General features: G+C 33.9%; 40 protein-coding genes and 1 pseudogene (1 of these 41 only partly in view). 25 read left to right on the forward strand and 16 right to left on the reverse strand.

Translation table 11 applies throughout. The features are described from left to right. From Q0972_RS06750 to Q0972_RS06760, 3 genes are all read left to right on the forward strand, one after another. Positions 1–1,032, forward strand: the 3' portion of a protein-coding gene (locus tag Q0972_RS06750; RefSeq protein ID WP_299364070.1) for an AraC family transcriptional regulator. It extends 102 nt beyond the left edge of the window; 1,032 of the gene's 1,134 nt are visible here — the last part of the coding sequence; its start codon lies beyond the left edge, outside the window; it ends in the stop codon at positions 1,030–1,032. Positions 1,033–1,171: 139 nt separating this feature from the next. Continuing rightward, positions 1,172–2,251 carry an alpha/beta hydrolase gene (locus Q0972_RS06755; protein WP_299364071.1) on the forward strand — a complete coding sequence of 360 codons (1,080 nt, stop codon included), beginning with the start codon at positions 1,172–1,174 and terminating at the stop codon, positions 2,249–2,251. Positions 2,252–2,261: 10 nt separating this feature from the next. Beyond that, positions 2,262–3,380 (forward strand): serine hydrolase, encoded by a 1,119-nt coding sequence (locus Q0972_RS06760; protein WP_299364073.1) that lies wholly within the window; start codon positions 2,262–2,264, stop codon positions 3,378–3,380. Positions 3,381–3,465: 85 nt separating this feature from the next. Here Q0972_RS06760 and Q0972_RS06765 read toward each other — a convergent pair whose 3' ends face one another. The 4 genes from Q0972_RS06765 to Q0972_RS06780 form a co-directional block, all read right to left on the reverse strand. Next, complete coding sequence (locus Q0972_RS06765) at positions 3,466–4,494, reverse strand: helix-turn-helix transcriptional regulator (RefSeq protein WP_299364076.1); 1,029 nt, start codon at positions 4,492–4,494, stop codon at positions 3,466–3,468. Positions 4,495–4,496: 2 nt separating this feature from the next. Then, entirely contained in the window at positions 4,497–4,946 is a 450-nt protein-coding gene (locus Q0972_RS06770) for a hypothetical protein (protein WP_299364078.1), read from the reverse strand. Between the two features lie 5 nt (positions 4,947–4,951). Continuing rightward, entirely contained in the window at positions 4,952–5,920 is a 969-nt protein-coding gene (locus Q0972_RS06775) for a hypothetical protein (protein WP_299364080.1), read from the reverse strand. A 176-nt stretch (positions 5,921–6,096) separates the two neighbouring features. Next, the gene (locus tag Q0972_RS06780) at positions 6,097–6,669 is read right to left on the reverse strand and encodes a hypothetical protein (protein WP_299364081.1); all 573 of its coding nucleotides are present in this window, start codon (positions 6,667–6,669) and stop codon (positions 6,097–6,099) included. Between the two features lie 276 nt (positions 6,670–6,945). On the opposite strand from Q0972_RS06780, the gene Q0972_RS06785 reads away from it, so the two are divergent. From Q0972_RS06785 to Q0972_RS06805, 5 genes are all read left to right on the forward strand, one after another. Continuing rightward, positions 6,946–7,476 (forward strand): sigma-70 family RNA polymerase sigma factor, encoded by a 531-nt coding sequence (locus Q0972_RS06785; protein ID WP_299364083.1) that lies wholly within the window; start codon positions 6,946–6,948, stop codon positions 7,474–7,476. Between the two features lie 5 nt (positions 7,477–7,481). Further along, complete coding sequence (locus tag Q0972_RS06790) at positions 7,482–8,291, forward strand: HEAT repeat domain-containing protein (RefSeq protein WP_299364084.1); 810 nt, start codon at positions 7,482–7,484, stop codon at positions 8,289–8,291. Position 8,292: 1 nt separating this feature from the next. After that, the gene (locus tag Q0972_RS06795; RefSeq protein WP_299364085.1) at positions 8,293–8,985 is read left to right on the forward strand and encodes a hypothetical protein; all 693 of its coding nucleotides are present in this window, start codon (positions 8,293–8,295) and stop codon (positions 8,983–8,985) included. Positions 8,986–9,007: 22 nt separating this feature from the next. After that, a complete protein-coding gene (locus Q0972_RS06800) occupies positions 9,008–10,507 on the forward strand; it encodes a S41 family peptidase (RefSeq protein WP_299364086.1) in 1,500 nt (499 codons plus the stop codon). 140 nt (positions 10,508–10,647) lie between these two features. After that, positions 10,648–10,959, forward strand: coding sequence for a hypothetical protein (locus tag Q0972_RS06805; RefSeq protein ID WP_299364087.1), 312 nt, complete (start codon positions 10,648–10,650; stop codon positions 10,957–10,959). Between the two features lie 216 nt (positions 10,960–11,175). On the opposite strand, the gene Q0972_RS06810 is transcribed toward Q0972_RS06805, so the two are convergent. Next, positions 11,176–12,141, reverse strand: a complete 966-nt coding sequence (locus tag Q0972_RS06810) for a hypothetical protein (RefSeq protein ID WP_299364089.1) — start codon at positions 12,139–12,141, stop codon at positions 11,176–11,178. A 97-nt stretch (positions 12,142–12,238) separates the two neighbouring features. Then, positions 12,239–12,913 carry a hypothetical protein gene (locus Q0972_RS06815; RefSeq protein ID WP_299364090.1) on the reverse strand — a complete coding sequence of 225 codons (675 nt, stop codon included), beginning with the start codon at positions 12,911–12,913 and terminating at the stop codon, positions 12,239–12,241. A gap of 452 nt (positions 12,914–13,365) precedes the next feature. Between Q0972_RS06815 and Q0972_RS06820 the strand changes: the two genes are divergently transcribed. From Q0972_RS06820 to Q0972_RS06835, 4 genes are all read left to right on the forward strand, one after another. Beyond that, positions 13,366–14,274 (forward strand): AraC family transcriptional regulator, encoded by a 909-nt coding sequence (locus Q0972_RS06820; protein ID WP_299364091.1) that lies wholly within the window; start codon positions 13,366–13,368, stop codon positions 14,272–14,274. Positions 14,275–14,603: 329 nt separating this feature from the next. Continuing rightward, the gene (locus tag Q0972_RS06825; protein WP_299364092.1) at positions 14,604–15,353 is read left to right on the forward strand and encodes a CPBP family intramembrane glutamic endopeptidase; all 750 of its coding nucleotides are present in this window, start codon (positions 14,604–14,606) and stop codon (positions 15,351–15,353) included. A 464-nt stretch (positions 15,354–15,817) separates the two neighbouring features. Continuing rightward, positions 15,818–16,945 carry an alpha/beta fold hydrolase gene (locus Q0972_RS06830; protein ID WP_299364093.1) on the forward strand — a complete coding sequence of 376 codons (1,128 nt, stop codon included), beginning with the start codon at positions 15,818–15,820 and terminating at the stop codon, positions 16,943–16,945. Positions 16,946–17,151: 206 nt separating this feature from the next. Next, the gene (locus Q0972_RS06835) at positions 17,152–19,368 is read left to right on the forward strand and encodes a choice-of-anchor R domain-containing protein (RefSeq protein ID WP_299364096.1); all 2,217 of its coding nucleotides are present in this window, start codon (positions 17,152–17,154) and stop codon (positions 19,366–19,368) included. Positions 19,369–19,586: 218 nt separating this feature from the next. On the opposite strand, the gene Q0972_RS06840 is transcribed toward Q0972_RS06835, so the two are convergent. The 4 genes from Q0972_RS06840 to Q0972_RS06855 all read right to left on the reverse strand — a co-directional run bounded on the left by Q0972_RS06840 (position 19,587) and on the right by Q0972_RS06855 (position 22,141). After that, positions 19,587–19,787, reverse strand: coding sequence for a helix-turn-helix transcriptional regulator (locus Q0972_RS06840; RefSeq protein WP_299364098.1), 201 nt, complete (start codon positions 19,785–19,787; stop codon positions 19,587–19,589). Then, positions 19,784–20,332 carry a hypothetical protein gene (locus tag Q0972_RS06845; protein WP_299364099.1) on the reverse strand — a complete coding sequence of 183 codons (549 nt, stop codon included), beginning with the start codon at positions 20,330–20,332 and terminating at the stop codon, positions 19,784–19,786. Before Q0972_RS06845 ends, Q0972_RS06840 begins: the two co-directional genes overlap by 4 nt. Positions 20,333–20,382: 50 nt before the next feature. Beyond that, positions 20,383–20,859 carry a hypothetical protein gene (locus Q0972_RS06850; protein WP_299364100.1) on the reverse strand — a complete coding sequence of 159 codons (477 nt, stop codon included), beginning with the start codon at positions 20,857–20,859 and terminating at the stop codon, positions 20,383–20,385. A 139-nt stretch (positions 20,860–20,998) separates the two neighbouring features. Beyond that, on the reverse strand, positions 20,999–22,141 hold the full coding sequence (locus Q0972_RS06855) for a hypothetical protein (RefSeq protein WP_299364102.1): 1,143 nt from the start codon (positions 22,139–22,141) through the stop codon (positions 20,999–21,001). Positions 22,142–22,352: 211 nt separating this feature from the next. On the opposite strand from Q0972_RS06855, the gene Q0972_RS06860 reads away from it, so the two are divergent. Both Q0972_RS06860 and Q0972_RS06865 read left to right on the forward strand, forming a co-directional pair. Further along, positions 22,353–23,147: a LytTR family DNA-binding domain-containing protein gene (locus tag Q0972_RS06860; protein WP_299364103.1), complete on the forward strand. Its 795-nt coding sequence runs from the start codon at positions 22,353–22,355 to the stop codon at positions 23,145–23,147. 145 nt (positions 23,148–23,292) lie between these two features. Further along, a complete protein-coding gene (locus tag Q0972_RS06865; RefSeq protein ID WP_299364107.1) occupies positions 23,293–23,871 on the forward strand; it encodes a TlpA disulfide reductase family protein in 579 nt (192 codons plus the stop codon). Positions 23,872–23,931: 60 nt separating this feature from the next. Here the strand turns inward: Q0972_RS06865 and Q0972_RS06870 are convergent, their stop codons facing one another. From Q0972_RS06870 to Q0972_RS06890, 5 genes are all read right to left on the reverse strand, one after another. Next, a complete protein-coding gene (locus Q0972_RS06870) occupies positions 23,932–24,663 on the reverse strand; it encodes a LytTR family DNA-binding domain-containing protein (RefSeq protein WP_299364110.1) in 732 nt (243 codons plus the stop codon). Beyond that, positions 24,644–25,723 carry a sensor histidine kinase gene (locus tag Q0972_RS06875; protein WP_299364111.1) on the reverse strand — a complete coding sequence of 360 codons (1,080 nt, stop codon included), beginning with the start codon at positions 25,721–25,723 and terminating at the stop codon, positions 24,644–24,646. Before Q0972_RS06875 ends, Q0972_RS06870 begins: the two co-directional genes overlap by 20 nt. 17 nt (positions 25,724–25,740) lie before the next feature. Then, a complete protein-coding gene (locus tag Q0972_RS06880) occupies positions 25,741–26,079 on the reverse strand; it encodes a DUF4907 domain-containing protein (RefSeq protein ID WP_299364112.1) in 339 nt (112 codons plus the stop codon). A 167-nt stretch (positions 26,080–26,246) separates the two neighbouring features. After that, entirely contained in the window at positions 26,247–27,254 is a 1,008-nt protein-coding gene (locus tag Q0972_RS06885) for a kelch repeat-containing protein (RefSeq protein ID WP_299364115.1), read from the reverse strand. Between the two features lie 8 nt (positions 27,255–27,262). Further along, positions 27,263–28,177: a DUF6268 family outer membrane beta-barrel protein gene (locus Q0972_RS06890; protein WP_299364117.1), complete on the reverse strand. Its 915-nt coding sequence runs from the start codon at positions 28,175–28,177 to the stop codon at positions 27,263–27,265. A gap of 215 nt (positions 28,178–28,392) precedes the next feature. Between Q0972_RS06890 and Q0972_RS06895 the strand changes: the two genes are divergently transcribed. Genes Q0972_RS06895 through Q0972_RS06920 form a run of 6 tightly spaced genes read left to right on the forward strand, consistent with a single transcriptional unit; the run spans position 28,393 to position 36,879 of the window. Next, a complete protein-coding gene (locus Q0972_RS06895) occupies positions 28,393–29,706 on the forward strand; it encodes a DUF4270 family protein (RefSeq protein ID WP_299364119.1) in 1,314 nt (437 codons plus the stop codon). Then, positions 29,699–30,937: a hypothetical protein gene (locus Q0972_RS06900; RefSeq protein WP_299364121.1), complete on the forward strand. Its 1,239-nt coding sequence runs from the start codon at positions 29,699–29,701 to the stop codon at positions 30,935–30,937. The genes Q0972_RS06895 and Q0972_RS06900 overlap by 8 nt, the downstream gene beginning before the upstream one ends. Positions 30,938–30,949: 12 nt before the next feature. Continuing rightward, positions 30,950–31,309 carry a hypothetical protein gene (locus tag Q0972_RS06905; RefSeq protein WP_299364122.1) on the forward strand — a complete coding sequence of 120 codons (360 nt, stop codon included), beginning with the start codon at positions 30,950–30,952 and terminating at the stop codon, positions 31,307–31,309. 5 nt (positions 31,310–31,314) lie between these two features. After that, positions 31,315–32,436 (forward strand): HlyD family efflux transporter periplasmic adaptor subunit, encoded by a 1,122-nt coding sequence (locus Q0972_RS06910; RefSeq protein WP_299364124.1) that lies wholly within the window; start codon positions 31,315–31,317, stop codon positions 32,434–32,436. Next, on the forward strand, positions 32,433–35,582 hold the full coding sequence (locus tag Q0972_RS06915; RefSeq protein ID WP_299364125.1) for an efflux RND transporter permease subunit: 3,150 nt from the start codon (positions 32,433–32,435) through the stop codon (positions 35,580–35,582). Before Q0972_RS06910 ends, Q0972_RS06915 begins: the two co-directional genes overlap by 4 nt. After that, the gene (locus Q0972_RS06920; protein ID WP_299364127.1) at positions 35,569–36,879 is read left to right on the forward strand and encodes a TolC family protein; all 1,311 of its coding nucleotides are present in this window, start codon (positions 35,569–35,571) and stop codon (positions 36,877–36,879) included. Before Q0972_RS06915 ends, Q0972_RS06920 begins: the two co-directional genes overlap by 14 nt. A 111-nt stretch (positions 36,880–36,990) precedes the next feature. Here Q0972_RS06920 and Q0972_RS06925 read toward each other — a convergent pair whose 3' ends face one another. Next, the gene (locus tag Q0972_RS06925) at positions 36,991–38,073 is read right to left on the reverse strand and encodes a LytTR family DNA-binding domain-containing protein (RefSeq protein WP_299364129.1); all 1,083 of its coding nucleotides are present in this window, start codon (positions 38,071–38,073) and stop codon (positions 36,991–36,993) included. 181 nt (positions 38,074–38,254) lie between these two features. Between Q0972_RS06925 and Q0972_RS06930 the strand changes: the two genes are divergently transcribed. The 5 genes and pseudogenes from Q0972_RS06930 to Q0972_RS06950 all read left to right on the forward strand — a co-directional run. Next, a complete protein-coding gene (locus Q0972_RS06930) occupies positions 38,255–38,683 on the forward strand; it encodes a hypothetical protein (protein ID WP_299364130.1) in 429 nt (142 codons plus the stop codon). Then, positions 38,676–39,218: a YceI family protein gene (locus Q0972_RS06935; protein WP_299364132.1), complete on the forward strand. Its 543-nt coding sequence runs from the start codon at positions 38,676–38,678 to the stop codon at positions 39,216–39,218. Before Q0972_RS06930 ends, Q0972_RS06935 begins: the two co-directional genes overlap by 8 nt. Next, positions 39,208–40,095 carry a DUF5777 family beta-barrel protein gene (locus tag Q0972_RS06940; protein ID WP_299364134.1) on the forward strand — a complete coding sequence of 296 codons (888 nt, stop codon included), beginning with the start codon at positions 39,208–39,210 and terminating at the stop codon, positions 40,093–40,095. Before Q0972_RS06935 ends, Q0972_RS06940 begins: the two co-directional genes overlap by 11 nt. A gap of 189 nt (positions 40,096–40,284) precedes the next feature. Then, positions 40,285–40,800 carry a hypothetical protein gene (locus Q0972_RS06945; protein WP_299364135.1) on the forward strand — a complete coding sequence of 172 codons (516 nt, stop codon included), beginning with the start codon at positions 40,285–40,287 and terminating at the stop codon, positions 40,798–40,800. A gap of 194 nt (positions 40,801–40,994) precedes the next feature. Beyond that, a pseudogene (locus Q0972_RS06950) lies at positions 40,995–41,486 on the forward strand (hypothetical protein); the annotation flags it as partial.

The raw sequence follows: 41,486 nt of genomic DNA on the forward strand, positions 1-41,486 counted from the left end.
CCCAATGCCTTCTTGTCGTTGTTTCTAGCTATTTATGCATTTAGGCTTCTTCTTCATTCCGATTACGCACCGAATATAGGATTTGGAAATTACTTGATATTTACACTTCTATTAAGTCCATCCTTGTTTCTCTATGTCTATACACTGACCAAGAAAATTAAGATATTAAAACCATATCATCTTTTACATTTTTTACCCAGTCTAGTTCTCATCCCTGTTCTGATTGTTTTTAGAGAGTCTTGGAATATCAATTCGTATAAGAGTGCTTTTACTAATGATACTGCTCTAATTTTTTTATCGATTATACAAGGATTGGTTGTTTTGCATGTAGTGTTCTATTTTTTTCTAATTATTAAGCGCTTAAACGAACACAGAGCATACATCAAGGAAAATTTTTCAAACCTATCAAGTGTCAATCTAAACGCAATCTCCAGATTGTGCTATGCATTTCTTGTTGTCATATGCATTTGGATTTTCGGTGGTTATGGAGATATTGGATACTTTATTAGTATATGGGGAGCACCTTCGATTTACATCGCATATATATTCTGGTTTTTATTATCCTTAATCGTTGTCTTAATAGGTTATGAAGGATTCACTAGACCAGATGTTTTCTTAAATATTGATGTTAGCATCAAATCAAAATCAATAGGCAAAAAGAGTCTATCTGTAGGGGACTTGAATGAATACTCCACCAGATTATCCTATTTAATGGATACCAAAAGACCCTATTTGAATCCAAAATTGAAACTCTCTGAACTGGCAGATTTAATGGACATGAACCCTGTCCTTTTGTCTAATGTCATTAATACCAGTTTCGAGAAGAACTTCAACGATTATATTAATGAGTATCGCGTAAATGAGGTTATTAACAAAATGAAGGATCCCAAATTCAATAATTTAAGCTTGCTTGGCTTGGCTTTGGATTCTGGATTTAATTCCAAATCAACCTTCAACCTAATGTTCAAAAAATTTACAGGAAAAACACCTAAAATGTTCAAAAAAGAGTTTCCTGCTAATAATTCTATTTAAGACGTCCTAAATCATAATCTCGGTCGATTCGTAATTCTTGTTTCTATTCTTTTGTCAGGAAATCTAAACAACCTGATTAGACTTTTGTATCCAATAAGATAGATATTACATAGTTGTGGGAAATACAAAAACAATTGTTATGAAAAAAGCACAAAAAAGACTTAGAAAAAAACTGACCTGGATAATTGTTATGATATTCTTTATGGTGTTTATACTTGTTACCAATAGCTGTTTTACCTATACAGATGCTATTAAGAATGATGCAAGCATTGTTGAGATGGGAGATGTTAACATAGGGGGTATAGAGCAATGGGTTCTCATTAGAGGTGAGGACAGAGAAAACCCAGTTATTGTTTTTCTTCATGGTGGACCGGGTTCTCCTGAAACGGCATTTTTAAGAAAATATAATTCTGAGTTAGAGAAACATTTTACAATGGTGTATTGGGATCAGCGAGGCGCAGGAAAGTCTTATGATAAAAAAATACCTCAAGAGACAATGAACCTTGATCAATTCTTATCGGATACTCACGAGCTGATTGTCTATGTCAAGAAGAAATTAAACAAAGAGAAAGTCCATTTAATGGGGCATTCGTGGGGCAGTGTTTTGGGATTATTGACTTCTGCCCAACATCCTGAGTTAGTCGATACTTACATAGGCATTGGACAGGTAGTGAATACTGAAAGAGGTGAAAAATTGTCTTTTGATTATACAATGAGAGAGGCGAAAAAAGACAATAATCAAAAAGCAATAGATCAACTAAATTCGGTTGGTCCACCCGTAAAGGGAGAATATGAAAATAATGGCATTTGGACCCAACGCAAATGGTTACTGCATTATGGTGGTGAACGCTACGGGAAAACTGGTGTCATGGATGCTATATTTGACCTTTGGTTTTCCGATGAATACAACTTTTTTGATGTGATTAAGTTTACGAAAAGTTCAGGTTTTGCTTATCGACTTAGGAGAGATGAAAAGAAAATCGATTTCTTTAAACAGGTTCAATATGTTGAGGTTCCAGTTTACTTCATTAGCGGAAAATATGATTACAACACTCCTAAGGAATTAGTTAAGGAATACTCAGAAATACTTCAGGCACCTAAGGTAGGATATTATGAGTTTGAGCAATCATCGCATAGTCCAATTTTTGAGGAGCCAGAAAAGTTTAATGAACTTATCATAAAATTATTAACCCATCCAAACAATAACTCTAAACTATAAATTAAATATTATGAATCTATTCTATAGAGGACTCTGTGTCCTATTCCTAACGTTAGCTTTCAATCCTAGTTTATTCGCTCAAAATGACGATTATCTCAATCCAAAAATGACAGATGATGGTATTGTAGTTGGGAATTCAAGACAACACATCGATACGTTATTAATTGCAAACCTCATAAGCGAGATAGAATCTGGCAGCTATAAAAATATTCATAGTGTTCTGGTTTTAAAGGACAATAAGCTTCTTGTTGAAAAATACTTTGATGGATATGATATCAACCAATTACACCAACTTCGATCTATCTCTAAATGTGTCACTGGACTACTCTTGGGCATAGCTATTGACAAGGGTTATATTAAATCTGTGGAAGAGGGTATTTTTAATTATTTACCAAACTATCAACACCTCAAGAATGAAAACAATGCTAAAATTAAGATTCATCATTTAGCGAGTATGTCTACTGGACTTGATTGGAATGAAACCAATATACCTTATGAAGATAAAAACAACGACGACAATAAAATGTACAATTATGGGGATTGGGTAGAATATACCCTAAAAAAAGAAGTAGTAGCCACTCCTGGTGAGGTGTTTAATTATAGTGGAGGCGTGTCTAATATCTTAGCTGCAGTTGTTCAAAATGCAGTTGGTATACCCCTTGAATTGTTTGCAGAACAACATCTTTTTAATCCGCTAGGCATACAAAATTATAACTGGAAAAAAAATAGAACACAAACCTTAGTATCTGCTGACGCTGGCCTTAGTATTAGACCAAGGGACATGATTAAAATTGGTACTATGCTCCTAAACAAAGGCGAATGGGGAGACAAGCGCATTTTAAGCGAGAAATGGGTTAAGCGATTATCTTCTAAGCAAGTTAACGGAGGTGCAATGGGACCTTTTCTTTTATCTTATGGATATATGGTTTTGGTAGTTGAAAAAGGACCTGATTTTTTACCTGGATTACGTGGTTACGCTGCTACTGGAAATGGTGGGCAGATTATTTGGGTACTTCCAGAACAAAATGCCGTGTTTGTATTTACAGGCGGCAATTACAACTCAGAGCTATCACAGACACAGCCCATAGAGATTGCGATCAAATATCTTTTTCCTGCGGTTAAAGACTAACGTTTTTTGATATTGCTGCTAGTGGCATTAAGTCAATTAAAATCTGTATACACGATAAGAATTAAAGACTTTTTAAAATGAATGATTAACGCTTTAAATCAAGGTTGTCTGATTTAATTTCTAAAGCTTCTTTTCTTGATTTAATATTCAGTTTGCTGTAAATATTTCTTATATGGGTTTTAACAGTATTGATTTCGATGTGGTATTCCTCAGATATTTCTTTGTTGGATTTGCCTTGTTGAAGCAGGCCAAGGATTTTTCGCTCCTGAACACTTAAAGATTTTAAGCGTCTTCGCGCTCTGGCCTTATTTTCTTTAACCAAGAAATGCGTCAAGAACCCTAATACAAAGGATAATACGCCTACCAGATATGGCTGGTAATTCTTAGTTTTTTTCGTTGGTAGTTGATTTTTAAAAACCTTGAAATAATTGGAATCCTCCTCGGACCATTTATCCAAATAATTTGTGTAAAAGGCCTTGTTTAAGGAGTAGTTAGATTTAAAATCACTCTTATGCAAGGCATACAGGGATACTAGAGGATGCTTACTGGTATCTGCCACAAACCTTAGCTTTTCATTAATTGCCTTTACAACAAACTCTTTTTTTAATGTGGACAGGCCATAATCTGTACTGTCCTTATAATGGTATATTTTATCAATTTTTAGTAGGGATTGACTTGGCAGATGTTCTTTAATCTCAATGAGGTTAAGCAGTTTTTCTTTTCCAAGACTGACGATCTCAATATCGGAGTTTCTATTGGCAATGATGAATATGTGGTTTTCTTCACTTCCGCCTATGATTAAAGAAGCCTCAGGATCACTTTTTTTGGAGATATGAATCCTATAAAGTTGATCTTGCTCAATAAGATAATTGGTGGGAATAGAAAACCGCCCCAGACTATCAATTTTAGATTCTGCAATAATCATTTCATTAGAAATGGTATACAAATCATCAAAAGACTTAATGTGGGACAAGTAAACCGTTGGGCGCCATGAAGGCCCTAGTTCCAGAAGCCCACTTATGGCATGCACCTTTTCTTGGGAAAAGATTTTAGCATTTAATACTAACACTAAAATCAAGAATATGCCCTTAAAGTAATTTAATGTAAAATGCACCGTTAAAACAAATTTTGATCATTACTAATAGTTATGTGACCTCTTGCTTGCCTCGGTATGATTTTAATCTCCCAGATTCCAGTTTGTGGGGCATTAAATGTTTTATTCAATTGACCCGAGACAGCTTCAGAAATATAATTCTTATCTGTTGGCTTTTTGTCTTCAATATCGGAATAGCTCAAAATACTCTTGACGGCAAAGTTTCCCTGGAGTTCACCATTTGGAGCATGAATTTCCACTGCCATTTCACCATAAATGATATTACAGCTTACACTTAGCATAAAACTGCTCACCTCTTTTGTAATTTCAAAATCAATAATAGTAGTTTCAGAAAGTCTTGAAACCTCAATATTTCTTGTAATATTTTTATGGTTAGTGTTTTGAGCCATCACTGGTCCCAGCATTAAAACAAGCAATACTAGCTTTGTGATATGTTTTACCAACTGATTCATAGCAACTATATTTTATTGTTTCGTTTAAAAAATTCTACTATTTCCCATAATACACTGAAGGGTGTACCATGTCCGACATGGTCATAAGTTCTAAACTCAGCATTTACACCATGTAGTTTATATATAAGTTGACATTTTTCCCATCTCTCGGGAAGCATGGATTCGGACAATGCGTGATAAATAATCGCTCTTTCTTTATTATTGTATGCATCATCATACTTAACAGCATCATTTGTATCCTTAGTGCCCATATAGATGAATTGGGAAATATCTTTATAAGCATCAAAGTCAAATGGAGTGCCCATTATAGCTTCAAAATCCTTTATTCCTAATGGATAATTTAGTTCTTTGCCTGCCAATTGTTCTTGTGGTAACATTAAAATACCGTTTAGCCCTCCTGTAGCTAAGGCCTTAATTATTTCTGGGTGCAAAAATGCAAATCTGTTGATAAATGAGCCTGATGCAGAAAATCCGTTCATAAATATTTTTTCATGGATACTGTAATCACGCTGCCTTAATACATCCTTGGCATGCTCAATGATCCTCATCAATTGAAGGTCTAACCTTTTGTATTTTACATCTTGGATTAGAATGGCATCTCTATCTAAAGTATGAGTGTATACCAGAGCCTTGCTCTGTGGTCGCGGAAAAATAGGAACGACGAGTGGAATGCCCATTTTTTGAGAAACCCAATTTCCTATAAAATAGTGCCCGCTAGCAAGCTTTTTGGCACTTCTTTCATGCAGTTCAGAAGAATCGGTCGGGAACCCCGTATTATTGGTTTCAACCAACAGGTAATGCTTTTTGTCTTTTTCTATGTTCTTAGGAAGAAAAATCAAGTAATCATAATGAAAGCCCTTATCGGGTTGGGCATTAACCTTCATGAGAATACCGCGTTCTAGGTCTTCCATGTCCTGACCGTTTAAAACATAAACCAAAAGAAAGGCGGTTAATAACAATAATGTGTTTTTCATTGAAAAGAGCTTTTAAAAGTAAGACTAACAAATCTATGAACTCAACATTATTCAATGCGTTTAAAAATGAATGATAATAGAGTTAAAAAGGGATTAAAAAATGATTACGCCTTTTAAAAACCATGTTGTATCACTAATTACTGATAGTTTTCTTTGCGGTAAGATGGCTATTTAAATCATCTTATTTTTATTTCCTTAACCAATGATGAAATGGGAATAGCATAAACATCTTCCTTTTTAAGTAAAAAAATGACATTGTTGGTTTTACCGATTAATTTGCCAGTTTTTACTTCATTATCGACAAGCCTTACCGTAATCTCTTTTTGATTAAGAACCTTTTCTTTGGCGTATTTTCCATAAATGGTCGCTGATAGATACAGATAAAGCATTGCACTAATTAAAAACATACCATTTCTGTATAGACCAAACCAACTTCGTTTGTCCATTCCGAAATTAAGAAAGGAGTACGATCTAGGCCATTTTCTCTTCCAAATAGAATCTAGTTTAAAAAGGATGAACACAAAAAAAATCGACAGTAAGGAAAAGGTAAGTACATAAATCTCAGAGAATGGTGTCATTAAGAAATCAAAAATATCCCCATAATCAAATATGTCTATATCAAATTCCGAATACTTTTTATAACTAAACATCATCCCTATGCCAACCGCGACAACATAAGAAATACTTATTACAGCTTGTATTTCTTTAATGATTAGCTCATAAGCATCTTTTATTAATCCTTCTTTCATGAATCATTTGTTTAGAAACAAGTTGGTTAATGATTTATAGACAAAATACTAAAACAATATTTCATCAGTGGTACTAAATGTAGATCATTACTCTAATTCCACAATTTAAATGTACTGAATTTATTTAGGAAATGACTCAGACTTTAATAGAATGAAATTATCAACTAAAGCATAGCAATTATTTACATTAACGATGGTCGGCAAAAACTTTTGTGTAAAATTTTTGTAATGTTTGATTAAAATCCAAGTATATATTAAAAAAGAGATGACAATCTTATGAATGTATCGGATGAAATTATAATGCATAAAGTTAAAGAAGGAGATGTAGATCGGCTTGCGCTGCTTTTTGAACGTTATCATATGGAGTTGTACAATTTTTTTTTAAAGACGTCTTCAGATCCTCATTTAAGCTCAGATCTTACCCAAATAGTATTTTACAGAATTCTTAAGTACAAGAAATCTTATGATCAAAACAAGCGCTTTAGAACCTGGATGTATATGATTGCGAGGAATTCTAGAATTGATGCATATAAAAAGAATAAGACAAACATACTCGGTGATGATTTCATTCTTAGCAAAGCTGATAGAAATGAAGATCTGCCGTATGATAATGAAGAGTCGATAAACCAAGTTCAAAAAGCGTTATCTCGTTTGTCACACGAAAAACGTGAGTTGATAACAATGAGTTTTTATCTGAATATGCCATCAAAAGATATAGCATTGGTTTTAAAAATTACTGAGAATAATGCTAGAGTTAGGTTGCACAGGGCAATAGGCGATTTACGTGAAATTTATAATAAACTCTAATAACGATGAAAGATATAGAATTTGAGCAAAGAGCAATGGATTATATAAGAAGCGAACTAAGCACAAAGCAGATGCAAGAGTTTAATGACTTTTTAAAAACAAATCCTATTAAAAACAAAGAATTTAACGACTTAAAGACATTTTGGCAATCCTTAAAAAACAATTTGGATGACACGCCCAAAACCGAAATTAAAAAGGGGTTTTATAGTATGCTGTCTTCAAAGCAAGTCGATAAGAAAAACGCTGATTTTAATCTTCTGAATCTAGAGTTCTTTTTGAAAAAAATATTTCCTGTTAGAAACCTAACTCAATTAACCATAATTTTTGCGGTTGTATTTATTAGTGGCATCATTGGATATAATTTAAAGTCTGACACAGGTTTGCAAGATCAGTTAAATGCATACGATCAAAAGATAGCGAGTCTAAATATAGAGTTAACAGAGTTAAAACTTAGAAGTGTATCGACTACGGACAGAATTCAGGCAATACATACCTTAAAATCTGTTAATGATAATGATGATGCAATTGTAAGTATCCTTTTGAATAAATTGCTTTATGACGACAACCTGCATGTTAGAATTGCTGCAGGAAAATCGTTAATGGCATTTAGTCAAAATATCGATTTAGTTCCAATAATTATTAAAGCTATTAGGAATGAAAAGGAATTTTTAGTACTGGCAACTCTAATTGATAATCTCATCTCTTTAGACAAGGACGCCGCCAAAAATGAGATTTACAAAATATATAACAGCGGATCTTCAAGCCCCGAATTTAAAATTATTTACAGTGATATTCTTCAATCAAAATCCATATAAGATGAACTATTTTAAAATTGCCGTAGTGTTTATAGCACTTATTTCAGGAATAAATAAAATATGTTCTCAGAATGAGGTTAGAACCCTTGAAAGAACAACCTCTTACATTCTGGGCCATAACATATATCTTGAATTGGACTATGTTGATGTAGTTAATGTAAGGTATTGGAAAAAGGACTCTATAAAACTTGTAGCCTCAGTAGATTTGACTGGTGAAAAAGGCTTAACTAAAAATGATGATTTTGAACTTCAAATCACAAACGCTAATGGGAAGCACAATCTTCTCGGAAAAGTATTAAATCAAACAGCTCATTATGTTTACAAGAAAGATGCGTCAGACTATAAGCCACAAGGGGCTTATAAAGAAAAGGTTTTGATCGTTGGAACTCAAATAGAACTATTTATACCCATGAATGCAAATTTAGAAACTAAGGTTGTGGGTATGGGAGATATTGAAATAGATCATAATGGTGCAAATTTGCTGGCTTCAACAATTGGAAATATCACCCTAAAAATTGACAAGGCGGTAAATGCAGATATAAATATACATTCTCAATTTGGGGGTGTTGAGATGGACGAACGTTTAAATATCATTGAAAGTCAATTAGATGAAATCTATAAATTAAATAAAGGTGGAGATATTTTAATCTCTTTTTCTGCGTTTGGCACAATTACAATCTTACCGAAAAACTAACAACTTTAAATACCAAGATAAAATGAAAAATAGTAAGTTATACCTACTAATACTTCTCTTATTGTCTTCGCTTAATGGTATCTGTCAAGAGTTACTTTTAACGAAACGGCAAATGCTAGAAGACTTTGATGAAACCATAGAGTACATTAATGCATTTGCAGTACATAAAGATCTCAATGCAGTAAGGCTTGGCATCGATTATGATAATGAGTATTTAAACCTAAGAAATCAAATAACAGAAGAAACCACAATTTGTGAGTTTAAATCTATTATCAATAAATCCTTACGCCTTGTTCAAGATATGCACTGTAGCTTTATGCCTTACAGCTATTTAAAAAAATGGGGGAAGTATCAAAAAAAGTTCAATTTTAAAGACGATCAGAGTTTCGAACATATAAAAGACCTAGAAGATAAATGCGGGGAAACCTTAGGTAGTTTGTTAATTCCCATCATTTATGAGAATAACCATTACAAAGTCTATGCGGACTTTACCTATAAGGATTTAAGAATTAAAAAAGGCGCCAAAATTATTGCGTATAATGATGGGAAAATTGAAGATTTTATATCCCAAGATTATTCTAGAGTATGGCCTGTCTATATTAATAATTCTCTTAATCAACAATATAACAAATGGTTTTACCATTATGGAGATGATGATTTTTCATTAACTATTGAAGATAAATCATCAATAAGAACAATTGGGTTCTCCCTAAAAGACACAGTGAGTTTAAAAGTAAAGCCCTTGAGGGAAGTTTATTATGGATCTCAGAAAAAAGAGCAGGCTATCTACTTCAAGCACAGTAAAACACTTTATATAGGTATGCCTTTTATGGATAAAAAGCAAGGACAATCAATCATTAAAAAAATAGACAGCCTAAATGAAGCTCACGGAGATTTTGAAAAAGTTATAGTTGATATTCGCGGCAATAGTGGAGGAACTGATGTGTGTTGGAGAAGTGTTCTTAGTCATTTAATCTCAGATAAAATAAGTCTTCACATAGATCTAAAGTATAAACATAACCCTAAAGTTCTCAGTCACTACAATAATGGCAAGGCAGTTAAAGCAGAACGAATTTCGCTTCTAGATAATCAAATCTATTGGACAGAATCATTCAAAGAATTTACATTACTACCCAGCGAAAAATCTATCAGGCATAAGGGAAAAATTTATGTACTCCAAGATAGCTTTATTTATTCGTCGGCAGGTAATTTTTCAAACTTTTGCTTGCATAGCGATCAATTAGTTTCGGTTGGAGCTACCACTGATTTAGTTGGTGGTCTGCAAACAGATCCATTATTTTTTAAGTTGAAACACTCTAGCTTAATATTTAGAATAGAACCAATGTTGGATTTTTCTGGAGTAGAATCAGTTCAAGATTTTTCACATAATAAGGTGGAAGTAGAGATGCCTATGACCATAGAAGACTATCACCTAAGAACGACCTATCCAGGTGATCTTTACAGTAAAGCGTTTTTAATTAACCATGATAGACTGGTGAATTATGTTTTGAATGATGAATAGTTTTTGTTTTAGTTGCTGTTAAAAGGGATGCTTCAATTACAAATTTATGAAAAGCAAATCTTCCTTACCATTCGGTTCTACAAATGACATTTTTGTAATTAGCAATATTTGAAACCCAATGGTCAGCTATTTTGTTTTCCTTGTGTTGGCGTGATCAACGGTTTCTGAAAAGTCTGAACGGTCTTAATGTTTTAAAAGAACATCAAGACATTAAAATACCAACCTTAGCTCTTTACGGAAGTTCCGATTTAACAGCTATAGGTGGAGATGATGGAGTGAGTGTCATTGCCGAAGCCATAAATCAAGTGGCTCCCGGCAATGGCCATTTTAAAGTTATTGAGGATACCAATCATCATCTTTCCAAGGTTGTACAACTAATATTAAGGTGCATCGTTCTAAAAGAGTTGTTCAAGATGCCATGCTTAATTATAATCCATAGATCGTTGAAATAACACATTAGTGGATAAGTAGTTTAACTAATTGATCTAAAATTGCACAAAGGGGACAACGAAAGCTGGGTTGCTAGTTGATTGTGTTGTATTTGACTGTTTTATGAGGTTGTTCGGTTAATAGCTCTGACCTTATGTCAGAAACGCAATCCAGCTTGTTCCTTTAAAAATAAATTTGCTACACTACCACTAGATACTTTTCCATTAGACCGATAGACGTCAGTTAGTCAACCATTTAAGTATACCTTGTATAAAAACCGTGTTGTTCTTGGCCAGAGGAGCATTAAAACCCATTGGAACTTTATCCTTTCCATATAGTTGAGTGGTAAACATGGCTGCTTCAGCAAAAAAGGCCACCTTTCCTTTGCCAAAAGTAGCTACTGCTCCTTGTGACCAATCGGTTAAATCACTTATCATAACGATATCTTCACTGCCATTATTTGTGTATTTCTTTGGCAATATTGCCATGTAATCATTATTTAAATCGAAAACTGAAATAGCAGACTTATTCTCTATTTTAAAACAATGACCCGTAAAGGACATAATCGAATCTAATTTTGGTTTACCGATGATCTCTGTACCAATTGTTGTTAAGGTTTTTTCATGTTTAGTATAACTATACCAACCTTTCTTAGACTCCTTTTTTATTACGAAAGAATTGGATGAAGTAAAGCCAAATGCTTTAGATAGATTTGATATAGCTTCTGGAAAAGGAAAATGGTCGGCTATCAACAAAAGTGAACCTCCATTTTTTACCCAGGTAACAATTGTATCTATTTCACGCTCCGAAAATGCCTGCAATATTGGAGAATTCCAATCAGACACATTAGTTTCGCTTATAGCATTTGCGATGACCAATACTTTTGGTTGGTTTTGATTAAGCGACGAAATATCCTCTAGCTCATCCACCTTATAGCCATCATATTCTAATAATTCACCAAAAGGCTTAAATCGATCTTGTAAAGTATGATAATTATTATGCCCCTTATCGATATAAACCAGAGGTCCAGAAGACTTAGAATAGGATTTGTTAGGTATTGTTTGCAAAAAAAGTGAATCTAAATTGAACGATTCTTCTTGGCTCGAGGATGTGGTTAAAACCATCAAGAATAAAAATACAGATAGAATAAACTTAACCTTTAATAGATTTCCATGTTTTATTGGCATATCAAAAACAGTATTCATTAGACGACTTTTAGATTTATTATTCAACTAAAGTCATGTGTCAAATTACACAAAACTTAAAATCCAGTGACATTTATTTTACAATAGTTGTATCAAACTATTGACGTTTAACCTTATTTATTGAATTGGTTCGGCTATTCTCAATTAATTCGATGCTCAAGCCCTGTCCAGGTATATAAAACTTAACAACCTGATTTGGTGCTGCTGTATTAATCCAGATTCTATTATCAATTATCCCACCTGTATCTAAATATAATGCATTGGTATTAAACTCCCCCGCAGGCACCTTAACCTTTTCAAATGATTCATAGAATAAATTGGCAACTGTTGTTTGAAGATTATCTGAAAAAAGCATCTTAAAATTGATGTTATCTCCATCTTTTAAGGACATTAAATTTACTAACATGTAAAGCTCTTCTCTAAATATATCGTACCGGATAACAGAATCGACCTTTCTATCAATGATATTTTTCCCATTTCTATTGAACTTGTAATGTCCTTGTATCCTTTCTGTAGAATTCTCTAAGTCTATATTCATAGAAGTTGTTCTTGTTTTGATATCAGTTTTTAAAGAGGATAAAATGTTCTTTTTTATATCATAAGTCATCTTGGCGGTCTCATGAATGCTGCCATCGTTAAACTTTGAGGTGTCTATAGATATTACCTTATTGTCTCTCAATTCTGTATAAAAAACCATAGAGCCTATTTGTTTATTAAGAGAATCTTTAATTACGTAGTAGTTTATACAACTGTAATCACTTGGTATACTCATAGCTTTCCCAAGCCAGTCAAAAGAAATAGTTTTGACATTAATTCGACGGTTACAAGAATAAAACAATACGAGTACTAAGGCCAATATCCTAACAAGATTTAAATTTTTCCTTGAATGCGTTTTACTCATAGTATAAATCAATTAAAATAATATATGATGATAAAAAATGTTAGGATTTAAATCATTTCAATTGTTGCTTTTTTAATTTGTCAAAGGCGAATAGATTGGTTATAATAGTTAAGATTTTTCAATACAAAAAAAGCTTAAATTTAACATCACTTTTTCGAAAAGACCAAATTTGTCTTAAATTAGCGTATAGCATATTAATACGAGAAATAAAGGCTCCTTTTCACGATTGATTATTAGCTAATAACAAAATGAAATATTTAGATTTTGTTTAAGTCTTTAAATATAAATTTCATTAATTCAAAAATTAAGACTTCTTGAGGTCAATGCAGGTTAGAGAAAACATTGTTAGATTAAGAAATGACATTTCAGCTAGTTTCCCAGAGCGGTTTGAAAATGAAGTATATTCTTCTTACGGTAAGACGCCTAAGGGTTTTGATACCATAGATTACAAATCTAACTTCTCTATTAAATATGTGCACTCTGGTCGAGAAAAGTATATTGTTGAAGGCAAGTGCAAAATTGTAGACAAAAATAAAATGCTTATCGTCAACGATTCTTCGGAAACGTCAATGCTAGTTGCAGACGGTGAGGCACTATCTATTTTCATAAATCCAGAAGTTATTAAAGATTGTATTCAGGGGGTGAAGAGTTTTAAAACATTTCTAGAAGAACCTTTTGATAAATGGAATTCTGGATTTAGTTTTTTTGATTCCGTACAGAATATTGACCCTGGACTTAAATGGTACTTTAACAGGTTATTAAACAATAAGGCAGATATCTTAACGATCGATTTCTTTTATGAATTATCGGGATGTCTTTTATTTTCCCAAAATACATTACAAAAGAGAATAAACACCCTAAGAAACAAAAAACTGAGTGACAGAAGGGAAACTTTCAGAAGACTTGAGAAAGCAAAAGATTATATAAACTCTAATCTTAGAAACCCCTTTAACCTTGAAGAACTATCAATTGTGTCAAGTCTTTCCAAATTTCATTTGGTAAGATTGTTCAAAGTGCTTTATGGTATTACGCCACACAGATATTATGTGCTCAATAAATTGGAAAGATTGGTTAAAGAAATAGAGAACAACACTGCAAACAATTATACGCTTATTGAATTAGCTAATCATTATGGATATTCTGATTATTCTGTATTTTACAAACAATTTAAGAATGTCTATGGCCATAGTCCCAGCCAGAAAATCTTCAATCAGGTACAAATAGAAGTTTAAATAGTACCTTAATAGTTCCTGATATGCCTGCATTGCTTGGGCTTTCCTTTTGCCTAGGAGCTAAACAAAGAATGCAATTAGTAATATTTTAATACCGTTGTTCTTTGATTAATCAGATATTATCACTTAATAAGAGTAACACAAAATTTGATTTGAACGGAATCGTGATTTCATAAATGTTGTGGCTAATAAGTTCTAAATTATAATCCCGGACGATTTTAGATGTAATTCTTGCTTTTTTAATTGGAGGTTTGTTGGTAAGTTCAGATTGTTGAGTTAAGAATCTGATTTCAAACCACACTTACATTAATCAATTAATATGATAATTCATGGAAAAGACTTTTAACATCATTAATCCAATTAACAAAGATCACAACTTATTCCAGAGTCTAGTTCTTCATCTGGCTCCCGGTATTTTAATCTTATGCTTCTATTTAATTACTTACAATAGTTTTGTAGAAACTGGATTTTATGCACAGACGGCACTAACAACATCCTTTTTAATTATTGGTGCAACAGCTCCAATTTTGTTTTTAATGTATTTATCGAAAAAAAACAAGATTAAAATATTCACCTCAATTATACTATTTAATAAAAAATTACGCTGGTGGGAATATGTTGTTTATCCAATTATAGTTGTTATTCTAGCGGTAATAATATCTACTGCCTTGCAACCTGTTTCTAGTCGTATTTCTAATCTACTCTCAGATTTTTTGCCACAATGGTTCTTGCGTCCACATGTAATTCCTGATGCTATTTCAGAAAGGAATATACTCATCACCTTAATAATGGTGATTCTTATTGATGGATTAATACATCCAATAGTCGAAGAAATCTATTTTAGGGGTTTCTTGTTGCCTAGACTAGCCCGTTATAAGATTTATGCACCCATTTTAGGAGCGCTTTTCTTTGCGCTCTTTCATTTGTGGCAGCCTCAAAATATGTTGTCTATTTTTCTAATGAGTATACCGTGGCTTTATATAATTTGGTGGAAGAGGAGTTTTCTCCTATCTGTTATAATACATTGTTTAGCCAACACTCTTGGAGCTGTATTCGGTTTAATGGAGTTTTTGCAATAAATGTAGCTTAAAGTACATGATGACTTTTAAGACACAAGAAAATATATCTGTGACAAATAGTAATAAAAGTTAACGTCATTAAACAAAGCAGAAAACAATTTGTTTACAGATCATTGGCGGTTATGGTGACAACCATTGATCCAAGTACTTTACAGCCAATTACGTACTTCAGTTATAATAGAACAATCGATTAGATTTAGATGATAACGAACAAAAGCATCTATAATATTTTAAAGACGCTAACATAGGTGAGTTAACCATTCACCAACCATTAAGTCACACCTCTGGTATTCAAAGAGATATCTTTAAGTTGGTCTGAAAATCCCAAATCAACCAGATTGAGTCAGATATTTTAGAAAACTCTTGGTCTAAACATTTGAAAAAAAGAGTTTCAAATAATTATTTGAGTTGATTAGTTCATTTTTGTGGGTTTTGTTTGTATAAAACTTGAACAAAAACACCACATGAAAAAACTACTAATAATTGGTCTATTTCTGTTATCTCAATACTCAATAGCTCAAAATACAGCATCAAGCGAACAATTATACGAGTTCACCCTTGAGCAAATTGAACCCGTTATAGTATCCAATGAGAACTATCAGCCTTTCGCTAAATATGTAAAAAATGGTATTAAGGCATTTAAACTCACTTACAAAAGTACTATGAAAAGTGAAGAAGTATTGCTAAGTGGGAGTATATTGTTTCCTTTAAATCAAAAAAATCCTGGAATTGTTATTTTTTGTCATGGAACACAATTTAATCAAAATGTAAGCTCTAATTGGAATAATCCTTTGCATATTGAGGCACTTCCAGCACTCAATGGTTACATTACATTTCTGCCAGATTATTTAGGTTATGGAATAAGTGAAGGTCAATTACCCGCTTATTTTGACAAAACAAATGCATTAAAGCATTTAGAAGACTTTATTACAAATGGATTGAATGTTTTGGAGCAACAAAGCATACAATTCAAAAACGAGCTAAGCATTATCGGTTTTTCACAAGGAGGACATTTAGCCCTATCATTTGCAGAAAAATATAGAAAAGGACTTTTTCAGAATACCCCAATTCACAATACAATTTCCATAGGCGGACCAACAGACTTGGTACAAAACTTACAGTACGTGCTAAATCAAAAAATATTTGCACATTCAGCCTATGTTCCATATTTAGTAGGAGTTCATAACCATAACTACTGGAAAATGAGTACATCTAACTTATTCCATAACCCTTTTAGCCAAATGGTATCCGATTTTTCAAAAGGAAAAATTTCTTTGGAAGAATTAACAAAAAAAACACCGCAGAACATTGAAGAGTTTGTAAAACCTGAGATTAGAAATCCTAAAGGCAAACTATATAGAAAAATATCAAGAAAACTTAATAAACACAGTTTAAAACCCTTCAAAACCAGTATTTCTCTCACTTTTGTTCACAGTCGTTCAGATGAGGATGTACCCTTTGATATCATGAATGAGTTTTATCAAAAAATGAAAAAAAGGAACAAATCGACAAATCTTGTTGAGGTTCAGGGAAACCATAATACTAGTGGTCTATTTGGGATGGGAATAGCAATGGATATTTTAAATAATTAATGACGCAATCATTATATCATAATATGAGGTTGTTATCTTATTTTCTCTAATAAGAGCATGTTTATTTCTCATGAAACCCCTTCATTAAGAACAAAAAGTTAAAATAGTACAAGAACATTTTTGATTTTAAAAAAAGCAATATTTGAATACTCTAGTTTTTAAATAAGAAGTTTATTGAGAGCTTATTAATCTACAATACTAGCCTTATGAAATTAAAACTACCATTTACTTTACTGACTCTTTTTTTATTGAGTTCTACAATAGGTTTTAAATCAAACCTTCTCAATGCCACAAATTGTGTGGATAATTTGCCGTTAAATACTAGGAATTCTATGTTTGCCGCACCAGTAGTGGGAAACTCAGTTGTCGAGAATATTACAGCTACAACCGCACGATGGACAGGTGTTATCAATTCAGATGGAGGATCAACTATTACTGAAAGAGGTTTCATTTATTCTATAACATCTGTTGATCCTACTCCCACCCTTGCTGAAGTTGGAGGCGGAAATGTTACTAAAATAATTTTTTCGGGAACAAACAATATTTTTCAAATAGATGTAACAGGACTTACACCTTCCACAGGTTATACAATAAAACCTTATGCAATTAATGCAGATGGATCAGGTGAAGGAAATATTAGTACTTTCACTACCGATGCAGCTGCTGCCTTACCGACAGTAACTACTGGCGGAATCAGTATTGTTACCCAAGATGCTGCAATACCAGATATCAATATTTCCTCTGATGGAGGTGGTGCAATATCAGAAGCGGGAGTTGTAGTCTCTTTAACTTCCGTAAACAGTAATCCTACAATCGGAGGAACAGGAGTGAGTAAAACTGCGTTTGATTACACGGGAAGTATTGGTTATTATGATGAAGCCATTTCTGGCTTAGAAGGGAATTCTAATTACACATATAGAGCCTTTGCTACTAATGAAACCGGGACTTCTTATGGAACTGCACAAACGTTTACAACCATACCTAATCCAGGGTTATCAGAATCTCGCTATATCGTAAACAGCCTTGGAAATTCGGATCGGAGTAATCAAGGTACTATAACTTCATCAAGTACTTGGGTTCAACAATTTATAGTGGGTGATAATGACGTTACCCTAACAGCAATTACCATTGAAGCTTTTGGTACCGGAACGGTATCGATTTCCATTAGAGATGCATCAGGCAATGGGGCAGGTAACTTGATTGAAACTTTAGGAAATGTTTCCTCCAGTAGTTCCACATCTAGCTATCAAAGAGTTTTGTCATCTACAAATCCAACCCTCTCTGCTAATACTAGCTATTATGTACATGCTACTCATGTATCGGGCTCTTTAAGCTGGGATTTTGCAACAGATAATGGCAATACAGGAACTGGCGGTACTATCCCAACAACAGGGGTATTTAATAATGGGACTAACTTACCTGGACCGATGTTAGATTTAGCGGTGGAAGGTATTGTAAATTGTTCGGCACCAATTAATCAGGCAACAAGCCCAGTCTTTGGATCTAAAACCTCTTCTTCATTAACACTATTGAGTTTTACAGCTCCGATTGATGGAGCCTCAGGATATGTAGTCTACATTAATGATACAGATTCATTTTCTCCACCAACTGAAGGTAGTGAACCTTTGGTAGATACAAGTTGGAATAATTCAGGACAACAAGCAATTTACTTTGGATTGTCTGAATCACCATCTGTAAGTGTAACGGGATTAGATCCTGCAAGCACCTATTTTTTTAGAATCTATGCTTATAATGATTGTGTAGGGATTGAAGCATATGAAACAACTGGACTTGGAGCGAGTGATACAACTTCAAATTTAGCGGGCTTCACCGTAGTCGAGAGCTTGGGGAACACCGAGACCTCCGAAGCAGGTACAACGGATACTTTTACCGTTGTCCTGGATGCAGAACCAAGCAGCGATGTCGTGATCGATGTGATGAGCGGCGATACGGGCGAGGGCATGGTTGATGTTTCGAGCCTTACCTTTACCACGGCCAATTGGAACACCCCACAGACGGTTACCGTTACGGGAGTAGATGACGTTATAGTTGACGGTACACAGACCTTCAATGTTACCCTATCTGTAGATGCAGCACTTAGTGACGATGCCTTCGATGGACTTGCTGCCCAGGCTGTAAGTGTTGACAATACGGACGATGATGGTGCTTTAAGTACCAGCTCAATTGTAGATGAAGTTAGATTTTCAATTTTTCCTAATCCAGCAAAAACAGAAATTAAAATCAAATCTGATTATAGCGGTGATTTTATAATAATTAATCAATTGGGGCAAATAGTAAAGCGATTTAATTTAAATTTTAATGAGGAAATTATATATATTGGAGATTTAAATGAAGGATTATACTTTGTTAAAGCCATTGCCAGCTTCAATACATCCTCGCAAAAACTAATTATAACTAAATAGAAGCTGTCCTTCAATCTAGTTAAGAAAATGGAACAGTTTTATACAGGTGATTTTCATGGTTAAGAATGGTTTGTAAAACCTAATTCTGTATTTAAATAATCGATGACCATTTTATTAAACGCATTTAGAAATCTCTAAATGCGTTTTTCAATTTGTTTTTCGTTTTCAATTAATACTTAATGCTAAGTATAGAACGTGCTCTTTTTTGACTAAAGGGTTTATTCAATATCGATAATATCTCCCGGTTTGCAATCTAAAGCTTCACAGATTTTAATTAAGGTCGAAAAACGCACACCTTTCGCTTTTCCTGTTTTTAATAGAGATAAATTTGTTACTGATACACCTACTTTTTCGGAAAGTTCGTTTAATCGCATTTTTCGTTTTGCCATCATGACATCCAGGTTAATGACAATCCTCATACAATCGAATTTTTATCATCAAGAAGGGATTTGCCTTCATCAAAAACATGGGATAGAATTAAACAAGCGATTGCAAAAGCGATAGGCCCAAAGGGAATGGTAAAATGAATCATAGAGTAATCCTCGTCACCAGTTAAAAAATTAAAAGCACTGAAAAAAGCACCTATCCAGCCAAGAATTGCCAAATGCTTAAAATAAGCGATGTTACCCATATAGAAAGTGTTCAAGGATTTAATAGATTTAACAACCTTTTTAATTATTAGAATCACTTTTATAATAATAACTGTAAAAACCAAGTTGCGTAGAATAAACCAAATTTTCATGGCACTGGTTAAACTACTGAGTACAACGACTTTTTCGGTATCAAAGGAAATAAATTTAAGGTTGGTTGTTCCAAAACCAGCTTTCACACCATCAATCAAGGCTACATAGTTGCTATATTTATTTGTAAAAAAACTAGATACAACAATTAAAAGTAATAAAGCAAACATAAAAATATTAACTACAATAATGATATTGCAAAGAATGTTGGACCAATAGAGCATTCTGTTAGTTTTAGCTTCCATATGATTTCAAATATAGTGTTTATTTTTACTTAAATTTTTTCAAATAGAAGGATTAAAGCAATGGACAAAAAGCACATTAGTCCAACATAAAAGACCTTACGTAAATCTCTACTTGAAAGATCTTTTCGCTTTGCACGAATACTTTTGCCGAAAAAAGCAATTGCCAAAAAAGGTACTGAGAGCACAAATCCGTATCCGTAAAAAGTAGTGGGGTGATAAAGCTCTTCCATCGCACCACGGATATGTCCAAAAAAGATATAGTCGAAGACTACCGAAACCACCAAAAAGAAAAGACTAACGATAATTGCGGAATGATAAGGCTTGTCAAAAGGATAAGTCCTTAAAGACTGATAGGTAGAATAAGCCCAAATCACTGGAGAAACAGTGAGCATTAGGGTCATGCCCAAAACCTCGCTCACACTCCAAGGAAACCAAAGAATTAAATTTGAAGCCCAATAGACCGCGAAGGACACCAAAAACACATATAGTAACCATATCTTCATCATCTAATTATCTTTTAGTATATATAATTACTTACTCCAAATATTTTAAAACTACAAATAATACCAATGCCAACTAAAAAGATGACTGTACAAGTTAACTTAAGTAAAATTATAATGGGTTTCCTGAGGTTGGGTTTCATAGCTATTGATTTTTGTATTGCTCTAGTTCCTTTGAAAAAAGGAAAGTAAGATTGCCAGATTCAACAGATTTGGAGGTAATGATACTATCGATGATGACGTTGGGATCTCCATTCATAAGGCACATGGCATGCATCATCATAGATCCCAAAAGGTAGTATTTGGCTTTCTGTTTTGCATTGTAACGCTTAATAAGCTCTTCTTTTGTGAAAATGCCCATCTCGTACATTATGGACCAACTTGCATAATCTGCCAGTCCTTCTTCTATTTCCATCATGGCTTCTGCGGTTTCACAGTCACCGTAGATTCCTGTTTTTAGATCTATTTTAACAGTTTCTAGCTCGGCATATCTTCTTTTTCTTATATCTAAAAAATCATTACCAAGTTTAATGGCATTTTTTCGGTCTCTAATGATTAGCGATTCTAACATTTTGGCAAGTGCGACTTGTTCTTCTGTAATTAATTGAGAAACTGTTGGGTTATAGGTATAACAAGTTGGTAGATTCTTTCTATCTGGTTGATGATCCCATTTTGGCCATTTAGCTTTCCCAGTATACCAATACTTAAGCATTACTTCTGTGTGAAATGCTTCATGAATTGCCAATTGAGCTTTAGTTTTAGCAGGAATTTTAAATGGAAATTTTGGAAATAAAGTGGGCATATATATGGCGGATTCGATATGGTGTGCTCTCATCCAATTGTCAAAATGAGGACTTTCATTTGCTGTTTTAAAAAATATGGAGTCTTGCCTAATTGGAGTTTCGTAGTTTAAGTAATAGCTATAGAGAGGTGTCAGTAATTTTGGAACATCCCTAGAACATAGGGTGTCAACTTTTTTACCCGTTTTCCAAAGTCCCAAACAATACAAGCTGTCGGCATTGATACCCGCGTTTAAAATATAGATTCCGTCTTGTACATTGTAGCCTCTCCAAATGTTATAGCTGTTTGATGTCGTATTTTCTAGAGCTTCGACAAAAGCTTTCGTCTCTGGTTTTAGCCATAAAGAATCGCAGTTGCATGGTTTACTGACTATTTTCGCTTTTATTGAAACTGTTTGGGGAAGCTTTGTAGATGGTGTTTTTGGTGTTAGGACGAATAAAATCAGCAAAAGACTTGAAAATAAGTAATAATGGACTTGTCTTAGCATAATTAAAATAATTTTCTAGTCTAAAAATAATAAATTATGATATAAAACAATAAAAATTTTATGTTTTATTTAAAAATTAATTATTTGATTCATCTATACTTCATATGTATTTGCTGCTTACTCGTAAAATTTGAGGTTTTCTTTTTTCATTGTTTTTTGTATTTTTTAACTAACTTCTGTAAAACGCAGAATATCTAATAAGGCTAATAATTTGAATCTTAAGATAAAACTTATTGAAGATCGTTTGCTAGTGCTGAGATTGACGCTTTTGATCTTTATTGCTACATTTTTTATCTTATTCTTTTTTGAGCCTTTTGGTGATATAAAGCATGGTTTTGAATTAATTGGAATTGCTCGAGTAGCATCTTACGCTCTAACAGCTTCGATGGTGTTTTTTGCTTCGGAAAGCTATTTAAAACCCTTAATAAAAAGGTATTTGAAAAAGGGTATTTATACAGCTGTTTACTGGTACTTTATTGAATTGTTTATAGTTGCTATAGCTATCTTTATCTGTCGAAGTCTTTGGTTGGGTGTAGATAGTATGACTCTAAATACTTTTCTTTTGGTATTATATCGGGTTTTCTTAATAGCAATATTACCATTCTTCTTGCTTATGGTAATTGTCTTTAAATCGAACAAACCTAAAAATAATTACACAGTTGTTTTATCTTCTGATACTAAGACGCCAGAATTTTTAAATATCTCAAATAAGAATCTACTATATCTTAAAAGTGAAGATAATTATACAGAAGTAGTATTTCTGGAAAGCAATGAGTTGCATAAAAAACTTTTAAGGGGAAGCCTTACTTTTTTTCAAAACCAATTAGATATAAATTTCACCAGAATTCATAGGTCGGTTATTATTAATTTGTTGGCTGTAAAGTATGCTAAAATTAATAGTCAAGGAGGTGAACTAACATTAACAGATAATAATACAAAGCTTCGGGTGAGCAGAAAGTATAGCTCTGATTTTATATCAAAATGGGAGCAATACAATAGCCAATAGTATTATAATCAAAGACATCTACAGTTAATCTGATATTCAGTCTTCCCTCTATTTAGTTAAACATCACTAAGCTGTTTTTTTTTCTTTAGAAAAAAACTTCAGTTTCGTTCTTTTGAATTGAAATGGTTAAATGAATTAATAAGAAATGAAAAGAGTTCTTCAAATATTATCTATAATGGTAGTGCTTATTCATTGTTCGCTATGGACTCAAGCTGAAAAAGAAAAGCTTATCATCAAAAAACTAGATCGTGTAAAACAAGGTGAAGTACTCGACACAATCAATGCGTGGGTCATTGATAGTAATGGTCATAAAGTTAATTATAGCAGCTTTAAAGGTAAGTGGTTGTTGATTGACTTTTGGTCAACAGGTTGTGCGCACTGTATTAAAGAGTTTCCATTTTTGAGAGAATTTTATAATAAGAACAAAACCAGAATTGAAGTTATTGCGGTTTCGGTAGATAGGGATTACAAGCGTTATAAAAAAAGTGCAAATAAATATGATATTGGATTGCCACACTTTTACGGTGGGTTTACATATGAAAACGACATTTTTAATCTGAACGTTAAAATAATTAAGACGAATGAAGGTAACTATAGATTTATAACTCAAACACCTCAATATGTCTTGATAAATCCAGAAGGTAAAATCATAGATAAAGAGCTCCCAAAACCCTCGGGCAAAGCATTTAAGAATAAACTAGAGGCTTATCTTAGTGAGGAATAGAGCGTTTAAAGAGCTAATCGTAACTGATCCCCATATAGAATCTTAAAGTTAAGATAAATACTAAATTCCAAAACGCTCGTAGACTTTAGACTTATAACTTTCACCTATCGGAATACGTTCATTATTAATAATGATTTTATTTTTCTGGATTGAGGTAATTTTGTTGGCGTTTATGACGTAAGATCGATGCACCCTAATGAACATATAATCGGGAAGTTTGCTAAGGATTTGATTGAAACTCATAAGCGTTAAAACAGGCTTAGAGTTTAATAGATTAATCTTCAAGTAATCCTTTAGACCTTTTATGTAATATATATCGGATAGGTTTATCTTTAGATTTTCATACTCAGATTTAATAAAAATATATGAGTCTTGAGTAGATTTTTTGTTTTCTGTTTTTTCTAATGGTTGGCCTAAGTTCTTATGCCTTAAACTGAGATTCATTAATTCTTTTACCCTATTAATTGCTTTAATAAACCTTGGGAAAGGTATAGGCTTAACTAAATAATCAGTTGCATTTAAGTCAAAACCTTCAAGGGCATATTCTGGATAAGCTGTAGTGAAAATAAAAAACGGTCTGTTGTTTTCTATGGATTTTATGAAATCTATACCCGAAATTTGAGGCATTTCAATATCGGAGAAAACCAAATCTACAGTGTTACCATTTAAGAACTCAATGGCTTCAATGGCATTGGTAAATGTTTTAATTACTGTTAATGAGCCCATTGCATTGCAGTAAGATTCAATGACCTCGATTGCTAGGGGCTCATCGTCAATTATTATGCATGTCATCTTGTTCTAGTTTTAGCGATAAATCTACTTTGTAATAACCATCTTCAATCTTAGTGATTAATTGGTGACTATCTTTATAAAGGTAATTAAGTTGGTTTTCAATGTTTTTCAAACCAACACCAGAGTTGGTTTCATCTTTTTTATAGAGGCCAATAATATTTTCTACATTAAAAAATAAACGATTCTCTTTTACTGAAATTGCAATATTTATCTTGGTATTGCCTTGGTAGTCGGTACCATATTTAAAAGCATTTTCAATAAAGGAAATCAAGAGTAATGGATGAATCTTTAAATGTTTTGTATCTCCGTGAACATTCAACTTTACATTCTCTGTATTTTTTAACCTAAGACGCTGAAGCGCTATATAGTGTTTTATATAATTTATTTCTTTTTCCAAAGGTACTTTGGTCTCTCCAACCTCATAAAGCATATAGCGCATTAGCTCGGACAGTGTTATTACGGCCTCTGAGGCATCATCAGACTTACTTCTTACCAAGGAATAGATACTGTTGAGCGAGTTAAATAAAAAATGAGGGTTCAGTTGTGTTCTCAAAAACTGAAGCTCCATTTCTTTTTGTTGATTTTCCATAGATTTAGATAGTCGTTCTCGTTTATAAAAATCAATCACCAAGCTAAAAATACCACCCAGCAAAAAAATAGATAATGAAAACACCAGTGGCATGGCATAGCGTATGCCTTTTAAAAGTGGAATACTCATTTGCCGTTTAATCATCTGATCTTTGATGACTTGATTATTTATGGGGGCAAAAGCGGAATGAGGTAGTACGTTTACCATTAGATAATTAAAGGCGGATAAGAATAGCACAGAAGCCAAAATATAGATAAAAATCCTTTTTTTGAGCAATAGTTTGGGGACTAGAATAAAATAATTGGTGTAAAACAATATTGGCATTAGTGGCAGTTTGTAATACACTTCTGCTGGCACTTTTTCAAAATCTAATGAAGATGCAGTCGTTAAGGGTATTAGAGAGAAGCATAACCAAACAAATAAGTGAATTGAAAGCTCTTTGAAATTTACATATTTCTTAAATACAGCCATTTTTTAGTAAACAAATATTAATTAAAATTAATATTATTAGATATAATTTCGCCAATCGTAAGTGTGGGATTATTGTTTTTATATAATTTGTCGATGACCAGCGTTCCAATTATTTCTGCATCCCTCTTGGTTTTAAATGGTTTTTTACCTTCTATAACTGGTATATATTCTTGCCTTATTAGAAGTTGATCATTTTTGCTAATCTCATAGATCCAGCTGTTATCTTCTTGTACAACATTTAAAGAATACAAATCACCTACCTTAGCAGGTTCATCTTCATACATTAGGTAGGTTATAAAAAAAACTGATGTTGAAATTACAAAGAAAATAAACACATATCTTAAAGCTTCTTTCATTTGTTGTCTTTAATGAATAATGGGTTTTAATCGATTAAGAAAAAGTCAGGCTTCATAACAATTGCTAGATTATTCCACCTGACTTAAATTGGCTATTAATCGCACATTTTAAAACATAATAGACCAATTCTAACTATCAACAATAAAAACTCAAAAAATCTTATTTATTAGTTATCGTCATCATCTTGCGCTTCTGTAGGAAAGAATTCCATATTGTCGTCTAAATATAATGTACCATTTCTGCCAAGGGCAACAAATGCTCTGTTTCCGTTGCTAAATGCTACCGCATCGCGTCTTGCTGTCCGTTCAAATTCAGTACGTTCTATCCAATCTTGAGTAGCTGGGTTGTATTCCCAAACAAAAGGAATAGCCGTGCCAGAAATCTCACCGCATGCTAAATATCCTCTACCGTTGAGGCTAAATGCTACAGCGCTAGCTCTCATTATAAAATCATCATCATCGTCGTCGTCGAGATCATCTAGAACTGTCCAAGTTTCGTCTATGGTGTCAAATACCCAAAAGTCTTCTTCTAATATCCCATTACTTACACCAGACAACAAATAGACATCGGTACCAATCTTAAATGTGGCTCCATCTCGTCTTTTATCTCCTCCAAATCCAAAAATTTCTTCCCATGTGTCAGTTGAGGGATCATATTTCCAAAAGTCCTTTTTATCCCCATCCCCATCAAAACCTGTACCTACATAACCATTAGTGTCAGATTCAAATCCTACTGCACCATATCTTGGTGTTCCACCAAAATTGGCTATTTGATTCCATGTATTGGTCGAAACGTTATACTCATAGAAATCACCGAGTTCTTGGTTTAAATCTCCATTAAATCCTGTGCCTATATACCCATTATTACCAATGGTGAAGGAAGTGGCCGAACTGCGTTCTACCCCTGGGAAATCCGCAAGCTGTTGCCAAGAGTTTGTGTTCATGTCGTAGCTCCAAAAATCTTTTAGGTAATCATCACCGTCGTAACCTGTTCCCATATAGCCTATGTCTCCAATGGTAAAAGCTGCGGAACTACTTCTGGGTTCTTCGTTAAAAGTCGATCTTTCAGCCCAATTGCCAATTTTATCATCATCATCATCATCATCGTTACAGTTATAGCATAGTAAAGTTGATAATGCTATGAATAGTAATTTAATTTCTGTTCCTCGTTTCATTATTATTCTCATTGTTTTTTTTTCTTATTAATATTAAAGCTTAAGCCTATGTTTATTGAGATGGATTCATCGGCTTCAAAGTCATAAATTTCATCGTTATTATCGTCTAGCACCTGCATATTAGAGACTGGGATGTATCCTAAATTGAATGTGGTGACCCAGTTATCATCTAGTGTCAGCTCATAGCCTAATGAAAGATTAAATGCATTGATCTGTAATTTTGTATTTCTTAGGTCTTGATCATTACCTTCAATCCTAAAAGTACTTGAGTTATTGACAAAAGTCCCTTCTGGTCTTAATGAAAATTGTACTGAATTATAGGTGTTGATTTTATAAAAAACACCTGTAACAGGTAACCCAATAGAATAGCTTAGTTGGTCATTTACCTCTTTTTGGTAAGATGCTATGGGGAAAAGTCTTGGTGCTCCAAATTGAGTACCAAATGCAAGCCCAAATCTGAAAGATGAATTCTTGTTTTCTTTTGTCCACTTTTTGCCGACTGTTGTAAATGAGTTGAACACAATGTCCTCTGTGGTTAAATCTCCTTCAAAGTTTGATAGTAAGGATGGGGATAGGGCAACGTTAAGAGACCAATCTTTTGAAAGAGGTCTTATGTAGATCATATTAAGTCTTATGTTATGGAAATTATCGAAATCTTCAAATTGAATACTCTCATTATTATCTTTAAAAGTTAGTTCGTTTCTATGATAGCCCAGTCCTAAACTCAAGATTCCTTTGTTAAGCTTTTTAAACATATTTAAGTTGATGCCCTGTCTGTCTAACTGCACATCGCCAAGACTTGGAATAACCAAATAACTGACATTAGCCAGGTCAAATCCTCCTTTTGGATTTATTAATTGTTGTGATATTGCACTTTTAAAAAAGAACAATACCGCGGCAGATATGCAAAGGTTTGTTTTCATTACAGTGCTAACATAGGCTGTTATTCTATACCATAATACATGAAATATACCGAGTAGTTATATGCATAGATGAAACGGGAATTTTGTTCTACTAACAGATGTACAGAGTGTTCATTGGTAGATAACCATCTTTGGTAGATGGGTTTAAACCATTAGTATAATAATATTTCAATATTAACCAATGCGTTCTTTTTTTACTTTATAAAATGAACCCAATGGCAAAGTCAATAAGGAAAGTATCATTAATTTTTTGCATAATAATTGTTGTATTTGGTTGCTCTAATTCAGAAGATGAAGCGCCTACTTTGATAGTAGGACAGGATTTTACTAGTACAAGTGTACGTGTTTTGTCTATAGATACCTTTACGGTAAGTTTGTCGACCATAAAATTCGACTCAATAATTACGGAAGGAAACGAACGGTTGTTACTGGGGCAATACAATGATGAATTTTTTGGTAAGGTTACTGCGTCGCCATACTTTAGGGTAAGTTCTATTAATTACACCATTGATGAGGAGGCCGAATTGGATAGTATAGGGCTTATATTGGGTTATGACACCTATTTTTACAACGATACTACACTAACATCTACAATAGAAGTTTATAAACTAATTGATGAGCTAGAGCCCGATGAACTCAATTTCTATAATACAACAGAGATAGCCCATGAAGCTACACCTTTGGTTTCTTTTGAATACAGACCCGAACCCAATAGAGATTCTGTATACGTAACATTGCCCTATAGTCTGGGCGAACCCATATTCAATGCTATAAAAGATGAGGATATCCTTAATGATGAATCTTTATATAGGGAACTAGAAGGGTTCACCTTAAAACCAGGTCAAGAGGATAATAGCTCGATAATAGGTTTTAGTACAAGGGCAGACCAGACTTATCTTAGGTTTTTTTATAGTGTGCCCGATGAACTCGAATCTGATGAAGACGTATATGATTTGTCTATTAACACCTCTGGGACGCCATACTTTAATAACCTGTCAAGTGATGTTTCTGGGTTAGAGCTCTCTAGCATTACAGATCAGGAAGATGATTTGCCCTCTACACAGACCAACAATTTTGGTTATCTACAATCTGGTATAGGCTATGCGACAAAAATTGAATTTCCGTCGCTAAAAAATATCAATGAGCTTAGTGGCGAAGGCACCATATTGGATGCTACATTAAGGCTAAAACCAAGTATACAAGCCTATTCGGATATTCAGCCTATTAGTGAGCTGCTCGCACTATATATATTAGACCAAAATCATGAAATTGCATTTCAAATATCTAACAATGACCAATTTGTTTTTGCAGCATTTACTGAAGAAAACTCAGAGCTTAATGAGGCCATCTACAATATTCCTGTAACAGATTATTTAGACTTTAAGTTAAATGAACTGCCCGAGACAGAAGAGGCTTTAGTCCTTTTGCCTTTAGATTATAATTACAGCATTAATAAAATCTTATTCAACGATTTTTTTAATGAAGACTTTGAAGCTGAATTAATTATAACCTATGCTATTTATGAGTAGTTATAGATTGGTATTTTGTGTTTTGTTTATTGTTCAAGTCGGTTTTACCCAATCCAACAATTTAACAAGTTCTCCATATTCGTTATTTGGCCTTGGTGTAGATAGTAATTCTAATACTGGTATAAATAGCGGAATGGGAAGATCTGGTATAGCATTAGAAAGCACGGAAACCATAAATCTTTATAATCCAGCATCGCTTGCTTCATTGGAGAACGATAGGATTATATTGGATTTTGGTATGTATACTGAGATACAGAATGTATCTAGCGACGATGGTGACGAATTAAGATTTGCCTCAAATTTCTCTAACGTGGCTCTAGCATTTAGTATCGGTCAGAGTTCTAAAGCAGCGCTATCTTTAATTCCGTCAACAAATGTAGGTTATGCACTCATCGGTGTAGAGACAAATATTGAAGGGAGTACAGAGCAATTCACTTCAAATGTATTTGGTTCAGGAGGATTAAACGAGCTTAGATTAGACTATGCAAATAGATTTTTTAATAAACTTGACGTAGGTCTAAAATTCTCTTATTTGTTTGGTACTATTGAAGAAAATGAATCCGTAACAACAAGCGAAAGTTTACTGGCAATCAATGAGATTAATTATTACGGAGCGTTCCGATTTGGTTTTGGTTTGCAATACCAGATTTTTAATGATTATAATCTTGGATTTGTGATGAACCTGCCAACGTCCTTAAAAGGGAAGCGGGACACATTTGTTCAAAAATCTACAAATACAGCATTTACAGTACTTGAGGAAACCTCTGACGAAACAATAGACAGTTTTGAATATCCCATAGAGATAGGCTTTGGAATTAGCAAAAGGTGGAAAAGCCTATTACTAACCACTGATTACACATTTAAATCCTGGTCTTCAACAAGCCAATCCGATACATTAGGAGATTACGTTGATCAAAATATTGTGAGTTTAGGGGCAGAATACACCATTGATTCTGAAAGTTACAAATATTGGAAGCGTGTAAACTTTAGAGCAGGGTTGAACTATAACTCAGGCTACTTGGAGATTGATGATACTAAAGTTTCGAGTTTTGATGCTTCTTTTGGTATTGGTATTCCAATAGGTAAAAGAGGAAAATCCTTGTTGAACGTATCTTATACAATAGGTAACAGAGGAACAACAGACAGCTTTCTTGTAGAAGAGAACTATAGTACATTAAATGTCAACCTAACCCTCACTGATATTTGGTTCCAGAAAAAGAAGTATAACTAAACTGAATAAACTATGAAAATGAAATTTTTTACCGCAGTGGCATTATTGATTCTGCAATTCTCATTTGCACAAGAGCCTTTAACCGCTGAAGAAATGGCGGACTATCAAAACAAGCTTATGATCGATGAACTTAATCTAACCGAGGCACAAAAAAAACCTGTTGAGGAAATCAATCTCAAATATGCTATCAAGCAAAAAGCACTCATAGAAAAAGAAGGCTCCATGTTTGGAAAAATAGGAGACATGAAAAAAATTAAAAAAGAAAAAAGCAGTGAGCTTGAAAAGGTATTAACAGAAGAGCAATTGGATAAATACGAGGACGACCTTGAGCCCAAGATTAGAAAGTATATGAAAAAGAAAATGAAGCCTTAAGCACCATGCGAAAGTATTTAAGTGCCATAATAGGTATAGCTCTTATTATTCTTGGAGTTTTAGTTTTTAACCTAATGAATTCAAGAAAGAATGTAGAGGTAAGCGATAATACTGAAGAAATAGATATCCTCCCTATTTCAGTAAAATTAGTAGAGTTAACAAATATCCCTTATGTCATTGAAGCCACAGGTATTTTAAAAGCCAAAGAGAGAATAGAGATTTACAGTGAGGTGCAGGGCATTTTAAAAAGTACTAAGACACCATTTAAAATTGGGAATAGTTTTCAGAAAGGAGAGTCATTGATCATTATAAATAGTGATGAGCATTTGGCACAGATTAAATCTTCTCGTAGCGATTTAATGAACCAAATTGCAGCAATGCTTCCAGATATGGAGATCGATTACCCAAACGTTTATAAAAAATGGGAAGCCTATTTGGAAGATTTTGACTTGAATGCGTCAAGAACACAGAAACTACCTAGTGCAGAATCCAATAAAGAAAAGCTTTTTGTTTCAGGTAAAAATATTTACAACTCTTATTATAATTTAAAGAATCTCGAAGAACGACTGAGTAAGTATTATATCAATGCGCCGTATAACGGAATAGTTACAGAGTCTAATGTTAATGTCGGGACGCTTATAAGAAGTGGTCAGAAGTTAGGAGAGTTTATAGATAATTCAAGATTTGAACTAGAAATCTCTGTACCCGCAACAGAGAATAAATTTTTAAAGAAAAATACCGAAGTCGGCCTTGTTACCATTGATAAATCAGAATCTTTTAAAGGACTGATTACACGAATTAATGGCAAAATTGATCAAAGCACGCAAACCATAAATGTTATTGTAGGAGTAAAGGGTGATGACTTAAAAGATGGACAATATCTAACGGCACAAATAAGAGGGAATGATTTAACCAATGTTTTTAAGATTGATAATGCATTAATCCTAGAGAATAACAACGTCTATGTTGTTGAAGATAATAGATTGCAGTTAAAAACCATCGAAGTGGTTAATTATCAAGGTAATATGGCTGTTGTGACTGGTTTGGAACATAAAATGCTGTTAGCAAATGAGAAGATAGCGAATGCTTACCCTGGCATGCCGGTAAAAATCAACAATGGATTATGAAAGGTTTTCTTGGTTATTTTATAAAATATCCAGTAGCTGTAAATATATTTATAATCGGCTTTCTCATATTTGGATTTTTGGGCTACCAAAAAATGAATTCTTCATTCTTTCCGCTAGCCGATGCTAAAACTATTCAAATTTCAGTGACCTATCCTGGAGCTTCTCCAGAAGAAGTAGAAGAAGGCATTGTAGATAAAATTGAGCGTAATCTCAAAGGTATTGAGGGTATCGATAGGGTAAGCTCAATTTCGCAAGAGAACAATGCCAGTATCACCGTAGAAATACTATCTGGTTTTGATATCAATTTAGTTTTAGAGGATGTTAAAAATGCGGTGGATCGAATTGCCTCATTTCCTAATAACATTGAGCCACCAGTTATTGAAGCTATAAAACCTGTCAGGCCTGCTATATCATTTATTATTACCGGAGACAAAATTCCGCTTAGTATACTAAAACAATACGCTCAAGATGTAGAAGATGAGCTGTTGAAAATTGAAGGTATTTCACAAATTTCTTTATCAGGTTTTCCAGATGAGGAAATAGAGGTGGCTATTTCAGAGGCCAAACTGAGAACATATGATTTAACCTTCGAAGAAGTAGCTAAGTCAGTCGCTGAGGCCAATATTATAATTTCAGGAGGGTCAATAAAAACAGATAATGAAGAGTTTTTGATTAGGGCAGACAATAAGGGTTATTTTGCGGATAAACTAAAAAATGTTGTTGTTAAATCATCTTCTGATGGCTCTAAAGTATATCTACGAGATGTAGCTACACTAAATGATAGATTTAGCGAAAACCCAGATCAGCTTTATTATAACGGGCAACAGGCTATTCAGATAGATCTAAACAATACCAATTCTGAAGATTTAATAGGTAGTGTAGAGAGTGTAAAATCATACATTAAGACATTTAATGAAGATAACGAAAACATACAATTAAAGGCCATTTTTAATAGTGCTGATCTGATACAGGACAGAATTAACCTTCTGCTTGAAAATGCACTTGTAGGAATGGTTCTGGTATTGGTGCTATTGTCATTCTTTCTTAGGCCAAGTGTGGCGTTTTGGGTTGCGTTTGGCTTGCCAATTTCATTTCTCGGGATGTTTATCTTATTGCCAAATTATGGAGTTACATTAAACATGTTGTCCATGTTTGGAATGATTTTGGTCATTGGTATATTGGTAGATGATGCTATTGTTATTGCAGAAAACATTTATAGCAGACGCGAAAGGGGAGAATCGCCCATTAAAGCAGCGGTCTACGGTACAATTGAGGTTTTAAAACCTATACTCTCGGCAATAGCGACAACGATTTTGGCATTTTCAGTATTCTTCTTTTTAGAAGGTCAAGTTGGGGATTTCTTTCGGGATATAGCTCTTGTAGTTACACTAACGCTTTTAGTTTCGTTAATAGAGGCACTACTTATTCTTCCTGCACATTTAGCGCATTCAAAGGACATTAAAAATATCAAAAAGGTGAATAGGTTTAATCGATATGGTGAACAATTTATGGATTACCTCAAGGACAGAGTCTACAGTCCTATTTACAAAAAATCGCTAAAGCATAAATTTTTATCATTTGCAATTGTACTTTTCCTTTTTGTAATTACGCTTGGTGCATTTTCTAGCGGCATTATAAAGCTTACATTTTTTCCTACGAATGCCAGCGATCAAATTGTCGCAACTATTAATACACCACAAGGAACCAGTGAGCGAATTACAGATTCTATCGCTTCTCATATTGAGAATGTTATCTGGAAAATTAATGATGATTTAGGTCCAAACGAGCGTAATGAACCCCATATTATAGGTACAGTAAAACGCTTGGGGCCAACGAGTGCGTCTGCAAGTAGCATTACAATAAACTTATCGCCAAGTGAAACAAGAACCATCTCTTCGGTAGAGATAACGGATATGATACGGTCCGGCGTAGGTACAATACCATTATTAGAAAAGCTAACATTTAATTCTGGCTCTAATGTTGGTGGAGCACCTATATCCGTTTCTTTACAAGGCGATAATATAGAACAAATTAATGTAGCAAAGGAGATAGTTTATGCAGAATTAAAGCAAAACCCAGATATAAAAGATATTACGGACTCTAGTCCAAAAGGTATAAAAGAGATAAATCTAAAATTAAAGGCAAACGCTACTTTATTAGGTCTTACTTATAATAGTCTTATGGTTCAAGTACGAAATGCCTTTTATGGTAATGAGGTTCAGCGTGTACAACGAGGACAAGATGAGGTGAAGATATGGGTTAGGTATAATAGAGAAAATAGATCTAGCCTTAATAACATAAATAATATTGAAATAGACACCCAAAACGGGAGAGTGCCACTATCGCAAGTAGCTTCATATACGATTGAACGTGGTGAGGTAGCTATAAATCATTTGGACTTCATTAGAGAGGTAACAGTAGAAGCTGATATTGCTAACCCTAAAGTGAGCTCTACAGAAATCATGCGAGACTTAAGGACAAGGGTTGGAGATTCAATTGAAGCAAAATATCCAGGTGTTTCCGTTTCTACAGAAGGACAAAATAGGGAAGCTAATAAAATTGCAGATTCTGCAGCGGCAGTTTTACCTGCTGTAATATTTCTTATTTATGTTGTCATCGTTTTTACATTTAGGTCTTTCAGCCAACCGTTTATCTTATTGGCACTTATTCCTTTTTCACTGATTGGAGTAGCTTGGGGACATTATCTTCATGGGTTTTCTATGAGTATTTTATCGTATTTAGGAATTGTTGGTTTAATTGGGATTGTGGTTAATGATGGTTTGGTATTTACCAATAAATTCAATTCATACTTAAAACAAGGATTAAAGTTTGATGATGCGCTATTTGAAACAGGAAGAGCACGCTTTAGAGCCATTTTTCTAACCTCAATGACAACCATTGCAGGTTTGGCTCCGCTCATGCTAGAGCGAAGTTTGCAGGCGCAATTTCTAATTCCTATGGCTTTGGCGATATCTTATGGAATCGCCATTGCAACGCTGTTAACGCTTTTTATACTGCCAATTTTTCTTTCGTTCTCCAATACCATCAAAGTATATATAAAGTATATAAATACAGGCATAAAACCAACAAAAGAAGAAGTAGAGCGTGCAATTATAGAACAAAAAGTTGAGCATGAAGAGTTTTGAAACTTTATATCTAGGCGTCGTTTTCTTAATAAGTACTATGGCATCAGCACAGGATGTACTAACAGTGGATGATGCCATAAAGATTGCCGTTGAAAGCAATTATGATGTTCGTATTGCAAAAAATGATACTGAGATTTCCGATATCGAAAATGGAGTTTTAAATAGTGGTTATTTACCCAAAGTTAGCGCTTCTGGCGGGGTTAACTATTCAGACGAAAACCAGAGCGTCGTTTTTTCGGACGGAAGTGGAGCCAATATATCAGGTGCTATTACAGAATCCTACAATGCATCTATAACGGCAGACTACACAATTTTTGATGGATTAGAACGAAAATTCAATGTTAAAAAAAATGCCGAAAACCTCAATCTAAAAAAACTACAAGAGCGCCAATCTATTGAGAATACCATAATAGCTTTGTATGATGCCTATTATAATGTGGCATATCAGAAACAGATCGCAGAAAACTTAAAACTGAATATAGAAAACTCTTTAGATCGTTTAGAGCGTACCAAAAAAAAGCTAAAGTATGGTCAAGGTACCAAGCTAGATGAACTCAATGCGCAAGTAGACCTAAATAACGATAACATATCATATGCCGCCGCAAATAAAGATTATAAAAATGCAAGGCGTAATCTTAATTTGCTTTTGGGTAGGGATATTTCTATGGTTTTTGACATAGACACTACGGTTGTTTTTTTAGAGCAGCTCAACGAGGATTTTGTTTTGGAAAGTTCTGAGAAGGAAAACATTACTTCACTTCTAAATCAACAAAATGTATTGCTGAGTGATCTGGATATTGAAATCAATAAGGCCAAGTTTTTACCTAAAGTAAATGGAAGTGTAAGTTATAATTGGAATCAGAGCATTAATCCACCAACTAATTTTGCTCTCGAAAATGAAGCCTATGGGCTTAATCTGGGTCTAAGTCTATCTTGGAATATTTTTGATGGCGGCCAATCAAAAACTAGAGTGCAAACCGCCAGAATTACGAAAGAGAACAGGGAAATAGAATTGTATAGAGCTAAGGAAGAGTTAAAAAAAGAAGTCTATAATGCCTATGAAGACTACACCAATAAACAGTTTACTTTAGAAGCCGAAAAAAACAATGTAGCAACAAATAAACTTAATTTTAGTAGAACACAAAATCAGTTTAGCCTTGGTCAAGTATCTGCCATTCAGTTTAGGGAGGCTCAAATTAACCTTTTTAATGCATTGAACAATCAGGCAAAAGCAAAGTACGATTTAAAAATAGCTGAGATCAATCTGTTGCAATTGGCAGGAAAGCTAATTGAATAACGAAGTTAGATTCTCATCGTTGTCTTTATGGTAAATGATCTTATGAACGTATCCTCTGGCACAGGTATTCAAAACGAAAAGACACTAAAAAATTGACAAGAAATAACAGTTCTACGAATCTAACCATTGCTTAAATGCTGCCGCCTTATTTTTGCCAATAATTATATCGATTTCTGACTCTGGTGTCACTTGAATATTCAACTTACTATTTCCAAACTTTGTTATGGTTTTAATAGCTGATATCGCCACAATTACTTGGCGGTTTACTCTAAAAAAAGAGCGCTCATCGAGATAAGAGTAGATCAGATCCAAACTTTCATTGGTGGTGGATCGCTTTCCATCTTTCTGCACAATATAAGTAATGGTATGGTCTACATAGATATAAGCGATATCGTCAGTAAAAACAGGCAAAAGTTCATTGCGCACATAGGTGAGTAATCTCTTTTTGGACGTTTCTTTTGTGGTGTCTGGTGTCTGATCGTTATTAGAATTTATACCGAGATTTTGTTGGTATTGTGACAATGATTCGTTCAACTTAGATAAACTCACCACTTCGTCTTTTAGATTGAAAAGCTTATCGGACAATTGTGTGTCATAAAAATTACTTACACGTCTAATAATTATAAAAACAAATAACAAAATACTGAGACCCAAAAAAGTGAAGAATAAGTATAAATTTCGTTTCCAAATGGAGATTAAGCCGTTCAGTTTGTTCGTGTTAAAATGACCAATAATAATCCAATCTGTCTGCGCTACTGGTGCCATATATGCAATTTCATTGGTTACGCTCGTAGCATTAATAGTCTGTTGGTATATGGTTTCGGCAGATAGTACATTTTTAATGGAAGACGCACTTTGAGTACCGTCCATTATATTGTTAATCTTTATGGTCTCTGGATAACTAATAATTTTTCCAGACCAATCTATTATAGAAATAAAGTGCATGTTCGTATGACTATTCTCGGTCCAATTCTGAATGATGGATTTTATATCTTCTTTTGAAGTTTCATCAGAACCGTAAGTGCTCGAAAGGCTTGCCACCTGATCAACATTTTGTTTCAAAGACGTAATTTCACTTTCAACCAAAGGAATAGCAATAGATTTAATAATTAATGGAGAAGAAATGATGGTGAAGGCCGTAAACAAGACAACACAAGCTAATCCACTATACAAATAAAATCGGTTGGTCTTCATAATTTAAATCAAGATATTCCAAAAATACGACTTTGTCATAGTTTTTATGGCTAATCAAAAAGTAAGCATTCCGTTTTAAACCCGAATTTTCACTTTTAGATAGAATGCGGGCACTTTAATAATCCATTTGAAGTTTAATACCTAATTTTGTCTATAAATAAATTAATTTGAGGCTTGGTTGATGTACAAGAATATTGTCTTTAAAGTTTCTGTGGTCGTTGTCATCCTTATCTTGGTTGGCTTTGTATTTGCTATGTTTGGTAAGAAAGATACAAGTCGAATAAAAACCAAAACCAAATTGTCATCCAGTGAATTATTACAAAAAACAACTAACAGTGACAGCTTATTATTAAATGATTATATTGAAAAGGCGATAGAAGTCACAGGACCAATTAAGGATATAACGATTAAAGATAACAAAGTCACTATTCTATTACATGGCGGACATGAAAGCAGATTAGTGATTTGCGAAATGCAAACCAATCAAAATAAATACATGGACCAACTATCGAAGGGTGAAGTGGTGAATATTAAAGGTGTATTCAAAGGCGTATTGTTAGATGCCATTCTTTTGAATTGTATAATAATCGAAAAAAATCGTAATGGTTAAACAGCTACTATTCGTTTGTGCTTTTCTTTTATTATCTATCGCATTACCAGAACAGTATATTACGCGTCAAGGTACAGTGACTTTTTTTTCCTACACTAATGTCGAAAACATTCAAGCCACCAATAATCAGGTATTAAGTTTATTTCAGCCAGATGATAGTGCCATCGCAGTTAGTATTCTAATGAGGGCTTTTGTTTTTGAAAAGTCTTTGATGCAAGAACATTTCAATGAAAGTTATATCGAGTCCGATTTATATCCTAAAGCGACATTTGAAGGTTCCATAATCGATTTTGATCCAAGTATTGAAGGTGAACAAACACGTATAATTAAAGGCGATTTCACCTTAAAGGACGTTACAAAGCAACGCGAAATAAAAACAAAGATTACTAAAACCGAGAAAGGATATCTTATAGAAGGCGAATTTAATGTATCTATTAAAGACCATAACATTAAAGTGCCGGGATTGCTATCTCCAAATATTGCTGAAACTATTAATGTATCGTTTAATTTTCAATACGAGCCCTATGAAAACTAAAGCCCTATTTATTTTAGCATTAACGATAGGTTGTACATATCAGTTACAAGCACAGAATCTTTTGGAGGAATTAAACCGTGTTAATAAGGATTCGGTTTATGACATTTCTGCAACATTCAAGGCAACACGCCTTTCTATTGGCCATTCTGTGGAAACACGAAAAAAGAATGTTTTGGAGATTTCGGCAATGACGCGTTATTGGAATACACAAAGAGAGACTAGCAATTCATTCGTTGCTGATAAAATGTCGGCGCGATTTGGTTTGGACTACGGTATTTCTGATCGATTAACTTTTGGTTTAGGTTTAAGCACCCAAGGAATTGTTTGGGATGGATTTTTAAAATACCGTCTAGTTAAGCAACAAAACAAGGGAAATATTGCTAGTATTACCCTTCTACAGACAGCAACGCATAGAGATTTAGATGACATCTCTAATAATATATACAGCGGTACTTCGGGATCTTTCAGCTTTAGTGATAAACTTGCCTTTACAACCCAATTACTCATTGCACGAAAGTTTTCAAGAAACTTTTCATTGCAAATTGCACCAACTTACATTCATAGAAATACGTCTATTTTTCAAGGTGATAGAGATCAGTATGCCGTTGGATTTGGAGGAAGGTATAAAGTGGGTCGACATGTATCAGTCGTTTCAGAATATTATTATGTGCTAAATCCTGTTGACAGTCCAGACACCTATGGACCTTTTTCATTAGGTGTTAATTGGGAATTGAGCGATCTTATGCTTCAATTTAAAATGACCAATAACGGTGCCTTTGTTGAAGATACATTCATTACCAGAACTCAGAATAATTTCAACTTTAGGGACGGTAACTTTTACTTTGGTTTTCACGCTACTTACTTCATTCAGCTATAATTCCATAGAAAGCACTAATCGTGTCAATTTTATTTATTAAACAAAGCAATAGTTTTTCAAACTGTTGTGAATAAAGGGATTGCTGAAATTCCTTTTTAAAGCCGTTTTTTCCGTTTCACCTCTTTTTAGTTGTAAGAGGGCGTTTTGGCACCTTTAATTTGCAGTATCAAATTTTAAACAAACAAAACGATGAAAAAGATTTTTTTATTACTACTAATTACCATTGGATGCTTCAGTTGCAGTTCAGACGATGATTCTTATAATGATAACGAACCAATACCAGAAACAAGCGTGGTGAGATTGTTAAGTGTCAATGCAATCACCAATGAAGTCGAAATCTCGAACTTAGGGAATGCAACAGTAAATGTCGAAAATTATTATTTGTGTTTAGGACCTGGAAGATATCCTCGAATAGGAGATATTGCAACTGGGTCTACTAATCTAGCACCAGATCAGAGTGTTACTTTAAATTACGAATTAAGTGAGGCTGCTGAAGGTATATTGCTTTTCACTACAAACACCTTCACATCGACAGATCCAGACGTCTTACTCGATTATATACAATGGGGAGCCCCAAATCAGATACGTGTAGAAAATGCAGTCACTGCTGGGCGTTGGGATAGTGCATCAAACTTTGTACAAGGTAACTCACCGTTTAGGTTTAATGGAAATGCTACAGATATAGGGGTGACGTTTTGGGAATAAATTGCTATGAAAATTCTTGAAGAAAAACGAAGCCCCTCTTTGTTCCAAATCTATCATACATAACCTATAGTTATAAGCATCTTTCATAAGATACAAACTAATCATTTAGGGGGTTAGTTAGCTGAAGTCTGTCTGATGTGTTGGTGTTAGCCAGAACTTAAAATTATTTTAATTAATCAAAATACATAAAAACAATGAAACGTAAAATTACTTTAGAAAGCCCACACAAAACTATACTCGGATTGGTATTTAGTTTATTAATAGGTATTGTTGTAAACGCACAGGCTATTATTAGAGTCGAAAGTGTAAACACAGAATTAGATCAAATTGTCTTAACAAATTTAGGAGACACCTCACAAGATATAGGGACTTACTGGTTATGCTTAGGTCCTGGGTCTTACGTGCAGGTCAGTGATGCCGCAATGGGCCCAACGAGTTTAGCACCTGGCGAAGATGTTACGGTAAACTATGATGTAGACCCGGTAGCAGATGGCTTCAGTCTGTTTACGACCAACAGTTTTAGTTCGAGCGATCCGGATATCCTTATCGATTACCTGCAATGGGGCGCGGGCAACCAGGCAAGGGTAGGACAGGCCGTAACGGCAGGCCGCTGGGACGATGCGAACAACTTCGTGTCGGGAAGTTCGCCATATACCTTTACGGGAACGGCCACGGATTTCGGGTCG

The organism is Winogradskyella sp. (assembly GCF_028282165.1).
Classification (GTDB): Bacteria; Bacteroidota; Bacteroidia; order Flavobacteriales; family Flavobacteriaceae; genus Winogradskyella.

Bases quoted from the DNA above. Each gene is read 5' to 3' on its own strand.
- Q0972_RS06795 (WP_299364085.1), top strand. From the start codon at position 8,293: ATGAACTATTTTAAAATTGCCGTAGTGTTTATAGCACTTATTTCAGGA.
- Q0972_RS06930 (WP_299364130.1), top strand. From the start codon at position 38,255: ATGTACAAGAATATTGTCTTTAAAGTTTCTGTGGTCGTTGTCATCCTT.
- Q0972_RS06855 (WP_299364102.1), bottom strand. From the start codon at position 22,141: ATGCTAAGACAAGTCCATTATTACTTATTTTCAAGTCTTTTGCTGATT.
- Q0972_RS06845 (WP_299364099.1), bottom strand. From the start codon at position 20,332: ATGCTCTATTGGTCCAACATTCTTTGCAATATCATTATTGTAGTTAAT.
- Q0972_RS06790 (WP_299364084.1), top strand. From the start codon at position 7,482: ATGAAAGATATAGAATTTGAGCAAAGAGCAATGGATTATATAAGAAGC.
- Q0972_RS06915 (WP_299364125.1), top strand. From the start codon at position 32,433: ATGAAAGGTTTTCTTGGTTATTTTATAAAATATCCAGTAGCTGTAAAT.
- Q0972_RS06870 (WP_299364110.1), bottom strand. From the start codon at position 24,663: ATGACATGCATAATAATTGACGATGAGCCCCTAGCAATCGAGGTCATT.
- Q0972_RS06770 (WP_299364078.1), bottom strand. From the start codon at position 4,946: ATGAATCAGTTGGTAAAACATATCACAAAGCTAGTATTGCTTGTTTTA.
- Q0972_RS06840 (WP_299364098.1), bottom strand. From the start codon at position 19,787: ATGAGGATTGTCATTAACCTGGATGTCATGATGGCAAAACGAAAAATG.
- Q0972_RS06925 (WP_299364129.1), bottom strand. From the start codon at position 38,073: ATGAAGACCAACCGATTTTATTTGTATAGTGGATTAGCTTGTGTTGTC.
- Q0972_RS06785 (WP_299364083.1), top strand. From the start codon at position 6,946: ATGAATGTATCGGATGAAATTATAATGCATAAAGTTAAAGAAGGAGAT.
- Q0972_RS06800 (WP_299364086.1), top strand. From the start codon at position 9,008: ATGAAAAATAGTAAGTTATACCTACTAATACTTCTCTTATTGTCTTCG.
- Q0972_RS06825 (WP_299364092.1), top strand. From the start codon at position 14,604: ATGGAAAAGACTTTTAACATCATTAATCCAATTAACAAAGATCACAAC.
- Q0972_RS06820 (WP_299364091.1), top strand. From the start codon at position 13,366: ATGCAGGTTAGAGAAAACATTGTTAGATTAAGAAATGACATTTCAGCT.
- Q0972_RS06755 (WP_299364071.1), top strand. From the start codon at position 1,172: ATGAAAAAAGCACAAAAAAGACTTAGAAAAAAACTGACCTGGATAATT.
- Q0972_RS06815 (WP_299364090.1), bottom strand. From the start codon at position 12,913: ATGAGTATACCAAGTGATTACAGTTGTATAAACTACTACGTAATTAAA.
- Q0972_RS06875 (WP_299364111.1), bottom strand. From the start codon at position 25,723: ATGGCTGTATTTAAGAAATATGTAAATTTCAAAGAGCTTTCAATTCAC.
- Q0972_RS06760 (WP_299364073.1), top strand. From the start codon at position 2,262: ATGAATCTATTCTATAGAGGACTCTGTGTCCTATTCCTAACGTTAGCT.
- Q0972_RS06895 (WP_299364119.1), top strand. From the start codon at position 28,393: ATGGCAAAGTCAATAAGGAAAGTATCATTAATTTTTTGCATAATAATT.
- Q0972_RS06935 (WP_299364132.1), top strand. From the start codon at position 38,676: ATGGTTAAACAGCTACTATTCGTTTGTGCTTTTCTTTTATTATCTATC.
- Q0972_RS06920 (WP_299364127.1), top strand. From the start codon at position 35,569: ATGAAGAGTTTTGAAACTTTATATCTAGGCGTCGTTTTCTTAATAAGT.
- Q0972_RS06780 (WP_299364081.1), bottom strand. From the start codon at position 6,669: ATGAAAGAAGGATTAATAAAAGATGCTTATGAGCTAATCATTAAAGAA.
- Q0972_RS06940 (WP_299364134.1), top strand. From the start codon at position 39,208: ATGAAAACTAAAGCCCTATTTATTTTAGCATTAACGATAGGTTGTACA.
- Q0972_RS06905 (WP_299364122.1), top strand. From the start codon at position 30,950: ATGAAAATGAAATTTTTTACCGCAGTGGCATTATTGATTCTGCAATTC.
- Q0972_RS06865 (WP_299364107.1), top strand. From the start codon at position 23,293: ATGAAAAGAGTTCTTCAAATATTATCTATAATGGTAGTGCTTATTCAT.
- Q0972_RS06775 (WP_299364080.1), bottom strand. From the start codon at position 5,920: ATGAAAAACACATTATTGTTATTAACCGCCTTTCTTTTGGTTTATGTT.
- Q0972_RS06890 (WP_299364117.1), bottom strand. From the start codon at position 28,177: ATGAAAACAAACCTTTGCATATCTGCCGCGGTATTGTTCTTTTTTAAA.
- Q0972_RS06885 (WP_299364115.1), bottom strand. From the start codon at position 27,254: ATGAAACGAGGAACAGAAATTAAATTACTATTCATAGCATTATCAACT.
- Q0972_RS06880 (WP_299364112.1), bottom strand. From the start codon at position 26,079: ATGAAAGAAGCTTTAAGATATGTGTTTATTTTCTTTGTAATTTCAACA.
- Q0972_RS06900 (WP_299364121.1), top strand. From the start codon at position 29,699: ATGAGTAGTTATAGATTGGTATTTTGTGTTTTGTTTATTGTTCAAGTC.
- Q0972_RS06830 (WP_299364093.1), top strand. From the start codon at position 15,818: ATGAAAAAACTACTAATAATTGGTCTATTTCTGTTATCTCAATACTCA.
- Q0972_RS06835 (WP_299364096.1), top strand. From the start codon at position 17,152: ATGAAATTAAAACTACCATTTACTTTACTGACTCTTTTTTTATTGAGT.
- Q0972_RS06850 (WP_299364100.1), bottom strand. From the start codon at position 20,859: ATGATGAAGATATGGTTACTATATGTGTTTTTGGTGTCCTTCGCGGTC.
- Q0972_RS06910 (WP_299364124.1), top strand. From the start codon at position 31,315: ATGCGAAAGTATTTAAGTGCCATAATAGGTATAGCTCTTATTATTCTT.
- Q0972_RS06945 (WP_299364135.1), top strand. From the start codon at position 40,285: ATGAAAAAGATTTTTTTATTACTACTAATTACCATTGGATGCTTCAGT.
- Q0972_RS06810 (WP_299364089.1), bottom strand. From the start codon at position 12,141: ATGAATACTGTTTTTGATATGCCAATAAAACATGGAAATCTATTAAAG.